Raw genomic sequence first — 40,739 nt, 5'->3', positions numbered from 1 at the left:
CAAAGAGGCACTCGTAAAGGCTTTTTTCAAGATATCCTCTCTTTGTCCAAGTATCTACTATTCCGAAGTTGGCACCATCTCCTCGACTTTATGCTCGGCGATGCGGAACCAGAACCTTTCATCCCTGCAAATACTTCTTAATTTTTGAATTTGGAATTGCTGAACCGATTGACAGGAGAAAGAAGGAAAATTACAGCGATCGCTAAAATATTTTGATGCGATCGCTAAAACAACGAAGTTATCTTAGGTGAAATTTTTATTCATGTGTTGTCTCTTCTCCAGCAAATTTATCGACGGACATGAGAACTATATTATCCTGTAAATCAAACCCAGGATTCTTAATAGTATAGTCTGGTGGAAATTTGGCTCCTACTTTTGCTTGCCCAATTTCAATAGCAACTATTCGTTCCTTATCCTCTAGCTTGATTAGATGTGGATGGGCATTAGGATCTGTTGAAAGAAACGGGTTGGTACTGAGATCATCATCATCGTTAACTAATCTGTATTTAGAGCCGTCCCACTTAGCATAGCCTTTAGACGCCAAGAATTCCCCGAGAGAATATTCCCCGTCATCAGGAGTAGTTGTGGAGTCATCGTCATAGCCGTCAAGAGGAATCTCTACGCCACCTTTTTTATACTCAATAACGCCACCTTTTTTGAAAATTCTCACGTGATCGACTTCTTGTCCATCTGCTCCAATTGGTACTGGATTGTGAACATCTTTATCCCCCCCATTGAAAGTTGCTGGATTATCAAAGTCTATTGTAAAGTCTGATGTCTCATAATTTTCTGCTCCATTAAGCTTTGGAGTCCAAGTGTCATAATCAGGGCTTGACTTTTCGTGGAGATTAGGGGTTCCATCGACACCAGATTCATTTCCTCGACTAAGAATAGTTCCGTTACAAGTACTACTAGAAGGAATAAAAGGAATCGAAGATATTGTCAATGGATTAGCAATATCAATGTTAATTTGTTGGCCTTGTCTATCGGGATCATGTATCCAGGTTGTTGGAGTATAAGTGGGATTATCGCCAGCGGCGTCATTGAAGAAATCATTCCTCATTGTCCATGTTGTTTTGCTATCATCACAACTAACTCCACCAATGGTTCCTAAAGAATATTCGGCTCCCAATGTTTTAAAACTAACAGGAGCGACTTGACTTCCCTGCGCGCTATCAGTATCTCTGACTCTTGCCCTGGCAACAACTTCTGTGTCTGCTGTATACTGCTTGTCATAATCAGTATTGGCAATGTCTATATTACTAGTAAAATAAAGCTGTGCTGTAAACCCTTCAGGACTTCGACAAGCAAAAAATCCTTGATAGTCATTATCCGCACCATTACAGTTCACAGTTTGATCAGTATCATCTAGACCGTCTATTAATGCTTCGTTCGCCCAGCCTGGCGCATCACTATAATCTCCAGTTCCCGTTAATGGGGGACCCCATCGAGAAAGAACTAAAGGGCCTTGCCAATTACCAGTTGCTGGGGCGACCGAATAAATTACAGGGTTAGCAATTCCTGGGATGTTTAATGCTAAACGAACAGTCGCACCTGCGGGTACACTTCCACTTGGTGGAGTGAAAGTTGTTAAATCAATGACATTTTCAGCGCGCCGAAGTTCATCTGAAATAAACTCTATTGCTCTCGAGGCTTCATTGCGAGCGCTTATTTTATTGGTTTCGTCTCTGGTAGCTCGTGTTAGTTGGAATAAACCATATCCCAAACCACCAATAACCATTGTACTCATGATCAATCCTGAAAGAAGTTCTATGAGGGTAAACCCAGAATGAGACTTTCCAGCTTTCAGTAATTTATGGAGTTGCTTTAATTGCTTATTTTTCATAATCTTCGCATTTCTAAGCATTTTTAATTTTCTCAATATAGTCAATATAGTTTTAATAAAAAATATAATTGCGCCGAATTTATCATGACTTCTCTACAGTTAATCTAAGTAAATCATCCAAGATAAATTAAGACTTGAGAGTTCACCCCCAAAAAAAAATAGTCTCTTATAGAATCATTTTAGAAATGTTGAGCAACAATTGTAAATTAGGGAACTTACTGATTAAAAAATAAAGTTTAAGTGAACTTCGTTCAATTTTGTTTTCCGAGAAAAAAGCCACTAAGCGATCACAATAAATCCTATAAAAAAACAGCTCTCCAAAATCTATTGCCTAGAGAACTGTTTGTTGATGACATCAATTAGATAATAATTTCTAGGAATCAGTCTAATATTTACAATTAAATCGCACCTTCAAAGGCAATTCCTTCGTCAATAAAACTAGTCAAATTATTTCGAATATTGTTAGCTTCTGCTCCTGTGGCGTAGATATAAGTCCCTGGCACATTGGAATTTTGAAAGCGCGTAAAAGGAGCTTCTTGGTTAGAACCTGCGCCATAAATGTAGAATGCAACACCTTGATTGGTGAATGCATTAGAAAAATCGGGATTTTCATTAATGCTATTCAGCTCTTCTTCTCCCACATATAAGAAAGTTCCCGGTAACTGATTACTTTCTAAACGGAATAGAGAAATTAAGTCATCACCAGGTGCGATCGCTGCACTAAAAGCTACACCCTCTTCTGCAAAATTGGGAAAGTTATTCCGAATGTTGTCAGCTTCTGCTCCGGCAGCATAAATATAAGTCCCTGGTACATTGGAATTTTGGAAGCGCGTAAAAGGAGTATCAAGCAACTCATCTTCGGTAACTATCAGCTGACCGCGAATTGCTCCACCGGGAAATTCCTCAGTGTGAACATTCCAATAGAAAGGTAAATCCTCTCCTATTTGACCATTGCGAAAATCATCAACAAATTCACTTAAAGCAGTGTTAGCAGGATCTGTTTCTTCCCAAATACCAGTTAGCGTAACAGAACCATCACCATTCAAGGTAACAGCCAAATCTTCATCTTGGTTGCCCTGAATATTTAGGGCATTCCCCAGGTCTGGGGCAACAGTGTCAAATATGGAAAAGACGACATCGCCATTAGCGCCCCTTGCGGCATTGTGAATATGGAGACGAGTCACATCATCACTAGTATCTTCTGTTTGGGAGCCGCCTTCGATTAAGCCATTAGCCCCAAAATCCAATCCTGAAATTGTCAGACTATATTCGAGGCTGTCACCCGCATCATTAAGAGTTAGAATCGAATTCCCGATCGCATCAGGATCTCCTTCTGCAACTTCTTGAGCACCATCGAGGACTGAAGTAATCGCCACAGGATCTGCGATCACAATAGATTCTTCTGCCAGGGAAACTGTAATTCGAGCTATTTGATAGCCTTCAGCGGTGAAATCGGCACCGGTAAAAGCAGTAGGGGCATTATCAGAACTGCCATCTTCACTTAAAATCCTGCCTCCTGGAATAAATCCTGGGTGAACTGTAACAACCCCATTTTCCTCAACCCCAGTATCGGGAGCAGCTTGGGCAAAAAACGCAGTATTTTCTACTAGTTCATCGTTTACTTCGCTTCCTCCATCAAGAATCTGGCTTCCGGCAATAATAAACTCAGCACCCAAAAAATTACCATCGGCATCAAAAATTTCTCGAATTAGAGGATCGCCATTGGCAATAAAAGCATCGTTGGAAGGGATAATCATCGAGGCGTAGCTAAAGTACCGACTAGTAGGATCTGTACTTTCTAAAGTAAAAGTCTGTGTAACTACTTCTCCCGGATCTATAGGGCCTTCTATGCCATCTAATCCGACAATTGTCCCATCGACAACCCCATTCCCACTATCAAGAAACTCTTGAGAAAGAGGAGCGGTATTGCCATCTTCTACTAGACGTTCAAAAGCAGGAGATATCGCAGTACCGCGATCATAAGTATCAAAGTTTCCATTGTGAAAGCCAACCCAAAAAGGCGTCAGAAAAACACCATTTTCTGGAGCAAGACTTTCTATTGTTACTGTTACTTGTGTTTGAGCCACGTGATTTTCCTCTGAAATTGATTAACTGCCAATTAGTTGCTGAATAGAAATTAAAAACCACTTAAATTTTTAAGAGCAATCGGTTTTTTAAGTTTCGTCTCCAGCTTGCTTCCGCAAAATTAATCCCTCCTGAGAAATAAATTAATCTCAGTTCAGACAAAATTAAGCAAAATCGAATTTCAGTATGGCTTATGTTTTTTATAACGGCAGAAACAAATGTTAGTTTAAATCCCTAATCTTTGATAGATAGTATCTAGATTTTTTAGATGATGTTGTGGATCAAAACAAGCATCAATTTCTGATTGGGACAAGGTTTTTGCAATCGTGCTGTCTTGGTTGATTAATTTACGAAAATCACCGTCAGTAGTGTTCCATGCAGCCATTGCACAATCTTGAACTACTTTATAGGCATCTTCTCGATTCATTCCTTTTTCGACCAAAGTGAGTAACACTCTTTGACTAAAGATGACTCCGCCATAGACATTCATATTTCGCTGCATATTTTCGGGATACACCAGTAAGTTTTTCACTAAACCAGTAATTTCTCGCAACATAAAATGGGTCAAGATACAGCTATCAGGCAGAATGACTCTTTCAACAGAGCTATGGGAAATGTCTCTTTCATGCCATAATGCGACGTTTTCCAAAGCAGCTACCGCATTGCCGCGAATTACCCTTGCCATGCCAGTCAATCTTTCAGAACGAATCGGATTGCGCTTGTGGGGCATTGCTGAAGAACCTTTTTGTTTTTTCGAGAAAAATTCCTCTACTTCCAAGACATCAGTCCGTTGCAAGTTACGAATTTCGACGGCAAACCTTTCTATGGAAGCTCCTAGTAAGGCCAGTTGTTGAACATATTCAGCATGCCGATCACGTGAAACTACTTGAGTCGAAGCAGTATCTGGTTGTAAACCTAATTTTTGACAGGCGATCGCTTCTATTTGAGGGTCAACATTGGCATAGGTGCCCACTGCACCAGATATTTTACCCACAGCGATGTCTTTTCTTAATCTCACCAGGCGATCGCGATTACGCATTACCTCGGCCAGCCAACCAGCTAGTTTAAACCCAAAGGTAATCGGTTCGGCATGAATCCCATGGGAACGTCCCACCATAACGGTATAGCGATGTTGTTGCGCTTGAAAACGAATCGCTTGGATTAATTCTTCTAACTTTTCTAAAATTAGATTGAGACTGGCTACCATTTGCAATGCCAACCCAGTATCCAAAACATCAGAACTTGTTAAGCCTAGATGAATATATCTTCCCGCATCCCCAACATACTCATTTACATTGGTTAAAAAGGCAATCACATCATGACGAACTTCCGCTTCGATTTCTAATACTCTTTGGGGATCGAAGTCAGCTTTGGCTTTAATTTCCGCTACGGCATCAGTGGGAATATAGCCCAACTCCGCTTGCGCCTCACAAACTGCTATTTCTACTTCTAGCCAAGTTTTGAGTTTATAGGTATCAGTCCAGATTTCGCCCATCTCGGGCAAGGTATAGCGTTCTATCACAGTTTGTGTCGCAAAATACAACAGCTAATTCTACTATTTTAAGGAACAAGGAACAAGAAACAATTTATTACTTGCAGGTTCAACACAGCTTAAACATCTAGCTAAAAAAATGCTGCAACAATCCCAACAGTCGGTAAAATGGACATCTATTCCATGTCTCTAGGCTTGTAATGACAGAAACTACTCCTCGTTCTCCCGAAGAAATTGCTGCTGAAGGTCTTAAACCCGATGAATACCAAGAAATAGTCTCAAGATTAAATCGTCATCCCAATAGAGCAGAGCTGGGAATGTTTGGTGTCATGTGGTCAGAACATTGCTGCTATAAAAATTCTCGACCACTATTAAGTCAGTTTCCCACCACAGGCGATCGCGTTCTCGTGGGGCCTGGGGAAAATGCTGGAGTAGTGGACTTGGGCAATGGTCTACAACTAGCCTTCAAAATCGAATCCCATAATCATCCTTCTGCTGTGGAGCCATTTCAAGGCGCAGCCACAGGAGTTGGGGGTATTTTACGAGATATCTTCACCATGGGTGCACGTCCGATCGCAATTTTGAATTCTCTACGTTTCGGTAATTTAGAAGACGCCAGAACTCGCCGCATTTTTCAAGGTGTAGTAGAAGGCATTTCTCACTATGGCAATTGTATTGGAGTACCCACTGTCGGCGGTGAAGTCTACTTTGATCCAGCCTATACAGGTAATCCTTTAGTTAATGCCATGGCCTTGGGATTAATGGAAACCAAGGAAATTGTTAAAGCTGGAGCTTCAGGAATTGGGAATCCTGTTTTATATGTTGGTTCAACTACAGGAAGAGACGGCATGGGAGGCGCTAGTTTTGCTAGTGCCGAACTTACCGATGCCTCAATGGATGATCGCCCTGCGGTACAAGTAGGAGATCCCTTTCTCGAAAAATCTTTAGTCGAAGCTTGTCTGGAAGCCTTTAAAACTGGCGCAGTTGTCGCCGCCCAAGATATGGGAGCCGCAGGTCTGACTTGTTCTACAGCGGAAATGGCAGAAAAGGGTAATGTGGGTATTGAATTAGATTTAGACAAAATTCCCGCTCGGGAACAGGGCATGATTCCCTATGAATATCTGCTATCAGAATCCCAAGAAAGAATGTTATTTGTCGGAGAAAAAGGTAGAGAACAGGAATTAATTGATATTTTCCACCGTTGGGGACTTCATGCCGTAGTTGCAGGAGCAGTCATTGCCGAACCTATCGTAAGAATTTTATTTAAAGGGAAAATTGCCGCTAATATTCCCGCAAGAGCTCTATCAGATGATACCCCGATTTATAAGCGGGAATTACTCCAAGAAGCTCCTGAATATGCCCAAAAAGCTTGGCAATGGTCAGTCGAAAGCTTACCGGCCTGCGACTATAAAGGTTTATTTGTGGGAGAAAATTACCTTAGCTGGAACGATATTTTACTTAAATTACTTGATACTCCCACGATCGCATCTAAACAATGGGTATATCGTCAATATGATCATCAGGTACAAAATAACACTATATTATTGCCTGGTGGTGCAGATGCTGCGGTAATTAGAGTACGCCCCATAGATGCCAAACCAGAAGACTGTCAAACAGGAGTTGCGGCAACCACCGATTGCAATCCTCGTTATGTTTATCTCAATCCCTACGAAGGAGCTAAGTATGCGGTGGCAGAAGCAGCGAGAAACTTGAGTTGTGTTGGGGCTGAACCTCTAGCGGTTACAGACAATCTGAATTTTGGTAGTCCAGAAAAGCCCATTGGATATTGGCAATTAGCGAATGCTTGTCGCGGGGTCGCCGATGCTTGCCGAGAAATGAATACTCCTGTGACAGGGGGCAATGTTTCTTTATACAACGAAACCCTAGATTCGGATGGGAAGCCCCAACCCATTTACCCGACTCCTGTAATCGGCATGGTGGGTTTAATTCCCGATATTACTAAAATCTGCGGTCAATCCTGGAAAACTGAAGGCGACATCATATACTTATTAGGTTCCCCCAAGTCCCCAATCCCCAATACCCAATCCCCAATACCCAATCCCCCCAAGTCCCCAATAGCTGCTTCAGAATATCTAGCCCTCATTCACAACACCGTAGCAGGCAAGCCTCCTGAAATAGATTTTGTCTTAGAAAAAGCTGTACAAGAAGTTTGTCGTACAGGAATTCGCAATGGCTGGATCAATGCAGCCCATGATTGTGCTGAAGGAGGATTAGCTGTTGCTCTGGCCGAATCTTGTATTGGTAATGGTTTTGGGGCCAATATTAATCTTGAGATAAATACCGAACAACGCCTTGATGAGGTCTTATTTGGCGAATCAGGAAATCGGATTATTGTTTCGGTAAATCCTGAGCAACAAGCTGATTGGGAAGCCTATCTCACAGAAAAGTTAAGCGATCGCTGGTCTAAGTTAGGCTTTGTTACTCCACAAAGTTCATCCCTCAAGATCGCTACCAATGAAAATTTAGGCTTGATTAATGTTAAGATTAGTAACATTAAAAGAACCTGGCAAGATTCGATAGAAAAAAGACTTCAAGTATCTTAGTCTCTTGCTCAATTCAGAGCAAAAAAAAGTGAGTTTCTTGGCAATAGTCTAACCTTAATAAATGAATTTAGGGTTAATGTTAGGAAGCGAATTTTGATGATAACGTACCAGTCCCAAAACATAATTTAGACAACTACCTGCAATCTTTAGGAGCCAAATTATTAGGATGATGTCCCCCCAATCCCCCTCTTCGGAGCAAGACTTCTCTGTTTCACCTTTGAGTGAAAGGCCCGATAAACCAGAAGAAGCTTGTGGTGTGTTCGGAGTCTATGCCCCAGAAGAAAATGTGGCAGCACTCACCTATTTTGGACTCTATGCCCTCCAACATCGAGGACAGGAATCAGCAGGAATTGCCACTTTTGAAGGCAATTTAGTTCATTGTCACAAGGATATGGGTTTAGTTTCTCAAGTATTTAACGAAGAAATTCTCGAAACCTTAACTGGATATCTCGCCGTCGGCCATACTCGCTATTCCACCACAGGGTCTAGCTTAAAAGCTAATGCCCAACCCGCTGTATTGGACACTAGATTGGGTAAACTGGCCCTGGCGCATAATGGCAACTTGGTAAATGCTTTGGAGCTTAGAGAAAAACTCCAAAAACAAGATCGCTGTTTTCTGACCACTACTGATTCAGAAGCGATCGCACTCGCGATCGCCGAAGAGGTTGACAGCGGTAAGGATTGGTTAGAAGCTGCTCTGAGTGCTTTTAAACTCTGTTCTGGAGCTTATAGTTTAGTTATCGGGACTCCCGAAGGTATGATCGGAGCCAGAGACCCTCATGGGATTCGTCCTTTGGTAATTGGGGTTCTTAAAGAAGAAACTACGCGTTATGTTTTATCATCAGAAACCTGTGGTCTAGATATCATTGGGGCAGAATATCTTAGAGATGTCGAGCCAGGAGAACTAGTTTGGATTAACGAAGACGGATTAGCTTCCTTTCATTGGGGACAAGAACCAGACAGAAAGCTCTGTATCTTCGAGATGATCTATTTTTCCCGTCCTGATAGCCTCATGCATGATGAAACTCTCTATAGCTATCGATTACGGTTGGGAGAACAATTAGCAAAAGAATCTCTAGTAGATGCCGACATGATTATGGGAGTACCTGATTCAGGAATTCCTGCGGCGATCGGATTTTCTCGGCAATCGGGGATTCCTTTTGGGGAAGGCTTAATCAAAAATCGCTACGTAGGTCGAACTTTCATCCAGCCGACCCAACATATGCGGGAAGCAGGCATAAAAATGAAACTGAATACTCTCAAGGATGTCCTAAAAGGGAAACGAATCATTATTGTTGATGATTCTATCGTTAGAGGAACAACTAGCCGTAAAATAGTTCAAGCTTTACGGGACGCCGGAGCGAGCGAAGTCCATATGCGAATCTCTTCGCCTCCTGTGACTCATCCTTGTTTTTATGGCATAGACACCGACAATCAAGAGCAATTAATTGCTGCCACTACATCAGTAAAAGAGATTGAGGCTCAAATTGGAGTTGATTCATTAGCCTATTTAAGCTGGGAAGGAATGTTGCAAGTAACAGACAAAGATCCTCATAGTTTTTGTTCTGCTTGTTTTACTGGTGATTATCCGATTGAGATTCCTGAGCGCATTAAAAGATCTAAGCTGATTCTTGAAAAAGTGACTTAAAACAACTTTATCTAATTTATCTAATTTATCTAATTTACTAAAAGAGCCCATCTAACAAATTCATTAGATGGGCTTCTTGCTACAACTTAGTTTAGTATCTAAATCTAGAACTACATGAAACTAGGTTGATGACGAATTAGATTTAGAAATTCTTCGCGAGTTTTTTGCTCTTCTTGGAAAACTCCTAACATAGCACTAGTCACAGTCCAAGAACCAGGCTTTTGAACACCACGCATTGACATACACATATGCGTTGCTTCCATCACAACAGCTACTCCTTGAGGTTCTAATGCTTCCTGAAGAGCTTCTGCCACCTGACGAGTAAGACGCTCTTGCACCTGGAGACGACGAGCATACATTTCCACAATCCGAGCTAACTTACTCAGACCCACTACTTTTTGATTGGGAATATATGCAACATGAGCTCTACCCATAAAGGGCAACATATGATGTTCGCAGAGACTAAAAAAGTTAATATCTCTAACCAAAACCATCTCATTATGGCCTTCATCAAAGATGGCACCGTTAATAATTGTCTCTAAAGACTGATTATATCCTTGAGTGAGAAACTGCATTGCCTCGGCAACTCTTTTCGGGGTTTTCAGCAATCCTTCTCGGTTTGGATCTTCACCTAAGGACTCTAGCATAACCCTGACAGCATCCTGAAGTCGTTCTTGTGATTTCTCGGGCGAGCTTGTCTGAATAACGGCCTCTTTCCCGTCACTCGTATTGCGATCTGGTCTAGTTACAACCTGTTCGATCAAACTAGCCTTTAAGCTATCGAGCGAAGCATCAGCGCCATTTTTGGATTTGAAGCCATTAGTTGAAGAATTAGAACCGTTAGAAAAAGCTGTTGTCATGATAATTTTTGAGTGAAACTCTGATCTCTTGCTATTTGTTAGATGGAAAACCGTTATTTGTAAAGTTTTACAAAGCCCCTCCACTGGGCATAACGGTCATTTCTTCTATTACCGCTTGTGATGGTAATAAAGCTGCATGGAGAATCGATTGGGCGATAATTTCTGGAGTTAGCATTGCCTTGCGATCAAAATCTGCCTTTACGGTATCGGTATCCCAAATGGAAGTATTAACTGCTCCAGGGGAAATGATCACCGCCCGAATCCCATTAGCTCTTTCTTCGATCGCTAAGGTTTTGGTTAAAGCAACTAAGCCTGCTTTACTCACACTGTAGGCACCCCAATTAGGAAAAGCATTACTGGCAGCGATCGATGCCACATTAATAATGGTTCCTGAAGCATGAGCTCGCATTGACGGCAAAATTCCTTGCATACACTGAAAGACACTAGTAAGATTGAGATTCATTACCTGCTGCCAATCAGAAAGAGAGGTTGCTTCGAGGGAATTTGTATAACCCATTCCTGCATTGTTAACCAAAATATCAATTGCCCCAAAGTCCTGGGCGATAGCTAACATATGCTCCTTGACTAGAGCAATTTCTGCTAAATCTAAAGGATAGGATTTGGCTTCCCCTCCCAACGCAGTTGCTGCATCAACTACTGCTGACAATTTATCGGAAGCACGACTGACCAAGGCAAGCTTGATGTTGGCTTTGGCAAAAGCTAAAGCCGTTGCTCTACCAATGCCACTACTTGCTCCTGTAATAATCGCTCGTAGTTGGGTTGGAGGTGGATTCATATCAATAAATTTTGGTATTATTTACGCTTGAAGTCTTAGAAAATGCCAGCCCAAAAGCGCAACAACAATGAATAAAGACATTATTTGTTACTTAAAGACATTTGATGACAAATACAATGGTTAATTGGTTGGTTAGTCTTGGTTAATGACTATCAAAAAAATCTACTTGAACCTATCCAGACAAATGTAGTTAGGATCTTGACTATGGTTTGGAAACAGTAATTACATAGTAGCCAATGGAACTATGTTAAGAAATGTTTCCTTAATGATTATAACATTCTCATATTCTTAATAAAACATAAAAATTCTGATTTCCCCAATTAGCAAGAGGTTAGATATCAACTTACTTGTTCAAATACGCCCATTTTACGGAATTTTTCATATCGTAACTGCTGCCGTTGTTGAATACTCATCTCAGAAAGGTTCTCGATATTTTCCCAGAGAGCCTGTTTAAGAGTAGCTGCAGCTTCTAGGGGTTCTGAATGGGCGGCACTGGGGGGTTCGGGCAGGATCGCATCGATTAATCCCAGTTGTTTTAAATCCCGAGAAGTGATTTTGAGTGCGGATGCTGCTTGAGGCGATTTTTTGGCATCTTTCCAGAGAATTGCGGCGCAGGCTTCTGGACTAGCTACAGTATAGACTGAATGTTCAAACATTAATAAGCGATCAGCTACACCAATACCTAAGGCGCCACCAGAACCGCCTTCTCCAATAACAGTTGTGATAATAGGGACTTCAAGCCCAAACATTTGCCTGAGATTATAGGCGATCGCCTCTCCCTGTCCTAGTTTCTCGGCTTCAACTCCTGCCCAGGCACCAGGTGTATCAATGAAAGTCAGAATCGGCATGCCAAATTTATTAGCATGTTCCATTAACCGTAATGCTTTGCGATAGCCTCCTGGGGCAGCCATGCCAAAATTACGAGCGACATTATCCTTCGTATCTCGACCTTTTTGGTGACCCATCAAGACGACTGGTCTGCCATTAAGACGACCGACTCCACCAACTAAAGCAGGATCATCATTGCCACTGCGATCGCCATGAATTTCTAACCATTCATCGGTAATTGCTTGAATATAGTCGAGGGTGCTGGGACGACGAGGATGACGAGCCAACTGTAGCCTTTGAGCAGGAGTCAGGGAGCCAAATATTTCCTTGCGCAGAGTACTCGCCCTAGCTTCTAACTGAGCAATTTCACCAGAAACATCCACCTGATTCTCCGCGGCTAATTGTCTAATTTGCTCAATACGCGATTCTAGTTCACATAAGGGCTTTTCAAAATCTAATAGGAAATTCTTGCGCTCAGTCTTGGGCATAATTTATCTTAATTCGGGAGCTATACCAGCAGTATAGATTATGCCGTATTTCAGGAACAAGAAACAAGGAATAATGAACGAGGAAAAATTACTTATGAGCTTAATCCTCATCCTTCATCCTTTATCCCTCATCCCTTTAAAGTCCCTGGGTCATGGGATGGAAGAAGAAAGCCAAACCTAATATGGTGTAAGTAGCCAATAAAAGACTACCTTCCAACCAGTTTGATTCTCCATCAGAACTTACAGAATTAGCAATTAAAACTGCCACAATTACAGCAACTAATTCAAAAGGATTAAAATCCAAATCCATTGGTTGCCCCATAATCCAGCCACCAATTACTAGCACAGGAGCAACAAAAAGAGCAATTTGCATACTCGAACCCATGGCAACAGAAACAGATAAATCCATTTTGTTTTTTAAAGCAACAGTCACGGCAGTAGCATGTTCAGCGGCATTCCCGATAATTGGCAATAAAATTACCCCAGTGAATAATGCTGTCAGACCTAGCTCGGAAGTTGCGACTTCTAGAGAGTCAACTAGCAATTCCGACTCCACGGCCACGCCAATGGTAATAACTAATAAGATACCAATCCAAAACGGTAAATTGACTTTTTCTTTAGCATCTTCCCCATCTTCTGCTTCTTCTGAGTCTGCTAGATCTGCTTCTCCAACATCATAAAGATAGGAGTGGGTTTTCATCGAAAATAATAAAGTCAAACAATAAATTAAGATCAACACCACTGCCACTGTCACTGAGAGCTTTTGCAAGGTACTTTCTCCAATTCCAGAAGAGGTGTATTCCACAGCAGTCGGAATCAGAATAGCAATCACGGCCAAATTCATAATGGAGGCATTCATGCGTGCTGCACCAGACTGGAAAATTTGCTCTTTATATTTTAATCCCCCTAAAAACATGGAAAAACCCATAACCAAAAGAAGGTTACTAATAATAGAACCAGTAATAGTTGCCTTAACTACTGTAATTAATCCTCCTTTAAGAGCCACAAAAGCTAAAATCAATTCGGTGGCATTGCCAAAAGTAGCATTGAGTAAGCCTCCTAAATTGGGTCCCACAACAACCGCAATTTCTTCTGTAGCTTCACCCATATAAGCAGCCAGGGGGACAATCCCAATTCCGGCAGTGATAAATACTATGCTTTCTCCCCATTCAAGGAAATGGGCGGCCAGGGAAATGGGAATAAATAAGAGTAATCCCAGGAAAATCGTATTTTTGTTAAACATTTACAAATTGTTTTTCGTGTGCTGTGCAACTGCGCTCATTGTAATAGAGGAGAGTTTTATGTCAATAATATTCGAATTCGTTTCTAATTGAAGTTCAACTTTTGGTGGAGAAATAATTTTGGTGCTATGGTTGTCGGAGCTTTGCTTCGAAATAAATAAAATTAATTTTTCATGTTTTTTTTTCTGAATTTGTTACCATCAGAGGCTCTGCCACAACCAATAGCTGCTGAGATTATCGCTCCCAAAAATCTTCATGGGAAGAAGGTTGATCTAATTGCTCAAACAAGAGAAGGCGATCGCGAAACCTTTGAGATCGAAATTCCGACAGAACCAAATATTCCATCGGAGGGCTCAACAGAAGTTACTCCTCCTAGTATTGAGAAAGTAGAAGTTGTAGAAATCATTGCCGATCGCCAAGAATATGATCAAACTAAAGAAGTGATTACTGCCGAAGGAGATGTGGTGTTGCGTTTCTCTCAAGCTGTCTTAACTAGCGATCGCATGCAGGTGAATCTAGCTGATCGCATTGTTGTTGCCGAAGGAAATGTCGTTCTCACTAGAGGTGACCAAATCATAGAAGGAGATAAGTTTGAATATTATTTGGTGCAAGATCGTGGCGTTGTGATCAATGCTGAAGGACAAATAGACCGTACCACTTTAGGCAGAGACTTGTCCCAGCAGTTACCAGAAGATGAGACTTTAACCAATCTTTCCTTAAGCGATCGCCTGGCAGTCAATCAACCAATTACCGATGTTACCGCCCAATCTGATTTTGAGTTTTCCGTAGGCAGCAAACGAGATTTGGGAATCTTGGACGGAAAACGTATTGATGAAGAAGCAGGCACCATTAATCGAGTTCGTTTTGAAGCAGAAAGAATGGAATTTGAGCCCGATGGTTGGCAAGCTACCAATATCAGCATTACTAACGATCCCTTTTCTCCTCCAGAATTAGAATTAAGGGCCGAAACCGCCAAATTTCAGCAAACCGCACCATTAGTGAATGAATTAACCACCACGAAATCTCGTGTGGTCATCGATGATGGGTTTTCTTTCCCCCTACTAAAAAACTCCTTCGTATTTGATGGTCGACCTCGAAGTCCTGGACTATTTAGTATTGGGTTTGATGGTGATGAGCGAGGTGGTTTATTTGTCGAACGAGCCTTTACCATTCTGGATCAAGATCAAACGATTTGGACGGTGACTCCCCAATATTTTCTCCAACGAGCGATCTTCACCGATGCTTTTGATTTCAATCGCGACGAAGATGGAGGAATTATTGATCCTGGGGTATTCGGAGTCAAAAGTTTTTTCAGCAATGATTTCTCCGACAGATCTAGTGTGGACGCCAAATTTTCCATTAGTGGCTTTAATGAGCCCCTCGACGATAACATCCGTGCCAAACTAGCAGCCAGACAGTTGATTGGCAATCTTCAGAACCCCTACGATTTCAGTTTGGAGTTCAATTTCCGCGAAAGATTATTCAATGGTTCACTAGGCTTTCAAACAGTTTACAACAGTATAGGTGGCATTGTTACCTCACCGATTATTCTCCTGGGGAAGACCGGGATTAGCCTGAGATACCAAGGTTCGATTCAAAATATCAATGCTGATACTGATCGCCTAGATTTGTTAGAGGTTAATCGCGATAATAATCGAACCAATCTTACTCGTTTTCAAGGAGCGGCATTTTTAGGTAAAGGTTTTTTGTTATGGCAAGGCAAGGCTCTCCCCATATCGAGGAAGGAAGCTTTGCGTTTTTCTCCTGTGCCAGTTGTTCCCTATTTGCAACTCAATACTGGGCTGAGTGGCGTCACTAGTTTTTACAGTAATAATGATGGTCAACATTCTTTACGTGGCAGCATTGGCATCCAAGGTCAAGTTGGTCATTTCTCCCGTTCCTGGTTTGACTATACAGGTTTCAATGCAACCTATTCTATTGGTACCAATGCGGACGAATCACCATTTTTGTTTGACCGCGATGCTGATCAGCAAACCCTGGCACTAGGCATTACACAACAACTTTATGGGCCTATTCGATTGGGAGTTCAAACGTCTTTCAATATTGATAATGGAGATGATATCAATACTGATTACATCATAGAATACAGTAGACGAACTCATAATATAACTCTACGTTATAGCCCCGAGTTGGAAATAGGCTCTTTTAGTTTTCGGATTAATGACTTTAATTGGCGCGGCAATGCTGAACCTTTTAAACGCAATGACATTAGACCCGTCACTCAAGGAGTTAGTAGATAGTTGATTACTCAATTCTTGAGTATGATCTTGAGATAGGATTTAATACAAAATGGTCGATCTTATTTGTTATTATGGTTATTTTATTTGGTATCTTATTCGAAGAACCGTTGCCTGTACGATTCAAAAGAGATTAACTGGTTTGTCCTCAGAAATGGCTTTTAACGCCATGTTGGGCTTATTTCCTGCAATTATAACTATTTTAACAGCAATTAGTTTGCTGGAAAATTCGGTAAAAGCAACTTTAGGAGAATTAGCAAATAACTTTGCTGGGATTGTTCCGGAAGAGGTTTGGAACCTACTTTTGAATTTCAAGGAATACGCTAATATATCTCAAGGTAAAAGTTTATTCTCTATTAGTTTCGTGGCCTCGATTTGGGTGATTTCTGGGGTGATTTGCTCGGCTATTAATGCTCTTGAGAATATTCATCAAATACCAAGGGAAAAAAGAAGAAATTTTTGGCACAACAGAGCAATTGCCATTTTTCTGACCATTGGCACTATGATTTTATGGATTGCAGCTAATTTTTTGCTATTGATTGGGGATTTTTTACTACGACTTGCTGTCGAACAAAATTGGGGAAACTTATTATTTATTACCTGGGAAATATTTAGTGTTATCACAATTGCAACCATATTATTAGCGGCTTTATATTTTATCTACAGGTTACAAAGAACCAGTGCTAGAGAACCGATTAAAAATCAAAACACTCTGATTGGTTTGGTCATTATTGGCGGTACTTTTTTGATTCAATTGGTCTATAGTCTCTTTGTTTTTGTTCAGACTTCAATTGTTAATCTCAACATAGAACAAAAAGTAAGTTTTTGGTTAGTTAGTATTTGGCGTTGGCTCAGTTTTCCGATCGCTTTAGGCATAGTTGCGATCGCTTTCGCCTTTATTTATCAATTTGGCACTAGCATTAGAGCAAAGCAAATACCTTTGATTCCTGGTGCGGTTCTAGCTGCAATTTCTTGGGCGATTGTTTCGGTTGTATTTCGGTACTATGTTTTCCATGCCGGTATTTATAACAAAATTTACGGAGCTTTGGGGGCTGTGATTATTCTAATGTTATGGCTTTATCTTAGCTCTTTGGTAATGTTGTTGGGAGAACAAGTCAATGTCATTATTGGCGAAGCGATCAATAACAAAAAATATGAAGAACATAAGATTAGGCAATTAAGACTCTAAATATTCTAAGATATAGTGAATACATGTAGTTTTGATAAAGAATATGTAATATAAGGTAAAAAAAGTGAAAAAAGTGATCTAGAGAGCAAAAATAGCCTAATGTTATATGTATAATGACTGCATTGAAATATCTCTAGACCTAGTAAAAATACATAAAAACCTCCACTCAAATATTTGGCTTTTGACTAATTATGACTACAACTTCTAGACGCCTTATGCTCCGTCCAGTGAAGACGTTAAAGTATTTAGGGACTGCGATCGCTACAACAACATTGCTAATATCCTCCACTGGCTCAGCTGTCAAAGCGACCTTAGAAGATAGTCCGAAAACCATTGTGGATGAGGTCTGGCAAATTGTCCATAACGAATTTGTTGATCGAGAATTCAATGAGATTGACTGGCTAGAAAAACGTCAAGAGCTTCTCGAAGGTAACTATGCAAATCAGGAACAAGCTTATCGCGCTATCCGTGAATCTCTAAAAGAATTGGGAGATCCTTATACACGGTTTCTTGACCCTAAGAAGTTCGAGGAGCTAACTAGTCAAACTTCTGGGGAACTATCTGGGATTGGGATTCGCCTCACCATAGAAGAGGAAACTAGCCAAATCACTGTAGTAGAGCCTTTAGCTGACTCCCCGGCAGATGAAGCAGGGATTAAACCTGGGGATAAGATAGTCAGCATTAACGGCAAACCAACTTCTTTGATGAGTCTGGAGCAGGCATCAGAAGAGATTAGAGGAGAAGTTGGTACCGATGTTAGCCTAAAAATTGCTCGTTCAGGGAACTCTACCTTTGATGTGACGCTGACAAGAAGTCAAATTGAATTGCCTTCAGTTAATTACAGCATTAGTAAAGAAGGGCAAACTAACGTGGGTTACATTAGACTCGACGAGTTCAGCTCCCACGCAGCAGAGCAAATGCAGGAAGCGATCGAAGATCTGTCCCAAGAGAACGTATCAGGTTTTGTCTTAGATTTACGAGGTAACCCTGGGGGTTTACTTTTTTCCAGTGTTGAGATTGCCCGTATGTGGTTAGAAGAAGGAGCGATTGTTTCGACAAAAGACAGCAAAGGCGGGGATCAAAAGTTTTTTGCTAACGGCAAAGCCTTAACCGATTTGCCACTAGTAATCTTAGTTGATCGCTATTCTGCAAGTGCTAGTGAAATTTTAGCAGGAGCCCTCAAAGAAAATAATCGCGCCACCATAGTGGGGACCAGAACCTATGGTAAGGGAACAGTACAGTCAGTTCATTCTTTATCCGATGGTTCGGGATTAGCTGTCACGATCGCCCAGTATTATCCTCCCAGTGGCATGGATATCAATTTCAAAGGTATTGCCCCAGATATCGAGGTTGATTTGACCTCAGAGCAACAACTAGCTTTTAATGTCAATCCTGCATTATTCGCAACTCCTGCCGATCCTCAATTCGCTAAGGCAATTCAAATCCTGAAAAATATCTCAGCAAGTCAGGTGGGGCAGCCATCCAATTCGATTACAATCCGCTAAAATTCAGCATTGCTCAGATTGCAAACATAATTATTCCATTATTTATTTAGAGACGTAAGGTTTACGTCTCTATTTTTCGCTATAAAATCGACAATTAGTGCTGATGCAAAATTTAGATGTTAGCTTGGGTAGAACAATTAACTAAGCAATTAAGCCCTTGTTTCTATGCCCACATCAAATTTAGAAGCCAAACAGGAAAACTCCGTTTCCGTACAAGCTATTGAGGAAATAGCACTCACCATTGCTGCTAAGGATTTGAATCCTACCATGATGAGTCAGGATTTTTTGAAAATGAGTGGTATTATCGACCAAGATTGGGAACTAGCACAGCAACCAATTTTAAATCCCAACGCCGCACAATTGAGCTTTAAAAATGGCATTAATATTACTGCTCAACCAAATTCAGTCACGATCACAGAATCGATTTCTCAAAAAAAATTGGAAGAGGTTACTGCTGGTGCAGTAGCGACAAAGTTTGTGGCCAAATTACCCTATGGAGATTATTTGGGTTATAGTTTTAGTCCCAAAATGTTATTGCCTTTTCCCAAAAATCCCCAGCAGGCTCGCAACTATATTACAGGGAATCTATTAGCTCAAGGAGCCTGGAAAAATATTGGCAAAACGCCAGTTCAAGCAGGAATTAACCTCATGTATTCCCTAGAACATTGTCAATTGAATATTAGTATTGCCGAAGCGAGACTACAGCAAGCACAACAACCTCCAATGATGGCAATCCTCTTCTCTGGTGGATTTAATTACAATCTCAGTACAATTAGTGATTCCCAAGAGAAACTTGCTCAATTAAATAAAGCAATTAGTTCCTGGCAAAATGATTTTGGTCAGTTCCGCAATATCATTACCCAAAAATTCCTGGGTTCCTCTGCGGTGCCTGAAACTCAATCGGCAGACGACACAAATCTCTTTCCTATGGGGGACACTTTATAAGTGGGACAGAAAGCAATTATAATAGTAAAGCTCTTTTTTGATTTTTAGATTAATATGGCTGTTCCTAAGAAGAAAACCTCCAAATCGAAACGCAATAGTCGTAAGGCTCATTGGAAACATAAAGCTGCGGTAGAAGCGCAAAAAGCATTGTCTTTAGGGAAATCAGTTTTGAGCGGACGCTCTAACAGTTTCGTTTACCCTCAAGATGAAGATGAAGACGAAGATGAGTAGGGTTATTGCCACGAAGTCTCATATTTTTTAATAAGGGAAAAGCCGATTGACGGGCGATTTTGCCGAGGTTTTTCCCTATAATCTCATTTGATAAAACAAGACCCATCAAAGCAAGACAAGAGTACCATTGGTACTTTTGCAAGCTAAATTCAGGGTTATTCCCCTTCATTAGCCCTTCGTTTTGACTATAAATCAACAACTTATCTAAAATTAAACAGGCGATCACTTTTGTATTTTCAAGTGATCGCCTGTTTACAACTAAAATCAATGAAATTAGTTTAGGATTCTAGAAAGAGAAAGTTGTCCGAATAGCACCAATAACTAGATCATCATTGTTACTGTTATTATCTGGCGAGGTAACCCAAACAATCCCAGGAGTAATTGCAATATTGTCATTAACCCGATATTCGAAGAAAGCCTCAACATGAAGAGAAGTATCTTCATCATCTCCTACAGAATCAATATTAGAATCAGTTACCCAAGGTTCCATCCCCACAATAATTCCTGCCATATTACCTTCTTTGATAACATCAGGAAAAGCTAGAGTTGCTGCCCATTGCCAGATATCTTGACTTCCACGATTGAGTCCATCGTCAGAAGCTAAAGTTCCCACATTAGAATAGCTCCCCCATCCTCCGAGAACAAATTTTTCCGATAATGCCCAAGAAAATGCTCCTCCGTAGGAATTGCTGAATGTAGGCACTCCATCAGGAAAAGCATCACTAACGGTAAAGGATCTGATGTTAGCTCTGTTGCTTCCAGTTTCGGTGTCACTCTGCTCATAAGAGTGATTGTAGGTGAGGGCAAAAGTTAAACTATCACTTGGCGTTAAAGTAACCTGTCCCATCGCACTATAGGGGCCATTAAAAAGACCACTACCGCTCGAAGGTTCATTGGCAGGACTCGCTAAATATCCCGCATTGACTTCGATCAAATCGTTAAAGCTGTGGGCAACTCCCAAACCAGCATCACCCTGAGACAGATAAATTGGGCTGCGAGTACCAAATGCCGAAATTGCTCCCGCACCACCATCTCCATCAAGAACACTAACCGTATTCATAATGTCATCAGCTGCTACCCCAGCAGGTCCTACGATAAAGCTTGTCTTATCACCAACAGGGAAATTATAAAATAAGACCTCTAAAGCAATATCATTGCCTTCTGGTTGGGCAAAGGATAAATCTCCTTGAAATGTTCCTGTTTCATCGGCAAAAGAAGGGAAATTTCCTGTAGAAAGACGTGTGAATAGTAAATCCTCGCCAGAGAAGCTAGTCTCCAACTCTAGTCTTACGCGATCGCCGAAGACTGTTACTTGATCGATATCATCATCGCCATCATTCGTAGTCCCACTAACTACGCCACCCAAGCCAAAGATAACTTCTCCAACTAGCTTAGTTGTCGTGGAAAATTGGTGATCTTCGAGAAACGCTACCCGGCCTTCAAGATTATCAACACGACCACCGAGGGCTGCTAGTTCGGCTTCAAATTCTTGAAGTAATCTATTGATAGTTTCAATATCTTCTCTTAAGACAGCTTCAGAAGAAGCAATCAATCGTTCGATTTGATTCAAGCAAGCATTTAAGCCCGCAGCAAATTCATAACGACTTAGTGCTTGATTGCCTCTGTAGGTTTGATCGGGATAACCGACAATACAACCATAGCGATCTACTAAGCTTCTTAAGGCTTCGTAGGCCCAATCGGCAGGAGAAACATCTCTTAATTGATTGACGTTGGTTACTTGATTAATTTCTGCTGTTTGCCATTGATTACTATAGCTTTCAATTTGCTCTAGGCTCGACTGAGATCTAGTTTGTGCGATCGCTGGACTAGTAATTCCTGCAAGAGCAATTGATGCTGGCAAAATAGGTAATCCTAACTTTGCCGCACGGGAAAAAATTTTACGAGATAAATTTGTCATAGTTAGAGATCCTCACGCCAACATTTTAATAATGATTGTCATTCTACTTGTTAAGCTACACTTTTTTATTCTGTTCTGACACTGAAATTTTAGTTTTCGAAAAACTTTTGTATCTTTTCTGTATCATTTTTAATATTTATCATTCTTGGCCAAAAAAATACTTACGTATTATGTATAATTACCGGAAGTGAAATATATTAAACTACAGAATAAAAGTAAATGTGTCAATTTTGTGATGCCTGTGCCGGGGATAATTCTGGGAAAAATTCTATTTATGGTACTAATGATGCTGATTTATTAATTGGAAATTCTCTTGCTAATTCTATATTTGGCAAAGCAGGAGATGACTCCCTGTCTGGTCACGCGGGAGATGATTCCCTATATGGAAATGCTGGCAATGACAGTGTATTAGGAGGTTTAGGAAATGATTATCTGGTTGGCGATCGCTTTTCCAATGAGACTCTTGATCCAGAAAATAGCGACGATACGCTGCGTGGTGGACTAGGTAATGATGAAATCCATGGCGATCTTGGTAATGATCGCCTTTTTGGTGGTCACGATCAAGATGCCCTTTGGGGTGGAGTTGGTAATGACTGGCTTCACGGTGGTCTAGGAGATGATTACCTAAACGGCGACGAAGGAAATGATAAACTTTTCGGCAATGCTGGGAATGATACATTGTACGGCGGTGATAGTTTATTTGCCCTTGAAGAACGAGATTTTCTTCAAGGTGGAGATGGTGAAGATTTGCTAGTGGGTGGAAGAGGTAACGATACTTTGGTTGGTGGTAATCAAGGAGATCAATTTGCTTTCACTGGTTCAATTTTTGGTACTAGTTCTTTTGCCGAGGCTGATTTTGGAGTTGATCGGATTAGGGATTTTGGCAATGGAGACGATCAGATTTTTCTAGGGAAAAGAGTTTTCAGTCGCTTAAGTAGCGATGCCTATGGTGATTTTGATGCCAGTGAATTTGCTGTCGTTAATAGTAATGCAGCAGCCACAGCAGCCGAAGCATTAATAGTTTATAACAGCAGTTCAGGAAATCTGTTCTATAACGAAAATGGCACCGAAGATGGTTTTGGTGATGGTGGTCAGTTTGCTGTGCTACAAGGAGCACCAGAATTAACCGCAGCAGATCTCATGGCTGTCTAAAGGCTTTAGCCATCTCAGAGTGAATTGAGAAATGTGATTAAAGCATCTCGTTCAGTTTGTGATAGCTTCAGGACAAATTCTTTAGCAGCTTCAGCTTCGCCACCATGCCACAAAATTGCTTCGGTCAAATTGCGAGCTCGTCCATCATGGAGGAAAAAAGTATGTTTGTTAACATTTTTCACCAGACCAATGCCCCAGAGTGGTGGCGTGCGCCATTCTTGACCATTAGCTAAAAAATCGGGACGATTATCCGCTAGATCTTCTCCCATATCATGCAAGAGCAAATCCGTATAAGAATGAATGACTTGATTGTTAAATTCTTCATGGACAGAAGCATTTCCCGTGACTTGTCTTGGGGTATGACAAGCAATACATTGAGCTTCATAAAAAAGCTTTTCTCCCAACTGTTCTTGGTCTCCTGCTAAATTACGCCTTGCCGGTACAGCAAGTAGGCTAACATAAGTGGTAACTTTATCTAAAAATTCATCGCTGACCTCCGGTTGCTCCCCTAACATTTTTTCTTTTTGACATTGGGTTTGCTCCTCACTACAACTTGCGCTAGGAAATAATGAGGTTGTTAAACCAAGATCGCCATTAAAAGCCCCAGCAATTTGCTGTTTGAGATTGGGTTGATTTGCCTTCCAACCAAAACGACCTAAACTTTTGCTTTGCTGCTCTACATCCCAGACATAGTTAGGACGTCCAGAAATCCCGTCGCGATCGCGATCGCCTGGGTCGGCATTTTGCAAGATATCTGCTTCCCGAATGTTCTCCAGCAGAGCCAGTCCAAAAACCGCCGGTGCAACTCGGGGGGAAAACAGAGCATCTTCGCCTAAAGCTCCATAGGCCAAGTTGGTAAATTCATAGCTAGGACGACGCAGACTAAAACTAGTGCCATCGGCAAATTTTCCTGGTTCTTCTTGCCAAGTAATCAGAGTTTTTCCTTCAGACTTAACACCCAAAATTCCTTGTTCTTGTAGTTGCCCTCCATAAGTCGGATGAGGTAACGGCCCACCATTGTCATCTTCACCAGGAACACTCAAGCGAATCAGCTTAGAAAGCATTAGCTCTTCATGGGGTAAAGGAGGGCGGCCTCTGCCATCTCGGATATGACAACCAGCACAAGAACTGCGATTGAATAAGGGCCCCAAACCATCCAAAGTCGCTACAGAACTAGGCGCTTCGACCCATTTAGTATTAAACAGATGATCCCCAAAATTAAAAACCCTTCTGCGATCGCGGTCCAGATTTGTAATCGGTTGGGCAAAAGCTGTTTGAGTTTTCTTGAAAACAGTTGCTAGCTCGCCACCAGAAAGCGCCGTCCGATTTTCTGTTATCGAAAGCTGACTTGTGGTGCCTACTCTGGGGAAAGTAATAATAATAATTGCGGTCAGAGCAGCGAGCAAAACTAACAATGGGCGCTTTGTGATCATTCTGCCAAGATTTCTACTTCAATTCCTAGAGCATTACCAACTTGTTGAAACATTTCAGCTTGATCCTCAAGACTTGTAATTGCCGCCTCAACATCTTCTCTTTCTGGACTACCTGCGGGAGATGCTAACACCTGATCAAAGGGCTGAGCGATATTCACAACCGAGCTCTGAGTCTTATCCAGTGCGGCAATCATTTGTTGATTCAAATCAGGATTAATCTCGCTTACAAGCTCATCGAACCCTTGTCCTTGATAATCTTGGTAGTTCCCGGTGTAGACATTGTAAATACCCTGGGTATTGTAAACAAAATCCTGATACGTCGTATCACTAAAGCAGGAATGTTCGTCCTCTTGATTACCACTATCTAGGGCAACTGCCATACGTTCCGAGGATATTTCAAAGGCACTAAGTGTTGCGAGGGAAGTGAATATTTTACTGATATTTTCTTGGGGATCACTATTGACAAATTCAGCCCGAAAATTATCGGCCCCAGGCTTCCAGGATTCCTCAAGAAAAGCCAAGTCTTCGAGCAACTGAACTGTCACCAGTTGGAGATATTCGCGCCGGCGATTATTATTGCCTTGATCGGGGATGAAATCTTCGTAACTGCGTTGGCCAGGGCCTTGATCATTAAAATCCTGTCCCCATAACAAAAACTCGATCGCGTGCCAACCCGTTGTCACATCGGCTTCATCCGTGACTTGATCGTTTTCTAAAATGCCTTCTAGAGAAACCTCAAAATCTGGATTATTAATCAACCCAGCATCTGACTTCCCTTTAACATAATCGATAAAGGCTTCGTTCATCGGCCAAGCATTGATGCGACCTTCTGGCCCTTCTTCTCCGGTCTCGGAGTCAATATAGTCTATAGGGCCTTCATAAAACCGAAAAGCTTCTGTTTGGAGATAGCTTTGTCTCGCTTTGATCCAAGCAGTTTTAGCCTCGCTATGAGTAGTTTCGTTGGGCTGAGCCAAAAAGTCAGAAATCGCACCTGCCATCGCTGCAGCCTGGGTGTGAGAATCACGATAATTTAAATAAACTAGCTCAGCATAGGTTTCTATATAAGGGTCAAGATCGACACCAGAGAGTACTGCGACTTGCTGAGTTGGGGTTGCAAGATTTTGATTGGCTTTAACAGAATCGATCCCGACTATCGATAAGGCGATCGCACCTAAGCATAGCGATCGCACTAAGGAGCGAATTGAGCCCCGTTGGTACCTATTTTTTGATAACATTGACATACGTTATTTTAATCACTTGAGGAATTAGGGCAAATCTGCCCGGTTCCTCGTTTTTTTATCTCTGGTTTTTCCCAGTTGTGAATTATCATATTACATTTTTTGCTATTAATTCTCAACTAAAAATTTTTTTATTATAAATTCAGAATTTTACTACAATCACACAACAGTAGCCTTTTCAGGGATATACCCGCATTGGATTCAGGCTCAACTTAAGGATTAATTCCGTATTGCGATCGCAGAATAAGGGGAGAAATCAATCAAAGGTATTTGATAATTGTTACTAATAAGCTGAGATTGTGATATTACTAGAGATAGTATTCTATCGGCTGATTGCAAACATATCCCCGATTGCCGGTAATACCAGTTGGTGATTGTCTTCGTTATTTTTAGAAAAAGAGTACATTAGATGCAAGTTCGAACCAAGATTAGAGAATTATCTCTAGGTACAATTGCTACGGTAGTTGGCTACGAGAAGGCTTATGGCGGTTATGTTGGCAAGTTAATTGCTGTGGGATTAACGCCTGGGAAAAAATTTGTTGTCCTCGATAGTCTTTCCTTAGACAACCGTGTAGTAATACTATTGCAAGAAAAAATTATTCAATTGTATAAGCCAGAAGCCGACGCCATCTGTGTCGAAGAGGTTAAAGAGGAGCCAGAAATGTAATTGGAATTCAGTATTTTCTCGGAGTTGAGCACATATTTTTTTGGTAAATAATCATCAAACTTTTACAGTTAATTTGTCGTATTTTATTAATTGCTAGCTTACAATTGAGTTAATTGAATTATCTATTTAATATCTTTTGTAAAAATGAAAAGTAATCTATTGAGAGTTAACTCTCTACTTATTTTTTGCGCCTTGGCCATTTTGAGTACGTCCTCTTCGTCAAGTAAAGTGATTGCTCAAGAAAATACTAATGCTCATGGGGTTTCTGCCACACCATATAAAGTTATGTTTGACCCTCCAATGGGGGACAAACCTAAAACCAGTCAAGCAGGAGCATCCCGTGGAATTGGAAAATGTCTCCAACAGGCAGAAAATGTTGATTTACCTTTTTCGCCTTTGCTTCCTATTTCAGAACAAGCTTTAACTGCTGCTTCTCATCCCACAGTATTAGCTTATTTACCTCAGACTTCTGCGAACAAAGCGCTCTTTAGCTGGCGGGACGAAAATAACAACGAACATTATCAAACTATTCTGCCAATCAATAATCAAGGTGGCGTAATTAGTTTGTCTCTTCCTGAGATTGCACCTCCTTTAGAAATAGGGACAAATTACCAGTGGGCATTAGCCATTATGTGTGATGGTCAATTACATCCAGATGCACCGATAATTGAAGGCCAAATTCGACGAACAGCACTAGATGCAGCCATACGCGATCGCCTAAAAACTGCTAGTCCCCTGGAAGCTGCTATTATCTATGGCAAAGCTGGCATTTGGTATGAAACAGTTGCTACTTTAGCCCAACTCAAAACAGCAGAACCACAAAATCAAAATTTAGCATCTAATTGGCAGGATTTATTAACTTCTGTGGGTCTAGAAAAGATATCTCAAGCTCCAACTGCAACCGAGTCAGTTGTGACTGATGAATAGTCAAGAATTTCTCTAGTTTTGTAAGATACAGACAGGTAACATGATTAATGTTAATAATTACCAAGAAGACCATTGAGCTTGTCCCTGAGAGAAGGAATAGGGCTTAATATTTGGTGAATTCTGTAAAAAATAACCTAAAAACTAGAGAATTTATGCTATCTGCAATTCTGTTCGATTTAGACGGAACTTTGGCCAATACTGACCCGATACATTTTAAACTTTGGCACAATATCCTCAAAGACTATGATATCGAACTAGATCAAGATTTTTATCAGAAGAACATTTCAGGTAATACCAATGCTCAAGTTGTAGCTAAGATTTTACCTACATTATCAGCCCAGGAAGGTGAGCAAATGGGCATCGATAAAGAAGCAATGTATAGAAAACAAGCCAAAACTTTGTCCCCCACACCCGGCTTGGAAAAAATTATTGCTTTGACTGATCAAATACCCTTAAGGCGCGCTGTTGTGACTAATGCACCCAGGGAAAACGCCGAACATATGTTGGAAGCATTGCAACTAACCGAAACATTTCCCATTGTGGTCGTATCTGATGATGCACCTCCAGGAAAACCAGATCCTGCTCCTTATAAATTAGGTTTAGAGAAAGTTGGTGTAGCTAGTAGTAATGCGATCGCGTTTGAAGACTCTACCACAGGCATTTGTTCTGCTGTAGCTGCGGGAATTTATACTATTGGGGTCGCATCAACTCATGATCCCAAATTATTACTAGCAGCAGGAGCCAATATGGTGATCAAAGATTTTAATGACCCTCAGCTTTGGGCATTTTTGGAACAAGAAACTTCTTCATCGGTAGCACTATAGACCTTCTTTAATTAGTGAGATATATAAGATACTGTTTTGGGGAACAGGGAACAGGGAATCGGGAATCGGGAACGGAGAACAAGAAACTGAATCCAGTGTCTTACTCTTCTCTTAAATTGGTATCACCTTATTTATTATGAATTCCATCACAGGCAATATTGTTGTAGGTATCTCTAAATTATTTTCGAATGCCGTATTTTACAAGCAAACATCATCGCCAGTAGTTTCATTAACAATTGATGATGTTGGTGACTCGAGTACATTCAAAATCCTTCATATAATTGATAATTTTAACCAGGAAATAACAAATGAGCAGGAAAAAGTCAGAGCAACTTTCTTTGTTATTACAGACAAAGTTAAAGATCCTAAAATACTCGAAGAGATATTAAGCAAGGGTCATGAAATTGGTAATCATGGGCAACTAGATCACTTTCATGTTTTGTTGGGAATTGATAAGTTTAGAGCTGAGATGAATCAATTACATGAAATACTGTCCTCAAATTCAATTGAAGATAATATTCGGTGGTTCCGCCCTGGTAGAGCTTTTTACAATGGTTGCATGTTCAAAGTTTTGCGGGAGATGACCAGCTATTACGATAAATTTGCTTTGGCTTCTATGCTGCCCTTAGATACTTTGCCTATAGTTAATAACCCGAGATTTACCATAAAATACTTATCTAGATTTATCTTTCCTGGCTCAATTTTATTGCTCCATGGGGGAGATCTAAAGCGTACTAGTAACACGGTAGAAGTTCTTGAGACATTGCTGCCCAAACTCAGACAGCAAGGATATCAAGTTGTTACCTTGTCAAAACTTTGGGAATCTTAACTAGGGAATTTTAAGCTTTATCTTGTCACAAAAAACTAAGGCGATTTCTCAAAATATTTGTACCAGGTTTTGATCAGATTTACCGATAATCTGTAAGGACGATTCGCGAATCGCCCCTACGTCAATGGTATGTTCTTTCCCAGAAATCACCTAACACCCCAAAACTCAAAATCTACACTAGATACTTACTAGCTGGCATGGGTTCTTTCCAACAACAAATTCCTGATTAATCTTGCTGCCATTTTTTGAGTGAATTTTCCGGCTACAGTTTGTCCAAGCTGCTGAGTTTCAGGTTTAGAGATTATTTTGACGACAACGGAAACTACGCGAGTGGGATCAAACCCTGGGGTCTGTTGCAAAAGTCCCAAAATATTTTTGAGATGAGTAACCGCATAGGAATCTTCCTGTAATTCTGCGGGAATTTCTTGTACAGCTAAGCCCACTCGCTGACGCACAGTAGCTGAGACATTGATCCAAGTTTTGCGTCCTAGATTATCTAAAGTATTCACAATCTCATCAGCCAAGCGATCGCGTATATAAGTCCCTCTTTCAGAGAATAAATAATCCAAAGCCTGATTAACTATCTTGTCAAAGTCATAATCTACAGAGTTATTAGCATTGCGCATCAAGTTCTCTAAACGATGCCAACGGAAACCTTCTTCTTTAAAGAGTAAATCCTTAAGAGAGTTCCGCAATTCGGGAGCTGGATCGGTTAATAAACGTTTTGCTACATAGGGATAAGCCTTACTGAGAACTTTAAAATCGGGTTCAATACCGATCGCAATTCCTTCTAGAGTTACCATTGAACGAATAATCAGAGCATAATAGGCAGGGACACGAAAGGGAAATTCGTACATCATTGCCGACATCTGATCAGTAATGCTCTTAAAGTTCAACTCAGCAACACTAGCACCTAAAGCATTGCCAAAAACATTGGTTAAAGCGGGAATAATTGGCTTGAGATCCGTATCAGGAGTCAAAAAGTCTAATTTGACATAGTCAGTTGCTAAGGATTCAAAATCTCGATTAACCAAATGGACAATTGCCTCAATCAAACCATAACGTTGATAGGGCTTAATCCGACTCATCATGCCAAAATCTAGATAGGCTAGTCGGCCATCAGGCATGGCTAATAAGTTCCCAGGATGGGGGTCGGCATGGAAAAACCCATGTTCTAACAATTGTCTGAGGGAACATTCGACACCGACTTCTACTAAATGAGTCGCATCAATGCCTTGGGCTTGCACTTCCTCTATATTAGTCAGTTTGGTTCCCGTGATCCATTCCATGGTCAACACTCGACGCCCTGTATATTCCCAATAAATTTTGGGAACATAGATTTCTTCCATGTAACCGTAGAGGTTTTTAAATCTTTCGGCGTTGCGCCCTTCTTGAGTGTAGTTAACCTCTTCAAAAATTCTTTCTGCTAGTTCGTCGGTAATGGCAATGAGATTGGATCTGACCTGCTTGATATTGTTTTGAACCCAACTAGCGAGCGATCGCATGATAAATATATCTAAGGCAATGCGACGCATCAAATCAGGACGTTGCACTTTTACTGCAACAACTTCCCCTGTCTTGAGTTTTCCTTTATATACTTGCCCCAGAGATGCTGCGGCGATCGGCTCTTCTGATAATTCTGCGTAAATATTTTCTGGTGCTTGGCCTAACTCTTCCTCGATGAAGCGAAAAGCAAGTTCGTTAGGGAAGGACGGTAATTGATCTTGTAGTTTGGCGAGTTCTTCTAGATAAACAGGAGAGACCAAATCGGGTCTGGTGGATAGAGCTTGTCCTACTTTGATATAGGCAGGGCCGAGTTTGGTTAAGATTGATCGCAGTTGAATTGCTCTAGAGCGTTCGTTCTTCTCAGCAGTCCCTCTAATCTTGTCCCACCAAGAAGCGATCGCGTAAGAGGCAAAGCAAAAGACAATGTTGATTAGTCTAGATAAAACTTGAAAGGGACGTCGGCGATATTTGCGGTTAATCCTCTCTGAGTCATAGCGCCATTCCGCATTTGGTTCTTCGATATCGATATCAACTGTCGTTTCAGGAGCAAAACTAGACTCAGCCTTATCAAGAGGGGAGACATCGCTGAGATCTGATTGAGGCAGGGCAGGAGCAGATGTTAATGTTTTTTGAACCATGGGATTGGGGCTGACCTTAGGAAGATTTGTAAACAATTGTAACAATATATCGGGCGATCAGGTTTAAATTCCTGGAAAATCCTTTCGCTCCAGTCTTTGGGCGAATTCATAATCTTGGCAGTCTGAGATATCGATGGTACTTTTGCCGACAAGTAAATGAGGGAAAAAATTGCGATGTCTGACTCACCAGAAGAACAAACAAGAAAATTTTTCAATGCTTCCAGTATTACAGAAAAGACCTTGTGGGATTGGTTGGAGTTACTCATTATTCCTGTCATATTTTCTTTTGGCGGATATCTGGTGAGTGCCGCCGCCGAAAAAGTCCAGGAAGCAGCGGTGGAGGAGCAATATCAACAAAGATTATTTAGAGGGTATATCGCGCAAATATCAGAACTACTGATCGATAAAGGATTAACTACAGCTGATGAATTTTCCGAGGTTAAGGTAGTGGCGCAATCTCTTACGGAGTCTACTCTTAGAGATTTGGATGCTCAAAGACGCAATTCCCTGATGTTGTTTTTGCGATCGACAGGATTAGCGACCCCCTTGCCAGGCTCCGAAAGTCAAAGCGGCATCTTAAGTTGGTCAAATTTAGCCAATATAGATTTGAGTGAGACTATTATGAATGCTATTGATTTACATTATGCAGATTTGGAAAATGCCAATCTTAGTCAGGCTTTTTTGGGGGGTGGCTCTAATTTGAATAATGTGAAATTTAATAATACAATTCTCGATAAAACTGATTTTCGAGATGCTAGCCTTCAAGAGGCTGTTTTTGCCTATACCAATCTTGAAACGGCTGAAAATATTACTGAAGAACAGCTCCGAACAGCATTTATCTGCAATACTAAAATGCCTGACGGTTCAGAGTCAGATCGAGACTGCGCTTTTCTGATAGAGCAACTGCTTTGTAACATTGCTCCTCCTGAAGGCTCAGATCCTGGGGCTTTTGACCCTCCAGATTGTAATCAGTTAATCGCTAATTATGCTGATCGTGATTATGATCCTAAGCATAGTTGGGATCATAAGAAGAAGTTGTAAAAATAATCTTTTATTTATCTTGCCGTCTACAAAATTGAATTCTGTCAGAATTTAGAATCTTTGCAAGATTGTCGTCTGAATTATTGAGATACTAAATTTTGCTACTTAAGTTGGGAACTATAAGCATATATGAAATCAAGTTTAATTCAATATTTCTTATTGCTTACCAATGACTTACTCACCCACTCTTGTGCAAGAGAAACTAGACTACGGGTTTCTTGTGCTTACTCACATAGTCTGTGCGGATCGGCAAATTGATTCTGAAAAATTGCAGTACCTGAAAGAATTAGGCGATCGCAGAAATATTTCAGAGCTGACTAAAGCCAAGATGAACAAAATTTTGGCTCAAAATAATCCTAATCTCACAGTTGACTATATTGCGAATGCAACGATCAATGAACAGCGATCGCAAGTTATGCAACAAATCCTGACTACATTTTATAAGCAAGGTTTATTTGGGCTCCCTGAACAAGAAGCGATTATGCGGATAGCCAATGTATGCAATTGGTCACAAAAAGGAATCAAGCGGATTATTCAAGCACAAGGGTTCAAGTCTCCAACTCGTCAAATATCACCAGAGATTGAAAAAACACTGGTAGAAACACTACAAAATCTTCCAGAATTTGCAATAGAGGAAGTAGTCAAGATAATCTTTATGCCAACATTTTTTGATGCGCTAGGATTTGCTTTGCTAGAAAGAAAACCAGAATTTATAACTGAGGGAAGACTTAGGGTCGATTATGCACTTCGCCATAATGCTGAAGACAATATTTTTTTGAATGACAAAGTTAATCCTCATATCCTAGTAGAGTTAAAAGGAAGAAATATAGATATTGCTTGTGATAAGCCTCAATATAAAACAACAGTTAATCAGCTAAAAAGTTATTTACTAGGCTCTAATTGTAAATCTGCACAATGGGGTATTATTACTAACTCAAAGCATATTCAGTTATTTAGGAAACACGGCAAAGCAATTTATCCTGCAACTTCTTGTTTAGAAATTAATCCTGAAAATATCGTTGATATTACTCGTAAAATTAGGAATAAGATTGAAAACCCTTCAAGAGCCTTAACAGTAGCTGTTTATAACAATAAAGGTGGGGTAGGAAAAACAACAACAGTAATAAATCTCGCTGCGGCATTAACGAGAAAAAATAAAAAAGTCTTAGTTATAGATTTCGATCCTAATCAAAGAGATTTAACTAATTCTTTGAATATTAAGCCAGGAACACAGTCATTATATGATTGCCTAAGAGACAAAAAAGATACTATAAGCTTAAAAAAGGTAATTAGTCCTTATACAAAACAATTTAAAGGAGGAATATGTTTTAGTTTTGATGTCATTCCTGTTGATGATCAATTAGCTCAATTTCCTGAAGACAATCTACGTAAAGAATTTAGCTTCTATAGTTTTCGTAAAAAATTAGATAGCTTAAAATCTGACTATGATTATATTTTGATTGATACTCCTCCAAACTGGAGATTCTTTAGCATAGGTGCTGTTTATGCCTCAGATGTTGTGCTAATTCCAACCAAGCACAATAATATTTGTTCTTTACAAAATGCGGCAGTTACTATTCAAAAATATATTCCTCAAATTCAAAAAATTAGACAAGAAAAAACGGAAGGGATAGAATGGGGAGTATCTGCTTTACCTATTTTTTTTAATAATGAAACAACCGTTACAAATGCATCCAGAAAAAGAGCTAAAATAGAAATTGATTTAATTGTTGATAAATTTAAAAGTGAATATAAATACGATCTAACTTATTATTTTTTCTCCCATTATGATATTGAGGAAAGTACTAAAGTTTTTAAGTTACCTTATAGTGCATACATAGCTTCAGCTATTTGCGAAAAGACACCAGCTGTATATAAAAGTAGCGTCGCATATAGTTATTACACAGAATTAGCCAAGGAGTATTTTTTACAATGAGTAATTTAAGTGACATTGGTAATTTAATGTATCTAGATTTGGAGATAATTGAACCTGGTGAAATAGCCAAAACTCCTGAGTATCTTATTACAGCAACAGCTAAAGAATTACATAATACAGATGGGAGAAACTGGATACCTTTAGTCGTTAAAGAACTTGCTGAAGATAGCTACCAAGTTATTGGTAATTCTTTTATTTATGCCGTAGCTGAGGCCGCAGGACTAGAAAAAGTATGGTGCATTATTGCTGACGATAGCGAGCAAACGGCCAAAGTAACTAAAATGCTTGCAGGAGAAGAAATCCCCAAAATTAATTTATCCACAGCATCTAGAGATGAAATCAAATCTGCCTTGGAGTATTTAATAGAACAACCAGATACTGTTCTTAAAAGAGTAAAGCTACCTGTCGCAACTAACAGAATTGATGAGTCGCCTCGTCAATATTGGCAGGACTTAAAGCCCATTACCAAATTAAAATGTGGCATTACCGCAGGTAAAAAGATCAAAGCCTTAGAAAAAGTTTTTTATCTTACTCCTGAATCTATGCCTGATGATATTAAAGATCCTAAAATTTTAAATACTTTAACTATCACAGAATTAAGAAAGCTTGCTAGGCAACGTAAGCTGAAAAAATATAGTAGATTAACTAAGAGTAAGCTCGTTAATTTATTAAGTCATTGATTTGATTGACCTAAAGGAAGAATATGAAATTTGCCGATCGCATACAACCCCTTGCAAATAATGTATTTGCCGATATGGATCGAGCGAAAACGCTAGCAAGAGAACAGGGAAAAGAGATTATCGATCTTTCTCTAGGTTCATCAGATTTGCCAGTGGCTGATAATATTCTGAGCGCGATCGCAGATTCTTTACGCGATCGCAATACCCATGGCTATCTCCTCTTCAATGGCACCAGAAAATTTCGAGAAACCGCAGCAGCTTGGTACACAGAAAGATTCGGCATTGCCGTAGATCCAGAAACCGAAGTATTGCAACTGATTGGCTCCCAAGAAGCGACGGCCCATTTCCCCCTAGCAATTCTCAATCCTGGGGATATCGCTTTATTACTCGATCCTGGTTACCCTTCCCATGCAGGAGGAGTTTATCTCGCAGGAGGGCAAATCTATACTATGCCTTTGCTCGCAGAAAATCAGTTTTTGCCTGTGTTTGAAGATATTCCTGCTGAAGTATTGACTCAAGCCAAAATGATGGTTTTGAGTTATCCCCATAATCCGACTACCGCGATCGCACCTCTAGCTTTTTTCGAATCGGCAGTAGCTTTTTGTCGTCAACATGATTTAGTCCTAGTTCACGATTTTCCCTATGTAGATTTGATATTTGAGAATGCAGCAAAACCCCCGTCAATTTTGCAAGCTGATCCGAACAAGGAAATTTCTATTGAATTTTTCTCCCTCTCCAAATCCTATGGCATGGGAGGATTTCGGGTTGGTTATGCCATTGGCAATCGAGAACTGATTAAAGCTTTACGGCAAATTAAAGCAGTGGTTGATTTTAATCAATATTTAGGAATTTTAAATGGTGCGATCGTCGCCTTATCTGGTTCGCAAACTCCTGTTACCGAAACGGTAAATATTTTTCAAACCCGGAGAGATGCTGCTATTACTGCATTAGATAGTATCGGGTGGCAAGTCTCTAAACCAGAAGCCACAATGTATATCTGGGCGAAATTACCCGAACCTTGGCAAAATAATTCTATTGATTTTTGTACGAAATTAGTAGCGGCAACTGGAGTTGCTTTAGCTCCTGGGGCAGGTTTTGGCAAATCAGGTGAAGGTTATGTCAGATTTGCTTTAGTTCAAGAACCAGAAACCTTACGAAATGCGATCGCGAAAATCTCCGCTTTTTTATCTGGTAAATCTTAGTAATAGACTTCTTGCAGAAGTCGGGAACAGGGAACGGGGAACGGGGAACCTCACAGGGGTAGACTTTTTACAAAGGAGTAATTAACAACTTTTAACTAGATCAAAAAGCCAATAGAAAAGTTTTTTTTGCACAATAAGTGTCTCAAAATTTCTCCTAGCCTTTTTATTTTCAATGTTTTTAATCAAACTTTACATTAAAAGTAAAAAACCTACCCTTGTAAGGAACGGGGAACGGGGAACAAAGAACAATAGTTTTGCAAGAGATCTAATTTTGATTAAACTCAAATATTTTTGATAACTATGGGAATCTTTAGTCTACAGAGCAAAATTTTTAATTACTTATCAGCATTTGCCCAACACCTAAAACCTAAAACCTAACACCTTTCCCCCTGTGTCACAAGAAAAAGCTTATTGGTTAGCCTGGTCTCATGTCCGAGGAATTGGGCCCACTTTACTCAAAAGAATTGAACAAAAGTTTGGTTCGCTGTCTCAAGCTTGGCAGTTGCCAGTTGCCGAATTAGGAAAAGTAGAAGGTTTTGGAGGGGCAATAATCTCTAAAGTGCAGGAAGAACGCCCTAAAATTAATCCTGCTCAACTATTAGAAAAGCATCTTCAAGATAATCCTCAATTCTGGACTCCAGCAGATCCAGATTATCCTCGATTATTATTAGAAATTCCTAGTCCACCACCGGTTTTATACTATCGAGGCCAAGTAGATCTTCAAGAAAATTTGGGGAAAGTTCCTGCGATCGCAATTGTGGGAACTCGTTATCCCACAGCATATGCAAAAAGTTGGACTCGTAAAATCGCTAAAACCCTAGCCGAACAAGGATTTATCATTGTTTCAGGCATGGCAGCAGGAATTGATGCCGAAGCCCATTGGAGTTGTCTAAAGGCAAACCGCAGAACGATTGCGGTTTTAGGGACAGGAGTAGATCGAATTTATCCCCACAGCAACCAAAAGCTTTATCAGCAACTAGAACAAGAGGGTTTACTTCTGAGTGAATATCCTGCGGGAGCTAAGCCAGAACGAGGTAATTTCCCCGCACGCAATCGGATTATTGCCGGTTTATCTCGTGCTGTTTTAATTATGGAAGCACCCCAAAAATCTGGGGCCCTAATTACAGCGCGTTTCGCTAATGATTTTTGTCGAGATGTTTATGTATTACCAGGTACTTTAGACAATCAACAAGCGATTGGTTGCCTAGATTTATTGAATCGAGGGGCTCATGTGATCTTGAGTGAAACTCATTTGCTAGAGATGTTGCAAACCATTCCCATGCTAGATCCTAGTACAGGTGATCGCAGTTTTCCTTCTAGCAAGAAATCCCAACTAACCTTAGATTTTTCAGATTCCAAACTAAATATCACCAGCCCACCACCACAAAAACGAGATTTTTCCCATCTAGAGCCAGAATTAGCCCAAATTATGTCGATTATGAGATCTGAATCACTTTCTCTAGATGCGATCGCAGAAAAAACAGGTTTAGATACTGGAAAATTATTAGCTTCTTTATCTCAATTAGAAATCATGGGCCTAATTTCTCAATTACCAGGGATGAGATATGTTGCAACTTAAACCGCGCCCAGTTTGAAAACCCTTAGTTATCAGGCTAAAGCGATCAGACCTTGCGCCATGGACCGCGGCTTGTTCTTGAAAAATACATATTAGTCGGGAATAAGAGTGATGTGCATTTGGCTTCTGCTTCTGAGGTTAAGCTCATAGACTTTTGCAACATCTTCTAATTGTGCGACAATTCCTTCCAGTTTGGTTTTACCTAAATGAATAAATGCCTTTTCTCTACCTCTAAATCTCATAGAGAATTTAACCTTGTTGCCATGAGATAAAAAACCACGAGCATGTCGGAGTTTAGTTTTCAAATCACCAACATCCGTACTATATCCAATCTTTAATTCTTTGACTGCGTTGTCACGTTGGTTCTTTTTAGCGTCTGATTCTTTCTTTTGTAATTGATACTTGTATTTACCGTAATCTATCAATTTGCAAACTGGAGGATTAGCTTTAGGGGCTATTTCTACTAAATCTAGATTTTTTTCTTTGGCCAGCGTTAAGGCTTGGTCTAAAGATTCAATCCCAACCTGTTCCCCATTTTCATCTATGACTCTAACCTGCTGTGCTTGAATCTTCTCGTTTATCTTGTGTCTTTCTTTTTGATGTAGTTGCTTAATGAATTTGTTTCTTTTTACTCTTTTCAAAAAATACTCCTAATGGAACTATACTTCAACAGTATAGATCATCATTTTGTTTTTAGCTAAAGTTGTTCTAAAAAATCAATAACAGCCAAGACTAGAAAATGAAAGTCAAATCAGAGCATTTCAAAAATGTACTTGCCAAAATGAAACAATAACGTTACAATGTGAGCCAATATTAATCCGGTAAATTATTAGTAATAGACTCTTGTTAGCTTAGGTGTTGCAAAATAATTCCCAAAGAAAGCAAGGACAAGAAGGTTGTTACTTCGAGTCTTTATTTGCACAGAACCAAGCCGTATCAAGTAAATTTTTTTAGATAGTTGCAATGGGTTTTAGAGGGACTGTAAGTTATAAATCCTTGATCTACTGTTTTAGATGCTGTTTTTTTATGAAAATCAGTTGTAGCGAGGGTTTAGTGAGCTTTAGTTTAAGAGAATTCGAACCCGCAGTTACTAATAATTTAGACGATTAAATACGAACTGCCGAATTACAAATATAAAATATGCAAATTGATTTGCCTTTATTGATTCCGTTCCTCAGCACGATCTATCTTTTGAGCGTTCACATTCTATTAAAATTGTGTCAGCTCAAGATATCCAAAAACTTATTGCGCAATTTTTGGAATGATTAATTAATATAGTTTTGAATTAGTATTTAGGTTGAGTCAAGAGGATTGGTCGGTCTCAAAAATACTTAAAAATCAAATTTTATGAAAGAGACTCGTGATTATGTACGACTGGAAGCGAAAAGTCGCGCCTTAGCTTTTGATTATGCTCTTGGTATATCTATTTTGGGCCTAATACCCATTGATGGCCTACTAACTGCAAAATTGCTCATAGCCATAAGTTTGCTAATTAAAATGCTCTGGGATATTGGAGTGAAATGGAAATTTGCCAAAGGACAAGATATCTTAGCAATTGCAGGTTACGTTTTTGGTTTTATTGGCGCTTTAGCTATAGCTTTTATGGCCTGGTTAACTTTATTAGCAATTGGATTATTTATTCCTTATGTAAGTAGCCTGAAAGTCGCTGCGGCCCTATTCACATTAACTTGGGTTCTTGGTCAAAACACAAATCAATTTTATGCTAGTGGCCACAAAAAAATTAACAAGGAGGCATCAAAGTGAAATTTAACCGCAGACAGCTTTTAATGGGTGGATTGACAGCAGGAATCGCTACCACAATGGGGGCCGATTATAAAGCACATCAAAAACAAAAGCAGTTACAAGCTTTAGCTAAAGAACAAATGCCACAAGACCAGGAAAGTCTCCTAAATGCTGCTTTTCAGGCTGATGCTGAAAAAATTTATCAAGGACAGCAAATTATGGATTCCTTGAAGCTGAAACCTCCTGAGGTTCCCTATGATCGAGAGCTGTCAAAGCTTCTAATTCAGTGCAGTAAAATAGCTACCCAACAATATCTAACTGGGAAAACAATCCCCACCTATGATGGTTCAATTAACAGTCTTTCTGCCTATAGCTCAAATCTTGATCGTTACACTCAAATAGCCTCTTTTAAAGGCAAAGAAGCGGAGACATCCCAAACTGTTATGGTTGATATATCGAATAATCGGAGTGATTCTTCAGATCCTTTGCAAAGAAATCTGGACAATGCGGAAACTCAGGTAGGAAACACTATTGGCGAGATGGTTAAACTAACCAAAGAAACCCCTGTATATTTAGGATTCGTTTTAACTTCTCCAGAAAATAATATTATTGTCTTTCGCGGAACTCAAACCAGAGTGGAATGGGTCAATAATCTCACAGCTGTTCAAAAAGATTTTACAGATCCAATTTCCGGTCAGTATTTTGGTAAAGTCCATCAAGGATTTCTCAAAAATTACCAAAGAATTCTACAGCCTCTTCCCAGAGAAGTTGCCCAAAATTTTGATTTGGCAATCCCTTGCTATGTTACCGGACATAGTTTAGGTTCTTCCTTGGCAATTTTAGCGGCTTTAGATCTAGCACTAAATATCCCTAAATTAAAATCACAAATTCAACTCTATACCTATGCTAGCCCACGGGTGGGAGATCCCACTTTTGCTACGCTTCATGCTGAACAAGTGCCCAATAGTTACCGAATAGCAAATCTGGCAGATGTTTTTACTTTAGTGCCTCCCACTCAAGCAGTCGGGACTTATGTTCATGTAGGACAAGAATGGTCGTTTTTATCTCAAAACGGGGATTTTATGCCTAATCATGTAGTAGATACTTATCGAGCAGCAGTTCAAAGGGAAGTTGAAACTGACAGCTCTCGCAATTATCCAATCTCAGGCTTGTAAAAATTATCTTTGACTATCATAATAAAATCCTTGGAAACCTTCTGAAAAAAGTCTTCTATTCGCCCCAGATGGCCTCTTTACACCAATAAATCCTGGAGTAGTTGTAGGCTAAATCCAAAGTTTAGATTTGATGGTAAATACTAGTGATACTAAATCCTGTTGAGACACAAAACTTACGAGTTGAGGGATGGCAGAGGGCAGAGGGCAGAGGGCAGAAGGTTTTGAGTCCATTTAGATTTTCTCATCTAAACATGTGTTTTCAGAATCGGATTTAGTAT

31 protein-coding genes are annotated in these 40,739 nt (G+C 40.1%); 19 read left to right on the top strand and 12 right to left on the bottom strand.

Translation table 11 applies throughout. The features are described 5' to 3' along the window. Positions 1–256: 256 nt before the first annotated feature. The 3 genes from XEN7305_RS13210 to purB all read right to left on the bottom strand — a co-directional run bounded on the left by XEN7305_RS13210 (position 257) and on the right by purB (position 5,453). Entirely contained in the window at positions 257–1,846 is a 1,590-nt protein-coding gene (locus XEN7305_RS13210; RefSeq protein ID WP_144053262.1) for a PilW family protein, read from the bottom strand. A 398-nt stretch (positions 1,847–2,244) separates the two neighbouring features. Further along, positions 2,245–3,933 (bottom strand): spondin domain-containing protein, encoded by a 1,689-nt coding sequence (locus tag XEN7305_RS26670; RefSeq protein WP_006509943.1) that lies wholly within the window; start codon positions 3,931–3,933, stop codon positions 2,245–2,247. 224 nt (positions 3,934–4,157) lie between these two features. Then, positions 4,158–5,453 carry an adenylosuccinate lyase gene (gene purB, locus XEN7305_RS13195; RefSeq protein WP_006509942.1) on the bottom strand — a complete coding sequence of 432 codons (1,296 nt, stop codon included), beginning with the start codon at positions 5,451–5,453 and terminating at the stop codon, positions 4,158–4,160. 170 nt (positions 5,454–5,623) lie between these two features. Between purB and purL the strand changes: the two genes are divergently transcribed. Both purL and purF read left to right on the top strand, forming a co-directional pair. Further along, positions 5,624–7,987 (top strand): phosphoribosylformylglycinamidine synthase subunit PurL, encoded by a 2,364-nt coding sequence (gene purL / locus XEN7305_RS13190; protein WP_006509941.1) that lies wholly within the window; start codon positions 5,624–5,626, stop codon positions 7,985–7,987. 166 nt (positions 7,988–8,153) lie between these two features. Then, the gene (gene purF, locus XEN7305_RS13185; RefSeq protein ID WP_006509940.1) at positions 8,154–9,635 is read left to right on the top strand and encodes an amidophosphoribosyltransferase; all 1,482 of its coding nucleotides are present in this window, start codon (positions 8,154–8,156) and stop codon (positions 9,633–9,635) included. 110 nt (positions 9,636–9,745) lie between these two features. Here the strand turns inward: purF and folE are convergent, their stop codons facing one another. The 4 genes from folE to cax form a co-directional block, all read right to left on the bottom strand. Then, on the bottom strand, positions 9,746–10,495 hold the full coding sequence (gene folE / locus XEN7305_RS13180; protein ID WP_006509939.1) for a GTP cyclohydrolase I FolE: 750 nt from the start codon (positions 10,493–10,495) through the stop codon (positions 9,746–9,748). A gap of 67 nt (positions 10,496–10,562) precedes the next feature. Beyond that, positions 10,563–11,291 (bottom strand): SDR family oxidoreductase, encoded by a 729-nt coding sequence (locus tag XEN7305_RS13175; protein WP_006509938.1) that lies wholly within the window; start codon positions 11,289–11,291, stop codon positions 10,563–10,565. A 338-nt stretch (positions 11,292–11,629) separates the two neighbouring features. Then, on the bottom strand, positions 11,630–12,607 hold the full coding sequence (locus XEN7305_RS13170) for an acetyl-CoA carboxylase carboxyltransferase subunit alpha (RefSeq protein ID WP_006509937.1): 978 nt from the start codon (positions 12,605–12,607) through the stop codon (positions 11,630–11,632). A gap of 136 nt (positions 12,608–12,743) precedes the next feature. After that, positions 12,744–13,850 (bottom strand): calcium/proton exchanger, encoded by a 1,107-nt coding sequence (gene cax, locus XEN7305_RS13165; RefSeq protein WP_006509936.1) that lies wholly within the window; start codon positions 13,848–13,850, stop codon positions 12,744–12,746. A gap of 171 nt (positions 13,851–14,021) precedes the next feature. On the opposite strand from cax, the gene XEN7305_RS13160 reads away from it, so the two are divergent. The 5 genes from XEN7305_RS13160 to rpmF all read left to right on the top strand — a co-directional run bounded on the left by XEN7305_RS13160 (position 14,022) and on the right by rpmF (position 19,976). Next, positions 14,022–16,109, top strand: a complete 2,088-nt coding sequence (locus tag XEN7305_RS13160) for a DUF3769 domain-containing protein (RefSeq protein ID WP_006509935.1) — start codon at positions 14,022–14,024, stop codon at positions 16,107–16,109. A gap of 49 nt (positions 16,110–16,158) precedes the next feature. After that, a complete protein-coding gene (locus XEN7305_RS13155; protein WP_006509934.1) occupies positions 16,159–17,295 on the top strand; it encodes a YihY/virulence factor BrkB family protein in 1,137 nt (378 codons plus the stop codon). A gap of 191 nt (positions 17,296–17,486) precedes the next feature. Beyond that, positions 17,487–18,800, top strand: a complete 1,314-nt coding sequence (ctpB, locus tag XEN7305_RS13150; protein WP_006509933.1) for a carboxyl-terminal processing protease CtpB — start codon at positions 17,487–17,489, stop codon at positions 18,798–18,800. Positions 18,801–18,965: 165 nt separating this feature from the next. Continuing rightward, positions 18,966–19,745, top strand: coding sequence for a hypothetical protein (locus XEN7305_RS13145; protein ID WP_006509932.1), 780 nt, complete (start codon positions 18,966–18,968; stop codon positions 19,743–19,745). A gap of 54 nt (positions 19,746–19,799) precedes the next feature. Beyond that, entirely contained in the window at positions 19,800–19,976 is a 177-nt protein-coding gene (gene rpmF, locus XEN7305_RS13140) for a 50S ribosomal protein L32 (protein ID WP_006509931.1), read from the top strand. A gap of 286 nt (positions 19,977–20,262) precedes the next feature. Here the strand turns inward: rpmF and XEN7305_RS13135 are convergent, their stop codons facing one another. After that, positions 20,263–21,894, bottom strand: coding sequence for an iron uptake porin (locus XEN7305_RS13135; protein WP_006509930.1), 1,632 nt, complete (start codon positions 21,892–21,894; stop codon positions 20,263–20,265). Positions 21,895–22,113: 219 nt separating this feature from the next. Between XEN7305_RS13135 and XEN7305_RS26665 the strand changes: the two genes are divergently transcribed. Then, on the top strand, positions 22,114–23,046 hold the full coding sequence (locus XEN7305_RS26665; protein ID WP_006509929.1) for a calcium-binding protein: 933 nt from the start codon (positions 22,114–22,116) through the stop codon (positions 23,044–23,046). Positions 23,047–23,060: 14 nt separating this feature from the next. On the opposite strand, the gene XEN7305_RS13125 is transcribed toward XEN7305_RS26665, so the two are convergent. Further along, the gene (locus tag XEN7305_RS13125; protein WP_006509928.1) at positions 23,061–24,479 is read right to left on the bottom strand and encodes a di-heme oxidoredictase family protein; all 1,419 of its coding nucleotides are present in this window, start codon (positions 24,477–24,479) and stop codon (positions 23,061–23,063) included. Continuing rightward, positions 24,476–25,720 (bottom strand): imelysin family protein, encoded by a 1,245-nt coding sequence (locus tag XEN7305_RS13120; protein ID WP_202951277.1) that lies wholly within the window; start codon positions 25,718–25,720, stop codon positions 24,476–24,478. Before XEN7305_RS13120 ends, XEN7305_RS13125 begins: the two co-directional genes overlap by 4 nt. A gap of 406 nt (positions 25,721–26,126) precedes the next feature. Between XEN7305_RS13120 and XEN7305_RS13115 the strand changes: the two genes are divergently transcribed. The 4 genes from XEN7305_RS13115 to XEN7305_RS13100 all read left to right on the top strand — a co-directional run bounded on the left by XEN7305_RS13115 (position 26,127) and on the right by XEN7305_RS13100 (position 28,964). Beyond that, positions 26,127–26,384, top strand: coding sequence for a FeoA family protein (locus tag XEN7305_RS13115; protein ID WP_006509926.1), 258 nt, complete (start codon positions 26,127–26,129; stop codon positions 26,382–26,384). 144 nt (positions 26,385–26,528) lie between these two features. Beyond that, positions 26,529–27,311: a DUF928 domain-containing protein gene (locus XEN7305_RS13110; protein WP_006509925.1), complete on the top strand. Its 783-nt coding sequence runs from the start codon at positions 26,529–26,531 to the stop codon at positions 27,309–27,311. Positions 27,312–27,463: 152 nt separating this feature from the next. After that, positions 27,464–28,135 (top strand): HAD family phosphatase, encoded by a 672-nt coding sequence (locus tag XEN7305_RS13105; RefSeq protein WP_006509924.1) that lies wholly within the window; start codon positions 27,464–27,466, stop codon positions 28,133–28,135. 136 nt (positions 28,136–28,271) lie between these two features. Next, positions 28,272–28,964 carry a polysaccharide deacetylase family protein gene (locus XEN7305_RS13100; protein WP_006509923.1) on the top strand — a complete coding sequence of 231 codons (693 nt, stop codon included), beginning with the start codon at positions 28,272–28,274 and terminating at the stop codon, positions 28,962–28,964. Between the two features lie 188 nt (positions 28,965–29,152). Here the strand turns inward: XEN7305_RS13100 and XEN7305_RS13095 are convergent, their stop codons facing one another. Further along, positions 29,153–31,108 (bottom strand): AarF/ABC1/UbiB kinase family protein, encoded by a 1,956-nt coding sequence (locus XEN7305_RS13095; protein WP_006509922.1) that lies wholly within the window; start codon positions 31,106–31,108, stop codon positions 29,153–29,155. Between the two features lie 174 nt (positions 31,109–31,282). Here XEN7305_RS13095 and XEN7305_RS13090 point away from each other — a divergent pair, with 174 nt between their 5' ends. The 5 genes from XEN7305_RS13090 to dprA all read left to right on the top strand — a co-directional run bounded on the left by XEN7305_RS13090 (position 31,283) and on the right by dprA (position 37,546). Further along, on the top strand, positions 31,283–32,149 hold the full coding sequence (locus XEN7305_RS13090; RefSeq protein ID WP_158500399.1) for a pentapeptide repeat-containing protein: 867 nt from the start codon (positions 31,283–31,285) through the stop codon (positions 32,147–32,149). Between the two features lie 169 nt (positions 32,150–32,318). Further along, entirely contained in the window at positions 32,319–34,085 is a 1,767-nt protein-coding gene (locus XEN7305_RS13085; RefSeq protein WP_006509920.1) for an AAA family ATPase, read from the top strand. Next, on the top strand, positions 34,082–34,765 hold the full coding sequence (locus XEN7305_RS13080; RefSeq protein ID WP_006509919.1) for a Rho termination factor: 684 nt from the start codon (positions 34,082–34,084) through the stop codon (positions 34,763–34,765). Before XEN7305_RS13085 ends, XEN7305_RS13080 begins: the two co-directional genes overlap by 4 nt. Positions 34,766–34,788: 23 nt before the next feature. Beyond that, a complete protein-coding gene (locus XEN7305_RS13075) occupies positions 34,789–35,967 on the top strand; it encodes an LL-diaminopimelate aminotransferase (RefSeq protein WP_006509918.1) in 1,179 nt (392 codons plus the stop codon). Between the two features lie 391 nt (positions 35,968–36,358). Further along, positions 36,359–37,546 carry a DNA-processing protein DprA gene (gene dprA, locus XEN7305_RS13070; protein ID WP_006509917.1) on the top strand — a complete coding sequence of 396 codons (1,188 nt, stop codon included), beginning with the start codon at positions 36,359–36,361 and terminating at the stop codon, positions 37,544–37,546. A gap of 89 nt (positions 37,547–37,635) precedes the next feature. Here dprA and infC read toward each other — a convergent pair whose 3' ends face one another. Then, positions 37,636–38,184: a translation initiation factor IF-3 gene (gene infC / locus XEN7305_RS13065; protein WP_006509916.1), complete on the bottom strand. Its 549-nt coding sequence runs from the start codon at positions 38,182–38,184 to the stop codon at positions 37,636–37,638. 706 nt (positions 38,185–38,890) lie between these two features. On the opposite strand from infC, the gene XEN7305_RS13060 reads away from it, so the two are divergent. Together XEN7305_RS13060 and XEN7305_RS13055 are read left to right on the top strand one after the other, a co-directional pair. Then, on the top strand, positions 38,891–39,307 hold the full coding sequence (locus XEN7305_RS13060) for a hypothetical protein (RefSeq protein ID WP_006509915.1): 417 nt from the start codon (positions 38,891–38,893) through the stop codon (positions 39,305–39,307). After that, the gene (locus XEN7305_RS13055) at positions 39,304–40,461 is read left to right on the top strand and encodes a DUF2974 domain-containing protein (protein WP_006509914.1); all 1,158 of its coding nucleotides are present in this window, start codon (positions 39,304–39,306) and stop codon (positions 40,459–40,461) included. Before XEN7305_RS13060 ends, XEN7305_RS13055 begins: the two co-directional genes overlap by 4 nt. Positions 40,462–40,739: the final 278 nt, after the last annotated feature.

The sequence above is a fragment of the Xenococcus sp. PCC 7305 genome (genome assembly GCF_000332055.1).
GTDB lineage: Bacteria > Cyanobacteriota > Cyanobacteriia > Cyanobacteriales > Xenococcaceae > Xenococcus.
Note: the sequence above shows the minus strand (reverse complement) of the source record. Positions and strands in the feature narration are given on the sequence as shown.

Bases quoted from the DNA above. Each gene is read 5' to 3' on its own strand.
- XEN7305_RS13075 (WP_006509918.1), top strand. From the start codon at position 34,789: ATGAAATTTGCCGATCGCATACAACCCCTTGCAAATAATGTATTTGCC.
- XEN7305_RS13115 (WP_006509926.1), top strand. From the start codon at position 26,127: ATGCAAGTTCGAACCAAGATTAGAGAATTATCTCTAGGTACAATTGCT.
- XEN7305_RS26665 (WP_006509929.1), top strand. From the start codon at position 22,114: ATGTGTCAATTTTGTGATGCCTGTGCCGGGGATAATTCTGGGAAAAAT.
- XEN7305_RS13210 (WP_144053262.1), bottom strand. From the start codon at position 1,846: ATGAAAAATAAGCAATTAAAGCAACTCCATAAATTACTGAAAGCTGGA.
- purL (WP_006509941.1), top strand. From the start codon at position 5,624: ATGACAGAAACTACTCCTCGTTCTCCCGAAGAAATTGCTGCTGAAGGT.
- XEN7305_RS13120 (WP_202951277.1), bottom strand. From the start codon at position 25,720: ATGTCAATGTTATCAAAAAATAGGTACCAACGGGGCTCAATTCGCTCC.
- XEN7305_RS13160 (WP_006509935.1), top strand. From the start codon at position 14,022: ATGTTTTTTTTTCTGAATTTGTTACCATCAGAGGCTCTGCCACAACCA.
- XEN7305_RS13080 (WP_006509919.1), top strand. From the start codon at position 34,082: ATGAGTAATTTAAGTGACATTGGTAATTTAATGTATCTAGATTTGGAG.
- cax (WP_006509936.1), bottom strand. From the start codon at position 13,850: ATGTTTAACAAAAATACGATTTTCCTGGGATTACTCTTATTTATTCCC.
- XEN7305_RS13155 (WP_006509934.1), top strand. From the start codon at position 16,159: ATGGTCGATCTTATTTGTTATTATGGTTATTTTATTTGGTATCTTATT.
- rpmF (WP_006509931.1), top strand. From the start codon at position 19,800: ATGGCTGTTCCTAAGAAGAAAACCTCCAAATCGAAACGCAATAGTCGT.
- XEN7305_RS13145 (WP_006509932.1), top strand. From the start codon at position 18,966: ATGCCCACATCAAATTTAGAAGCCAAACAGGAAAACTCCGTTTCCGTA.
- XEN7305_RS13125 (WP_006509928.1), bottom strand. From the start codon at position 24,479: ATGATCACAAAGCGCCCATTGTTAGTTTTGCTCGCTGCTCTGACCGCA.
- purF (WP_006509940.1), top strand. From the start codon at position 8,154: ATGATGTCCCCCCAATCCCCCTCTTCGGAGCAAGACTTCTCTGTTTCA.
- XEN7305_RS13175 (WP_006509938.1), bottom strand. From the start codon at position 11,291: ATGAATCCACCTCCAACCCAACTACGAGCGATTATTACAGGAGCAAGT.
- ctpB (WP_006509933.1), top strand. From the start codon at position 17,487: ATGACTACAACTTCTAGACGCCTTATGCTCCGTCCAGTGAAGACGTTA.
- XEN7305_RS13085 (WP_006509920.1), top strand. From the start codon at position 32,319: ATGACTTACTCACCCACTCTTGTGCAAGAGAAACTAGACTACGGGTTT.
- folE (WP_006509939.1), bottom strand. From the start codon at position 10,495: ATGACAACAGCTTTTTCTAACGGTTCTAATTCTTCAACTAATGGCTTC.
- XEN7305_RS13100 (WP_006509923.1), top strand. From the start codon at position 28,272: ATGAATTCCATCACAGGCAATATTGTTGTAGGTATCTCTAAATTATTT.
- XEN7305_RS13170 (WP_006509937.1), bottom strand. From the start codon at position 12,607: ATGCCCAAGACTGAGCGCAAGAATTTCCTATTAGATTTTGAAAAGCCC.
- XEN7305_RS13060 (WP_006509915.1), top strand. From the start codon at position 38,891: ATGAAAGAGACTCGTGATTATGTACGACTGGAAGCGAAAAGTCGCGCC.
- XEN7305_RS13090 (WP_158500399.1), top strand. From the start codon at position 31,283: ATGTCTGACTCACCAGAAGAACAAACAAGAAAATTTTTCAATGCTTCC.
- XEN7305_RS13105 (WP_006509924.1), top strand. From the start codon at position 27,464: ATGCTATCTGCAATTCTGTTCGATTTAGACGGAACTTTGGCCAATACT.
- XEN7305_RS13095 (WP_006509922.1), bottom strand. From the start codon at position 31,108: ATGGTTCAAAAAACATTAACATCTGCTCCTGCCCTGCCTCAATCAGAT.
- XEN7305_RS13110 (WP_006509925.1), top strand. From the start codon at position 26,529: ATGAAAAGTAATCTATTGAGAGTTAACTCTCTACTTATTTTTTGCGCC.
- XEN7305_RS13135 (WP_006509930.1), bottom strand. From the start codon at position 21,894: ATGACAAATTTATCTCGTAAAATTTTTTCCCGTGCGGCAAAGTTAGGA.